Annotated in this window: 51 protein-coding genes and 1 tRNA gene (2 of these 52 cut by a window edge); 29 read left to right on the top strand and 23 right to left on the bottom strand. The window is 63.9% G+C overall.

Annotation, left to right across the window (positions count from 1 at the left end; all coding sequences use genetic code 11):
• Positions 1-175 carry the 3' portion of a hypothetical protein gene (locus tag IPK75_13780; protein MBK8199419.1) on the top strand. The gene continues 89 nt to the left of window position 1, outside the view, so only the last 175 of its 264 coding nucleotides appear in the window; the start codon falls outside the window, past its left edge; the stop codon is at positions 173-175.
• A 462-nt stretch (positions 176-637) separates the two neighbouring features.
• Here IPK75_13780 and IPK75_13785 read toward each other — a convergent pair whose 3' ends face one another.
• From IPK75_13785 to IPK75_13805, 5 genes are all read right to left on the bottom strand, one after another.
• Complete coding sequence (locus IPK75_13785) at positions 638-1,855, bottom strand: integrase arm-type DNA-binding domain-containing protein (protein ID MBK8199420.1); 1,218 nt, start codon at positions 1,853-1,855, stop codon at positions 638-640.
• A gap of 173 nt (positions 1,856-2,028) precedes the next feature.
• Positions 2,029-2,103: transfer RNA gene (locus tag IPK75_13790), tRNA-Phe, on the bottom strand.
• Between the two features lie 57 nt (positions 2,104-2,160).
• Positions 2,161-2,379 (bottom strand): DNA gyrase inhibitor YacG, encoded by a 219-nt coding sequence (yacG, locus tag IPK75_13795; protein ID MBK8199421.1) that lies wholly within the window; start codon positions 2,377-2,379, stop codon positions 2,161-2,163.
• A complete protein-coding gene (locus tag IPK75_13800; protein MBK8199422.1) occupies positions 2,376-3,425 on the bottom strand; it encodes a ribonuclease E/G in 1,050 nt (349 codons plus the stop codon). Before IPK75_13800 ends, yacG begins: the two co-directional genes overlap by 4 nt.
• Before the next feature lie 3 nt (positions 3,426-3,428).
• Positions 3,429-4,979, bottom strand: coding sequence for a glucose-6-phosphate isomerase (locus IPK75_13805; protein ID MBK8199423.1), 1,551 nt, complete (start codon positions 4,977-4,979; stop codon positions 3,429-3,431).
• A 220-nt stretch (positions 4,980-5,199) separates the two neighbouring features.
• Here IPK75_13805 and tuf point away from each other — a divergent pair, with 220 nt between their 5' ends.
• From tuf to IPK75_13820, 3 genes are all read left to right on the top strand, one after another.
• Positions 5,200-6,390, top strand: coding sequence for an elongation factor Tu (gene tuf, locus IPK75_13810; protein ID MBK8199424.1), 1,191 nt, complete (start codon positions 5,200-5,202; stop codon positions 6,388-6,390).
• A 181-nt stretch (positions 6,391-6,571) separates the two neighbouring features.
• Positions 6,572-6,958 carry a hypothetical protein gene (locus tag IPK75_13815; protein ID MBK8199425.1) on the top strand — a complete coding sequence of 129 codons (387 nt, stop codon included), beginning with the start codon at positions 6,572-6,574 and terminating at the stop codon, positions 6,956-6,958.
• 340 nt (positions 6,959-7,298) lie between these two features.
• Positions 7,299-9,068: an SLC13/DASS family transporter gene (locus IPK75_13820; GenBank protein ID MBK8199426.1), complete on the top strand. Its 1,770-nt coding sequence runs from the start codon at positions 7,299-7,301 to the stop codon at positions 9,066-9,068.
• A gap of 153 nt (positions 9,069-9,221) precedes the next feature.
• Here the strand turns inward: IPK75_13820 and IPK75_13825 are convergent, their stop codons facing one another.
• Positions 9,222-9,986, bottom strand: a complete 765-nt coding sequence (locus IPK75_13825) for a crotonase/enoyl-CoA hydratase family protein (protein MBK8199427.1) — start codon at positions 9,984-9,986, stop codon at positions 9,222-9,224.
• Between the two features lie 107 nt (positions 9,987-10,093).
• On the opposite strand from IPK75_13825, the gene IPK75_13830 reads away from it, so the two are divergent.
• The 7 genes from IPK75_13830 (at position 10,094) to rfbC (ending at position 15,779) form a co-directional block, all read left to right on the top strand.
• A complete protein-coding gene (locus IPK75_13830) occupies positions 10,094-11,287 on the top strand; it encodes an acyl-CoA dehydrogenase family protein (protein MBK8199428.1) in 1,194 nt (397 codons plus the stop codon).
• 5 nt (positions 11,288-11,292) lie between these two features.
• On the top strand, positions 11,293-12,339 hold the full coding sequence (locus tag IPK75_13835; GenBank protein ID MBK8199429.1) for an acyl-CoA/acyl-ACP dehydrogenase: 1,047 nt from the start codon (positions 11,293-11,295) through the stop codon (positions 12,337-12,339).
• A 101-nt stretch (positions 12,340-12,440) separates the two neighbouring features.
• Entirely contained in the window at positions 12,441-12,995 is a 555-nt protein-coding gene (locus IPK75_13840) for a hypothetical protein (protein ID MBK8199430.1), read from the top strand.
• Between the two features lie 53 nt (positions 12,996-13,048).
• Complete coding sequence (locus tag IPK75_13845; protein MBK8199431.1) at positions 13,049-13,621, top strand: N-acetyltransferase; 573 nt, start codon at positions 13,049-13,051, stop codon at positions 13,619-13,621.
• 122 nt (positions 13,622-13,743) lie between these two features.
• The gene (gene eda / locus IPK75_13850) at positions 13,744-14,379 is read left to right on the top strand and encodes a bifunctional 4-hydroxy-2-oxoglutarate aldolase/2-dehydro-3-deoxy-phosphogluconate aldolase (GenBank protein ID MBK8199432.1); all 636 of its coding nucleotides are present in this window, start codon (positions 13,744-13,746) and stop codon (positions 14,377-14,379) included.
• Positions 14,380-14,467: 88 nt separating this feature from the next.
• Positions 14,468-15,244 (top strand): glucose-1-phosphate cytidylyltransferase, encoded by a 777-nt coding sequence (gene rfbF, locus IPK75_13855; protein MBK8199433.1) that lies wholly within the window; start codon positions 14,468-14,470, stop codon positions 15,242-15,244.
• A 4-nt stretch (positions 15,245-15,248) separates the two neighbouring features.
• Positions 15,249-15,779, top strand: coding sequence for a dTDP-4-dehydrorhamnose 3,5-epimerase (rfbC, locus tag IPK75_13860; protein ID MBK8199434.1), 531 nt, complete (start codon positions 15,249-15,251; stop codon positions 15,777-15,779).
• A 59-nt stretch (positions 15,780-15,838) separates the two neighbouring features.
• Here the strand turns inward: rfbC and IPK75_13865 are convergent, their stop codons facing one another.
• From IPK75_13865 to IPK75_13875, 3 genes are read right to left on the bottom strand one after another with little or no spacing between them, the layout of a single operon-like run.
• The gene (locus IPK75_13865; protein MBK8199435.1) at positions 15,839-16,960 is read right to left on the bottom strand and encodes an NAD(P)/FAD-dependent oxidoreductase; all 1,122 of its coding nucleotides are present in this window, start codon (positions 16,958-16,960) and stop codon (positions 15,839-15,841) included.
• 23 nt (positions 16,961-16,983) lie between these two features.
• Positions 16,984-18,321 (bottom strand): NAD(P)-dependent oxidoreductase, encoded by a 1,338-nt coding sequence (locus IPK75_13870; protein ID MBK8199436.1) that lies wholly within the window; start codon positions 18,319-18,321, stop codon positions 16,984-16,986.
• A 5-nt stretch (positions 18,322-18,326) separates the two neighbouring features.
• Complete coding sequence (locus tag IPK75_13875; GenBank protein ID MBK8199437.1) at positions 18,327-19,379, bottom strand: SDR family oxidoreductase; 1,053 nt, start codon at positions 19,377-19,379, stop codon at positions 18,327-18,329.
• A gap of 327 nt (positions 19,380-19,706) precedes the next feature.
• Here IPK75_13875 and IPK75_13880 point away from each other — a divergent pair, with 327 nt between their 5' ends.
• The gene (locus IPK75_13880; protein MBK8199438.1) at positions 19,707-20,672 is read left to right on the top strand and encodes a glycosyltransferase family 2 protein; all 966 of its coding nucleotides are present in this window, start codon (positions 19,707-19,709) and stop codon (positions 20,670-20,672) included.
• Here the strand turns inward: IPK75_13880 and IPK75_13885 are convergent.
• Entirely contained in the window at positions 20,648-21,826 is a 1,179-nt protein-coding gene (locus IPK75_13885; protein ID MBK8199439.1) for an L-lactate dehydrogenase, read from the bottom strand. The two genes, IPK75_13880 and IPK75_13885, sit on opposite strands and share 25 nt — an antisense overlap.
• Positions 21,827-22,103: 277 nt before the next feature.
• On the opposite strand from IPK75_13885, the gene IPK75_13890 reads away from it, so the two are divergent.
• From IPK75_13890 to IPK75_13915, 6 genes are all read left to right on the top strand, one after another.
• Positions 22,104-23,390: an outer membrane beta-barrel protein gene (locus IPK75_13890; GenBank protein MBK8199440.1), complete on the top strand. Its 1,287-nt coding sequence runs from the start codon at positions 22,104-22,106 to the stop codon at positions 23,388-23,390.
• Between the two features lie 102 nt (positions 23,391-23,492).
• The gene (locus tag IPK75_13895) at positions 23,493-25,856 is read left to right on the top strand and encodes an AAA family ATPase (GenBank protein MBK8199441.1); all 2,364 of its coding nucleotides are present in this window, start codon (positions 23,493-23,495) and stop codon (positions 25,854-25,856) included.
• Between the two features lie 79 nt (positions 25,857-25,935).
• Entirely contained in the window at positions 25,936-27,078 is a 1,143-nt protein-coding gene (locus tag IPK75_13900) for a glycosyl transferase (protein MBK8199442.1), read from the top strand.
• Positions 27,079-27,359: 281 nt separating this feature from the next.
• Positions 27,360-27,563, top strand: a complete 204-nt coding sequence (locus tag IPK75_13905; GenBank protein MBK8199443.1) for a hypothetical protein — start codon at positions 27,360-27,362, stop codon at positions 27,561-27,563.
• A 126-nt stretch (positions 27,564-27,689) separates the two neighbouring features.
• Positions 27,690-28,697, top strand: a complete 1,008-nt coding sequence (gene galE, locus IPK75_13910) for a UDP-glucose 4-epimerase GalE (GenBank protein ID MBK8199444.1) — start codon at positions 27,690-27,692, stop codon at positions 28,695-28,697.
• A 30-nt stretch (positions 28,698-28,727) separates the two neighbouring features.
• Positions 28,728-29,816: a glycosyltransferase family 2 protein gene (locus IPK75_13915; GenBank protein MBK8199445.1), complete on the top strand. Its 1,089-nt coding sequence runs from the start codon at positions 28,728-28,730 to the stop codon at positions 29,814-29,816.
• Positions 29,817-29,819: 3 nt separating this feature from the next.
• On the opposite strand, the gene IPK75_13920 is transcribed toward IPK75_13915, so the two are convergent.
• The 6 genes from IPK75_13920 to IPK75_13945 all read right to left on the bottom strand — a co-directional run bounded on the left by IPK75_13920 (position 29,820) and on the right by IPK75_13945 (position 36,035).
• A complete protein-coding gene (locus IPK75_13920; GenBank protein ID MBK8199446.1) occupies positions 29,820-30,689 on the bottom strand; it encodes an RDD family protein in 870 nt (289 codons plus the stop codon).
• A 71-nt stretch (positions 30,690-30,760) separates the two neighbouring features.
• Positions 30,761-31,762, bottom strand: a complete 1,002-nt coding sequence (locus IPK75_13925; GenBank protein ID MBK8199447.1) for a stage II sporulation protein M — start codon at positions 31,760-31,762, stop codon at positions 30,761-30,763.
• Positions 31,759-33,072 (bottom strand): DUF58 domain-containing protein, encoded by a 1,314-nt coding sequence (locus tag IPK75_13930; GenBank protein MBK8199448.1) that lies wholly within the window; start codon positions 33,070-33,072, stop codon positions 31,759-31,761. Before IPK75_13930 ends, IPK75_13925 begins: the two co-directional genes overlap by 4 nt.
• The gene (locus tag IPK75_13935) at positions 33,069-34,025 is read right to left on the bottom strand and encodes a MoxR family ATPase (protein ID MBK8199449.1); all 957 of its coding nucleotides are present in this window, start codon (positions 34,023-34,025) and stop codon (positions 33,069-33,071) included. The genes IPK75_13930 and IPK75_13935 overlap by 4 nt, the downstream gene beginning before the upstream one ends.
• Positions 34,012-35,238, bottom strand: a complete 1,227-nt coding sequence (locus IPK75_13940) for a hypothetical protein (GenBank protein ID MBK8199450.1) — start codon at positions 35,236-35,238, stop codon at positions 34,012-34,014. Before IPK75_13940 ends, IPK75_13935 begins: the two co-directional genes overlap by 14 nt.
• Positions 35,235-36,035, bottom strand: coding sequence for a DUF4129 domain-containing protein (locus IPK75_13945; protein MBK8199451.1), 801 nt, complete (start codon positions 36,033-36,035; stop codon positions 35,235-35,237). The genes IPK75_13940 and IPK75_13945 overlap by 4 nt, the downstream gene beginning before the upstream one ends.
• Before the next feature lie 138 nt (positions 36,036-36,173).
• Between IPK75_13945 and IPK75_13950 the strand changes: the two genes are divergently transcribed.
• Positions 36,174-36,641, top strand: coding sequence for a GAF domain-containing protein (locus tag IPK75_13950; GenBank protein MBK8199452.1), 468 nt, complete (start codon positions 36,174-36,176; stop codon positions 36,639-36,641).
• Here the strand turns inward: IPK75_13950 and IPK75_13955 are convergent.
• From IPK75_13955 to IPK75_13975, 5 genes are all read right to left on the bottom strand, one after another.
• Complete coding sequence (locus IPK75_13955) at positions 36,627-38,360, bottom strand: carboxylesterase family protein (protein ID MBK8199453.1); 1,734 nt, start codon at positions 38,358-38,360, stop codon at positions 36,627-36,629. The genes IPK75_13950 and IPK75_13955 overlap by 15 nt on opposite strands.
• 113 nt (positions 38,361-38,473) lie before the next feature.
• Positions 38,474-39,580 carry a cystathionine gamma-lyase gene (locus IPK75_13960; protein MBK8199454.1) on the bottom strand — a complete coding sequence of 369 codons (1,107 nt, stop codon included), beginning with the start codon at positions 39,578-39,580 and terminating at the stop codon, positions 38,474-38,476.
• Positions 39,573-40,568 (bottom strand): glutathione S-transferase family protein, encoded by a 996-nt coding sequence (locus tag IPK75_13965; protein ID MBK8199455.1) that lies wholly within the window; start codon positions 40,566-40,568, stop codon positions 39,573-39,575. The genes IPK75_13960 and IPK75_13965 overlap by 8 nt, the downstream gene beginning before the upstream one ends.
• On the bottom strand, positions 40,565-40,987 hold the full coding sequence (locus IPK75_13970) for a DUF1330 domain-containing protein (protein MBK8199456.1): 423 nt from the start codon (positions 40,985-40,987) through the stop codon (positions 40,565-40,567). The genes IPK75_13965 and IPK75_13970 overlap by 4 nt, the downstream gene beginning before the upstream one ends.
• Positions 40,987-43,269, bottom strand: coding sequence for a S9 family peptidase (locus IPK75_13975; protein MBK8199457.1), 2,283 nt, complete (start codon positions 43,267-43,269; stop codon positions 40,987-40,989). The genes IPK75_13970 and IPK75_13975 overlap by 1 nt, the downstream gene beginning before the upstream one ends.
• 235 nt (positions 43,270-43,504) lie before the next feature.
• Here IPK75_13975 and IPK75_13980 point away from each other — a divergent pair, with 235 nt between their 5' ends.
• The 5 genes from IPK75_13980 (at position 43,505) to IPK75_14000 (ending at position 51,341) form a co-directional block, all read left to right on the top strand.
• A complete protein-coding gene (locus IPK75_13980; GenBank protein ID MBK8199458.1) occupies positions 43,505-44,437 on the top strand; it encodes an MBL fold metallo-hydrolase in 933 nt (310 codons plus the stop codon).
• Between the two features lie 107 nt (positions 44,438-44,544).
• Positions 44,545-46,209 (top strand): energy-dependent translational throttle protein EttA, encoded by a 1,665-nt coding sequence (gene ettA, locus IPK75_13985; protein ID MBK8199459.1) that lies wholly within the window; start codon positions 44,545-44,547, stop codon positions 46,207-46,209.
• Between the two features lie 415 nt (positions 46,210-46,624).
• A complete protein-coding gene (locus IPK75_13990) occupies positions 46,625-48,160 on the top strand; it encodes an amidase (GenBank protein ID MBK8199460.1) in 1,536 nt (511 codons plus the stop codon).
• Between the two features lie 114 nt (positions 48,161-48,274).
• Positions 48,275-49,894 (top strand): AbgT family transporter, encoded by a 1,620-nt coding sequence (locus IPK75_13995; GenBank protein MBK8199461.1) that lies wholly within the window; start codon positions 48,275-48,277, stop codon positions 49,892-49,894.
• Positions 49,895-50,111: 217 nt separating this feature from the next.
• Entirely contained in the window at positions 50,112-51,341 is a 1,230-nt protein-coding gene (locus IPK75_14000; GenBank protein ID MBK8199462.1) for a citrate transporter, read from the top strand.
• 64 nt (positions 51,342-51,405) lie between these two features.
• On the opposite strand, the gene IPK75_14005 is transcribed toward IPK75_14000, so the two are convergent.
• Both IPK75_14005 and IPK75_14010 read right to left on the bottom strand, forming a co-directional pair.
• Positions 51,406-51,990 (bottom strand): ABC transporter substrate-binding protein, encoded by a 585-nt coding sequence (locus tag IPK75_14005; protein ID MBK8199463.1) that lies wholly within the window; start codon positions 51,988-51,990, stop codon positions 51,406-51,408.
• Positions 51,991-52,063: 73 nt separating this feature from the next.
• Positions 52,064-52,816, bottom strand: a complete 753-nt coding sequence (locus tag IPK75_14010; protein ID MBK8199464.1) for a VacJ family lipoprotein — start codon at positions 52,814-52,816, stop codon at positions 52,064-52,066.
• Positions 52,817-52,996: 180 nt separating this feature from the next.
• Between IPK75_14010 and IPK75_14015 the strand changes: the two genes are divergently transcribed.
• The 5 genes in view from IPK75_14015 to metH are tightly spaced (at most 2 nt apart) and all read left to right on the top strand, a layout consistent with a single transcriptional unit that may run on beyond the window.
• Complete coding sequence (locus IPK75_14015) at positions 52,997-53,971, top strand: metalloregulator ArsR/SmtB family transcription factor (protein MBK8199465.1); 975 nt, start codon at positions 52,997-52,999, stop codon at positions 53,969-53,971.
• A complete protein-coding gene (gene metF, locus IPK75_14020) occupies positions 53,968-54,882 on the top strand; it encodes a methylenetetrahydrofolate reductase [NAD(P)H] (protein ID MBK8199466.1) in 915 nt (304 codons plus the stop codon). Before IPK75_14015 ends, metF begins: the two co-directional genes overlap by 4 nt.
• 2 nt (positions 54,883-54,884) lie before the next feature.
• The gene (locus IPK75_14025) at positions 54,885-55,952 is read left to right on the top strand and encodes a homocysteine S-methyltransferase family protein (protein MBK8199467.1); all 1,068 of its coding nucleotides are present in this window, start codon (positions 54,885-54,887) and stop codon (positions 55,950-55,952) included.
• Complete coding sequence (locus tag IPK75_14030) at positions 55,949-56,377, top strand: gamma-glutamylcyclotransferase (protein ID MBK8199468.1); 429 nt, start codon at positions 55,949-55,951, stop codon at positions 56,375-56,377. Before IPK75_14025 ends, IPK75_14030 begins: the two co-directional genes overlap by 4 nt.
• A protein-coding gene (gene metH, locus IPK75_14035) for a methionine synthase (GenBank protein MBK8199469.1) crosses the window boundary here: on the top strand, positions 56,374-57,671 show its 5' portion. It continues 1,342 nt past the right edge of the window; only the first 1,298 of its 2,640 coding nucleotides appear in the window; its start codon is at positions 56,374-56,376; the stop codon falls past the right edge of the window. Before IPK75_14030 ends, metH begins: the two co-directional genes overlap by 4 nt.

Consider the following 57,671-nt stretch of genomic DNA (forward strand, 5'->3'; position numbering starts at 1 on the left):
CGACGACTGCACGCCGATCCTTCTGAAGCAGTTCTACAACAAGCTGCCGCTCGTGCAGTTCAATCAGCCGATCTTCGACAAGAATTGCTGCTTGAAGCTGATGCTTAACCAAGTTTGCCCTACAAATGTGTCGACCAACCGATTTGAAAACGACTTCAAGCTCTCGAATATATAGACAATAAATTTTGGGTGGCGCGCCTCACCTTCGCTAAAAAAGTGAAAGCATCGCCGCCGCACCCGGATGCAACGTGACGGAATCGGCAAATCACATTAGACTTTATCGTGTCGCTGATGGGCAGCGTCGAACTCAGACATAAAGGAGAACGTGCACTACAGTTTGCACTACAGATTGCCGACTTTTTGCACTACAAGCCGTGCGTTCAAGCCTTGTAACGCATTGAAGTATAAAGGGTTTTGGGTTTATTTTTGCGCGCGTCACTCGGGCCTAACTGAATCGTATAACTCATTGTATTTTAACTGGAAAAGGACCGCCAGGCCGCGATGCCTAGAGGTAGGCGCGACATTCGGGGCTCGAACTCGGGGTCAGCACCGCTGCCACTTTGAGATGCAACTAAAAGTCAGTGCACAGAGCATCCATTGTTTGTAGATGCCTCGTTGGAGCTCGTTGTCTTGCCAGTCAGCCTCGCGAAAACTTTATCACTTCTGCTGCCCACCATTCCGCCATACGGACGCGCTCGTCCCAGTAGGTCGCGCGATGGTAGGCTTGGCGAACATGATTGTCGCCGACGTGAGCGAGCTCCGCTTCGATAGCGTCAGGATGCCATTTGCCGCTTTCATTGAGCAGGCTTGAAGCGCTCGCCCGGAACCCGTGGCAAGTGTGGACGTCCGGCTGGATATCGAGTCGGCGCAGCGCGTAGTTCATTGTGTTTTCGCTGAGGGGCCGGCCGTCCGACATCTGCGACGGCAAGACGAGCGATCCTTTACCGGTGAACCGCTTCAGATCCTTAAGTATCTCGATGGCGGGCCCGGGCAGGGGCTTCCTGTGCAGCTTGCGTGTTTTTGTTCGGTCCGCCGGGATGGTCCAGGTTCGCTCTTCAAAGTCGAACTCGCTCCAGTGGGACAGGCGCAGCTCGCCAGGACGGGGATAGAGTAGCGCGAGCAGCTTCAGGGCGGCCTGAGCTTCGATCGTGCCCTCATAGGTCCAGACGGTCCTGATGAGCTTCGCAAATCCCTTGCGGTCTGTCACTGCGGCCCTGTGCTGAGCCTTGGGCGCGATCAGCGCGCCCTTCAGCGCTACAGTGGGGTCACCGTCTGCCCGGGTCGTTGCGATGGCGTAGCGAAAGATTTGGCCGATCAGGGCCCGCAGCCGGCGCGCTGATTCGTAATTTCCTTCTTTCTCCACCCTTCGAAGGGTCGCGAGAATTTCGGGTGCCTTGATGTCCCGAATAGGCCTGGGACCCAGGTCTTCCGATGCAAGTCGCGCGAGCCAGCGCTTTTTCTTGAGCGTGGCGGGTGCAAGGCCCTCGATCTCTTCCTTCTTGAGGAGCTCATCAGCGATCCGCGCGAAGGTATCCTCGATCTCAGCGCGCCGTAGTTCCTGGCCGGCTTTTTTGATCGCTGAAGGGTCAACGCCTTCGAAAAGCATCGTCCGGGCTTCAAGGCGCCGCTCTCTGGCCCGCGCAAGGGAGACCTCCGGGTATGGGCCAAACGACAATGTCTTTTGCTTGCCCTCAAAGCGGTAGGCCAGCTTCCAGAGCTTCGATCCCCCCGGCGTCACCTCCACGTAAAGGCCGTAACCATCGCTGTAGCGCTTTGTTCGGCTGTTGGGTTTGAGGCCGCGGATTCGTGTGTCTGTCAGGGACATTTTGTTGGCATCGTCAAAAAGTGTTGGCATTTTCCGGCCGTTGAGGTTCCCGGCCGTCTCGATGCCAACAAAATGCCAACAAAAAAAATTTCTTCCAACGTTTTTGGGTGGACGTTGGCGGACAAAGGCGCTGGAAGCGCCGTCCTAAAGCCTTGTTTTTATGGATGTTGGTGGAGGCCCGCGGACGTCGCTGGAAGCCTGAATGGTGCCCGGGGGCGGAATCGAACCACCGACACGCGGATTTTCAATCCGCTGCTCTACCCCTGAGCTACCCGGGCGGGCCATTTGGGGAAGCGGCTACTTAACGAAGCCCCCCGGCCTTGTCCATGCCGATTTCAGTGATCTTCGTCCGGCACGCCGGACGCGCCCGGCGGCGCGTCATCAGCGTCGGCAACCGGGCCGCCGGCGATCGTGTAGCTGCCGTTCAGCCAGCTGCCGAGATCGGCATCGGCGCAGCGTTTGGAACAGAATGGCCGATACACCGCGTTCACCGGCTGCTTGCGGCACCGGGCGCATTTCGGCTGGCGGAGTTCTGGCGGCAAGGGCTTGCTCACGGAACGGTTCTCACAGTCGCACTATCTGCGCCGCCGCCCTCGATGGTCAACCGCGCGCCATACACGTCAGCCAGCCGGGCCTCAGCATTCAGGCCGCTTGCGCCAAGCCAGGCATGCGCAGCCGCAGGCAATGCCAGGCACAGCCGTCCCATCCGCGCCTGCCGCGCCGCCGCTTCCAGCTGGCGCAGTCCGCCCAGCGCCATCGTCTCCGGCGAGTCGCGCCCGTCCGGATCCCGCAGCCGCTCCGCCAGCGGCGTCAGCTGCCAGTCCGCCGAAATCTCCATCAGGCCGAACGGGGAGGGCGCCAGCGCCTTCACCTGCCGGTGCGACAGGTCCCGAAAGGCATCAAGAAAAGCTGTCCGCACCTGTCCGCCCGCGTCCTTGTTCACCGGCCCCACACAGTCCAGCACCGCCAGCCCGCCCCAACCGCGCAGCAGCATTTGCCGCGCCAGTTCCTCTGCCGCTGCGAAGTTCACCGCCAACGCGTTTGCGGCCCGCCCGCCGCGCGCAGTGCGCCCCGACGTGTCGATGTCCGCCGCCACCAGCGCTTCGGTGCGCTCCGCATGCAGCCGTCCGCCGCCCGTCAGCGTAACCGAAACCGCCAGCGCATCGTCGAACGCCGCCTGCACCGCCGGGTCACCCGGCGCGGCATCTTCTACAGGGGCCGCCGCGCCGCCATTCAGGGATGCCCGCCACCGGTCCGGCCCCGCACCCGCCGGCGCTGCGCCGTCCACCACCCGCACGCGCGCCAGCTTGCCCCGCCGCGCCTCTGCGGCCACTTCCACCGTCACCGCGGCGCCGTCGTTCAGCGTCTCACCCGGTTGCAGCCGCAGGAACGCTTCGCCGCACGCGCCCAGATCGACGAACACCCCGCCCAGCGCGGCATCGCTGCGCCGCACCCGCGCCGCCGCCTGCGTTCCGATCACGGCGCGCCGTGCATCACCGGCGCGCTCAAGGTAGAGCGCCGCCGGCACGCCGCGCGCATCCAGCGCGACCCAGCGCGTCTCGCCGATCGTCTGTTCCCGGATCAACCGCGTGACCGGCATGCCCTACTTGATCATCCGGATCAGCGCGGCCGTCACCGGATCGTCCGCCTTCTCCGGCGCGACCAGCGCCGGCTTCAGCCGCGCCGCCATTGTCTTGCCGCGCTCCACGCCCCACTGGTCGAACGGGTTCAGGCCCCATAGGTGACCGGCGAAATAGGTGCGGTGCTCGTACAGCGCGATCAGCGCACCGAACGCCTTCGGCCCGAACGACGCATGCGACAGCAGCGTCGATGGCCGTCCGCCGGCATGCACCTTCTGCGCCGCGACGCCCGGCGGCAGGCCAGGCTCCTCAGCTTCCACGTCCGCCAGACTGCGCCCGTTCGCCAGCACCTCCGCCTGCGCCAGTGCATGCGAAGTCAGCGCCGCAAGGCCCTCCGCATCGCGGCTGCGATCCGCCGCCAGGATGAACTCGCACGGCACCGCCTGCGAGCCCTGGTGCAGCCATTGGTGATACGAGTGCTGCCCGACCGAGCCTTCACCGCCCCACACGGCCGGCGCGGTCGGCGGCGGCACCGTCTGGCCGGTTGGCCCGACCGACTTGCCGTTCGATTCCATTTCCAGCTGCTGCAGGTAGGTCGGCAGCATCCTGAGCCGGCTGGCATAGGCCAGCACCACCCGCATCGGCGCCAGCCGGATCGAGGCATTCCAGAAATCCATCAGCGCCAGCCGCATCGGCACATTGTCCTGCAATTTCGCCTTGCGCGCATGCGCGTCCATCTCGGCGGCGCCTGCCAGGATCTCCCCGAACACGTTCGGCCCGAGCGAGATCATGCAGGCGAGCGACGCCGCCGACCAGAACGAGAACCGTCCGCCCACCGACAGCGGCATGTCGAACAGGTGCGCCTCGCGCCCGCCCAGCCAGGCGGTCGCCTTCGCCGGGTTCGCCGTCACCAGCGCCAGGTGACGGCTTGCGTCCTCACCCAGCGACTTTTCCAGCCAGGCAAGCGCCCGGCCGACATTATAAAGCGTCTCTTCCGTGCCGAACGACTTCGACACGCCCACCACCAGTGTCGTGCGCGGATCCAGCGTCGCCAGCGCCCGGTCGAGGTCGTAAGGGTCGACGTTGGCGGCAAACTTCAGCTTGATGTCGGCATCGGCCCAGTCTTCGAACGCATCTGCAATCAGGCGCGGCCCGAAATCCGAGCCCCCGATCCCGATATGCAGCACGGCCTTGAACCGCCCGCCCGGAACGGCGGTCACCTCGCCGGCGCGCACCTTGGCGGCAAACTCGAGCGCCGGGCGCAGCCCCACCCGCACGGCCTCCGCCTCGCCGGTCAGCGCTTCCTGCGCGCGCAGCGCCCAGTGCAGGGCAGGGCGGCCTTCCGACGGATTGACGATTTCGGCGCCGAACAGCCGCGCCGCCGCGCCGCTGAGGCCGGCCGCTTCGCCGAAGGCCATAAGGTCGGCTTCGGCGTCCGCGTCAAGGTAATGGCGGGCGAGGCTCACCTGCCAGCCTGCGGCCGCCAGCGGCGTCTCGCCAGCCCGGGCCGAGGCCAGTTCAGACAGGGCGTGGCCCGCAAGGCGCGCGGCATGGGCGTTCAGTTTGTCTCTCACGGGCAGTCTCCGCGCCGGTTCAGGGAATTGCCCGGCGTTATCGGCTCCCGGGCCCGCCGGAGCAAGGCCTGCGAAATAGGTCGCCCGACTGTCACAAGCCCGCTTGAATACGGGAGGCGACATGGGTATGACGCGCGATCAGCAGGCAGGTGGCCTGACTTAAGTTTGGTTAAACCTCGTCCGGAATGCCGGGCGCAGACCTGGAAAGAGGAGAGGCCCTATGGGCAAGGCAAAGTTTGAGCGTACGAAGCCGCACGTGAACATTGGCACGATTGGCCACGTTGACCACGGCAAGACGACGCTGACGGCAGCGATCACGATCATCCTGGCGAAATCCGGCGGTGCGACGGCGAAGAACTACGCCGACATCGACGCGGCGCCGGAAGAGAAAGCGCGCGGCATCACGATCAACACGGCGCACGTCGAGTATGAGACGGCCAACCGTCACTATGCGCACGTCGACTGCCCCGGCCACGCTGACTATGTGAAGAACATGATCACCGGCGCCGCGCAGATGGACGGCGGCATCCTGGTTTGCTCCGCTGCTGACGGCCCGATGCCGCAGACGCGCGAGCACATCCTCCTTGCCCGCCAGGTCGGCGTGCCGGCGCTGGTCGTGTTCCTCAACAAGGTCGACATGGTCGACGACGCCGAACTCCTCGAGCTCGTCGAGATGGAAGTGCGCGACCTGCTCTCGTCCTACAACTTCCCGGGCGACGACATCCCGATCATCAAGGGCTCGGCGCTGGCCGCCGTTGAAGGCCGCGATCCGGAAATCGGCGAGAAGGCGATCCTCGCGCTGATGGAAGCCGTCGACACCTACATCCCGACGCCTGAGCGTCCGCTGGACAAGCCGTTCCTGATGCCGGTCGAAGACGTGTTCTCGATCTCGGGCCGCGGTACGGTTGTGACCGGCCGCGTCGAGCAGGGCATCATCAAGGTCGGTGAAGAGATCGAGATCGTCGGCATCCGCCCGACCGTCAAGACGACCTGCACGGGCGTTGAAATGTTCCGCAAGCTGCTCGACCAGGGCCAGGCCGGCGACAACATTGGCGCGCTGCTGCGCGGCGTTGAGCGCGAAGGCGTTGAGCGCGGCCAGGTGCTGTGCAAGCCGGGCTCGATCACGCCGCACACGGTGTTCGAAGCCGAGGCCTACATCCTGACGAAGGAAGAGGGTGGCCGTCACACGCCGTTCTTCACCAACTACCGTCCGCAATTCTACTTCCGCACCACGGACGTCACCGGCATCGTGAAACTGCCGGCCGACAAGGAAATGGTGCTGCCGGGCGACAACGTGAAAATGGACGTCGAGCTGATCAACCCGATCGCCATGGACAAGGGCCTGCGCTTCGCCATCCGCGAAGGCGGCCGCACCGTCGGCGCCGGCGTTGTGTCGGAAATCAAGAAGTAAGCTTCGCAAGAAGCCGAACGGAAAAGGCCGCCCCACAAGGGCGGCCTTTTTGCTTTGGGGCGGACTTACGCAACGCTTTTGCCCCCTGCGCGAAACAAAATAGCGAAGCGCGCCAGCGGGTTATAAAATAGTTGGCCAAAACTTACGCCACCCCTCCGCACGCGGAGGTATACTGCGCGGCATGTACTCCATCGCCCGCCTCCGCAGCCACCCGCACTTCGCGCCCTTCTTCGCGCATGTGCATCCGCTGTGCTGGCTGATCCTCTGGTGGGAACTGAACCGCCTGCTCCGCTGGTTCAACGCCTACGGAATCGGGAACGCGCTCTACTCGGTCAACGAATGGGGCTTCGTTTCCATCCACTATGCCGTCCCCCAGCCAGACCCGAACGCCTATAAGCCCGCCCAACGAACCTTCCGTCCCCTGACGGACCCCGCGTGGGAGTCTGCCGTTCCGGCCTGTCTCGACATTGAGGCGCTCGCTGCCGCCATCCTCCCTCGCTACGCGGGCAAGCTGTCACCGCAGGTGATGGAGGGGGCCTGCGCCCTCGCCACGCCCAACACCTCCTAGACTCCCCCTCGCGAAGCTCATCCTGAGCGAAGTCGAAGGATAGAGCGGGCTCGACGCCCACCCCCCGTGTCATCCCGGCGAATGCCGGGACCCAGACAAGGACCCGCACACCCTCTCCGCAGATGCCTGCGTAGGCAGGCATCCAGCCGCAACCCTCAAGGCAGAACACCTGGACCCCTGCCTGCGCAGGGGTCTGCGGAGAGCGCACATCAAGAACCAGAAACCGGCCGGCTCACCCCCGCGTCCGGCCAATCGTGCTTGCCCGCCCGGAACCTTCTGCCTCCGGCCCCGTTGATGCAAAAGGGCCTTGCCCGCCAGATAGCGCCGCCGGGGGATTCGTATGTTTCAAGCCGTCGCGGACGTTGTGGCCGCGCACCAGACGCTGATCGCCTTGCTGATCCTCGCGGGCATGATCGTATCGTTCGTGCTGGAGCGCGTGCCGCCGGTCACGACCGCCGTCATCGGCGCAGCCGCCTGTTTCGCCTTTGGCCTGATCCCGGAAGAGGAAGCCCTGCGGGCTTTTTCGAACTCCGCGCCGATTTCGATCGCCGCCCTGTTTATGCTCACTGCCGCGCTGCAGCGTACCGGTGTGCTCGACCGGCTGGCCGCGCTTGTCGTTTCTGCTGCCGAGCGCGCGGGCCTCGTGTCCCTGGGCCTGATGGCGGCCATCGCCGTGCTGGCGTCTGCCTTCGTCAACAATACCGCCGTCGTGCTCGTTCTCATCCCGATCGTCATTGCGCTCGCCGAAACGCTCGGCATCGCCAAGCGGCGCCTGCTGATACCGCTTTCCTATGTGTCGATCATGGGCGGCACGCTGACGCTGATCGGCACGTCGACCAACCTGATCGTCTCCGGCGTCGCGGCCCGCGCCGGACTCGAGCCGTTCTCGATCTTCGAGATTTCCGGCGTCGGCCTCGCCGTGCTCGCGGCCGGCATTCCCGCCGTGCTGGTGCTCGGCTATTTCCTGTTGCCCGGCGGCGGCGAGCCGGACCGCAAGCCTGACAAGCCGATGCTCTTCCTGACCGACCTGTCACTACCCGCCGCTGCCGAAGCCAGCGTCACGCGCCCGCCCGGCATCTCGGTGGTCACCCACACGCGGGCCAACAAGGATGCCGAATCCGGGGAAGCCGGCGACGCCATGATCGCGCCCGGCGACCGTCTCTCGGCGCGCATGACCCTGCCGGAGCTGTTGACCCTGATCGAGAAGGGCAAGCTGTCGACCGGCCTCGTGCGCCGGGCGCTGCCGCCGGACGATGCGCCGATCCGGGTGCAGGGTGTGCTGTCGGCGAACGATCCGAACATCGGCCGGCGCGCCGACCAGCTCAGCTATCTCTCCACCCAGCCGATCCGGCTGCGCGGGATTGCCCGGCACGGCAACCAGCCGGGCCCGCAACTCGCCTCGACCCGCCTGCGGGCTGGCGACCACCTGCTGCTGGAAGGCGAAGAGTCCGCCATCGACGCGCTGGCCGCGTCTTCGCCGCTGATCATCACGCGCGAACTCGCCGAGCGGGCCTATCGCCGCGCGCGGGCTGGCGCCGCGATCCTGATCATCGCGCTGGTCGTCACGCTGGCGGCGACCGGTATGGTGTCTCTGCCGGTCGCCGGCATCATCGGCCTTGGCGTCATGTTGCTCGTCGGTTGCCTCACCATCGAGGACGCCTGGCGCGCCCTTGATTCAAGCGTGCTCGGACTCGTGATTGCCATGCTGGTCGTCGGCGCGGCCATGCAGTCGTCGGGCGCGGTCGACCTGATGGTGAAAACAGTGGTGCCGGTGTTCACCCAGCTTCAGCCCTTCTGGGCGCTGGTCGCGGTCTACTTCCTCACCTCGCTGCTGACGGAGATCGTCACGAATGCCGCCGTCGCCGTCATCCTCACGCCCATCGTCATCTCGCTCGCCGCGCTGATCGGCGTGGAGCCGCGCGCGCTTGTCGTCGCGGTGATGTTCGGCGCCAGCGCCAGCTTCGCCTCGCCGGTCGGCTACCAGACCAACACGCTGGTCTATGCCGCCGGCAACTACCGCTTCTCGGACTTCCTCAAGATTGGCATCCCAATGAATATCATCATCGGCCTGATCAGCTGCTTTGCCATCGCCTATTTCTACGACGTGTAGGGAATGCGAGGGGTTAGCCAAACAACACCCAACCCGCAGGGGCCTGCGGAGAGGATCGCACTTGAACCGGAATTCCCGGCCCCACATCCCAAAACAAGACCGCCGCTCCGGTTTCCCGAAACGGCGGCCCTGAATTCAAACTACGCGAAATGCTTACTTGCCCTTCCAGACCGGGGCGCGCTTCTCGATGAAGGCGCGCGGGCCTTCCTTGTAGTCTTCGGTGCCGACGATGCTAGCGAAGGCCTTGCCACTGTCTTTCCAGAGTTCGTCATCGGTCTTCGTCGTCGCCTCGATGGCAACGGCGCGGCTGGCGGCCACGGCCAGCGGCGCGTTGGCGGTGATCCGCGCGGCGAGTTTCATCGCTTCGTCCATCACCTGCGCTTCCGGCACAACCTTGTTGACCATGCCGAGTTCATAGGCGCGCTGCGACGACAGCGGATCGCCCGTCAGGATGGCTTCCAGCGCCACGGCCTTGCCGACCACGCGGGGCAGGCGGAACAGGCCGCCGGCGCCCGCCACCAGCGAACGCTTCACTTCCGGCAGGCCGAAATTCGTGTCGTCGGCGGCGATGATCATGTCGCAGGAGAGCGCCACTTCCGTGCCGCCGGCCAGCGCAGACCCGGTGATCGCGGCGATCAGCGGCTTGGTGCGCTCGCGCTTCGCGATGCCGGCAAAGCCGCCCTTCTTGGTGGAGAGGGCGCCGCCATTGCCGGCCGAGATTTCCTTCAGGTCAGCGCCGGCGCAGAAGGCCTTGCCGACGGCCGTGAGGATGCCGACCCAGACTTCCGGGTCCGATTCCATCTGGTCCAGCGCCGCTTCCATGGTCGCCGCCATCTCGCCGTTGATGGCGTTGCGGGCTTCCGGGCGGTTCATGGTGATGACGGCAACATTGCCTTTCTTGACGTATTCGACGGGCATCTCTTGTTCCTCCTCAGGGGTTTCTGGACCGAAGCTAAGAACCCTTACGCAACGTCGCGCAAGCGTCCCTCTTGCCGGACCTTGGGGCAGGCGCTTGTAATGCGCGCATGAAACTCGACCTCGCCCCAGAATACGAAGCCTTTCGCGCGGAAGTCTCCGAGACGCTCGCGAAGAACCGCCACCTTGCCCCGACGGCCGATGACAAGGGGTACAAGAACCCGAAGCGGATCGCCTGGCAGAAACTGCTGATCCAGAACGGTCTCGCCGCGCGCACCATCCCGAAAGAGTATGGTGGCTATGGCGCCGAACCGGATATCCTGAAGGCCCGCATCATCGCCGAAGAATTCGCCCGCACGCGCACACCGGGGCCGATGTCGGGGCAGGGCATTGCGATGCTGGTGCCGACGCTGCTGGAGCTTGGCACCGAGGCGCAGAAACAGGCCTATATCCGCCCGACCATCGAAGGCGAGATGATCTGGTGCCAGGGCTATTCGGAGCCCGGCGCAGGGTCGGACCTTGCAGCCCTGCGCACGGCAGCCGTGGAAGACGGGGACCACTATGTGATCAACGGTTCGAAGATCTGGACCTCGACCGCCAAGCAGGCGGACATGATCTTCTGCCTCGTGCGGACCGATCCGACGGCCAAGAAACATGAGGGCATCACCTACATCACCTTCCCGATGACGACGCCCGGCATCGAAATCCGCCCGCTGGTCGACATGACCGGCAGCGCGAACTTCAACGAGGTCTTCTTCACGGATGTCCGTGTACCGAAGAGCGGCGTGATCAATGCGCCCAACAAGGGCTGGCAGGTGGCGAATGCCACGCTGACCCATGAGCGCGGCATGCTGGGCGATCCGAACGCGACCAAGGCGCGCTTCCTCGAACTTGTCACGCTGATGAAAACCGAAACGGTCAACGGCCAACCGCTGATCAGCAATCCCCATCTGCGCGACCGGCTGATGAAGCTGCAATCGGAAGTCTATGCCATGCAGGCCAATGGCCTGCGCATCACCACCAGCCGCCTGAAGGGCGAGAGCCCGGGGCTTGCCGGCCTGATCGTGAAGCTGAATGGCTGCGACCTGAACCACGAGATCGCGCGCCTTGCGATCGATGCGCTCGGCGAACTCGGCATCCTCTATGAGGAGGGCGACCATCTGCGTGCGGACGGTAGCTGGCAGTGGCGGTACATGTACGATCTCGGCCTGATCATCGGCGGCGGTACGGCGCAAATCCAGAAGAACATCATTGCGGAACGCGGCCTCAACATGCCGCGCGAGCCGAAACTGGCGAAGGCATAAGGCACATGGAATTTGCACTCTCCGAAGACCAGCGCCTGCTGCAGGACAGCCTGAAGGGCGTTCTCGCCGGCGCCGCCTCGCTCGACCAGATCCGCAAGATCGCGGTTGGCGACGCTGCCGCGAATGCTTCCCTGGACACGGCCCTGTCCGAGTTCGGCCTCGCCGCGCTGCTGGTGCCGGAAGCGGTTGGCGGCCTTGGCCTCGGCATGCTCGATGCCTGCCTTGTTCAGGAACAGCTCGGCTACCACATTGCCCCGTCGCGCTTCTTGGCAAGCGCGGTGACGGCCAGCATGCTGGCGCACAGTCCGTCCGTTCAGGGACAGATTGCGGCAGGCGACGTCAAGGCCGGTCTGGCGCTGACGGAACTGTTCTCACGCCGGGATGGCGCGGGGCTTGCGCTCAAGGCGGGCAAGCTCTCTGGAACGTCATTGCTCGCGCTCGACGCAGACGGCGCCACGCACCTGTTGGCGGCAGACGGCGAAGGTGGCTTGCACATCATCCATGCGTCCGATGCGGCCCTTGTGCCGATGCAGACGATCGACCGGACACGGACGTTCCATGAAGTGAAGCTGGACGGCGCAAAGCCTGCGGCCAGCGGCCGGGCCGATGACCGCTTCATTGCGCTTGCTCGCCTGCTCGTCGCTGCCGACACGCTCGGCGCGGCGCAGGCGATGATCGACAAGGCAGTGGCCTATGCAGCGGAACGCAAGCAGTTCGAACGGGTGATCGGATCGTTCCAGGCGGTCAAGCACATGTGCGCCGAAATGGCTGCGAAGCTTGAGCCGGGGCGGGCACTGATCTGGCATGCCGCCCACGCGCTCGACACCGGCGATGGCGAGGGACCCATGATGGCGAACCTCGCCAAGAGCTACATGGCGGAAGCCGGCACCTTCATCGCCCGCACGGCGACCGAAGTGCATGGCGGCATGGGCTTCACCGATCTGGTCGGGCTGCACTACTGGTACAAGCGCATCGGCGTGAACCGGCAGCTGTTCGGCTCGCCGGAACAGGCGCGTGAAACGGCCGCGCAGCTGCAGGGCCTGGTGGCCTGATCCATTCACAACCAGAACGCGAGTTTCGGCTTGCGATATATTAAAACGTGTGAGAGAGTTTTCGTGATTTGCACGCTGCGGGTGTGCACGCGGAGGCTTTGATGACCGAGGTTTTGATCGACTATGCCGGGCTCGCCCGGCGCGCCGCGGAGTTCGGATTTCGCAGGGCGACGTTTGACGATTTGCAGTCCGGCCTCGCGCTGGCCGAGCACCTGACCGAGCAGGTGATGGCGACGCCGGAATCGATCCGCTGGATCGACGGGCTGACAGGCATGGCCGGGTGGGTGACCGGCGATCCGGTGGAGGGCGTGTTCATCACTGTACCGCTCAGCCTGGCCGGTGTGGCAGCGGTGCGCGATGGCAGCTTCGTTCCGTCCTGGCCGGGGCTGGCGCACCTTGCCTGCGAAGGCGAGCCGTGCGGCGGGGTCTATATCGGTGTGTATGCCGGCGTGACGCGGGATGCGCGGCGGGCCGTGATGATGGCGGCGGGCGTAACGCGACTGGAATTCTTCGCGCCGGTGCCATGCTTCGCACGCGGGGCGACGGACGCAGGCAAGCGCTCGATGGCGTCGCTCGGTTTCTCGCCCATCGAAGGCGGCCTGCCGGAACTCTGGGGGCAGGAAGCCCTGCCGGTGTCGCAGGAGAAAGCTGCGTGAGAACCTATCCATCGTTTGGTGAGTTGTCGCTGACGCGGCCGCTGGAGCCGCAGATGCTGGCGCAATTCTCGGCGGGGCCGGCGCGCACGCTGGAAGATTACCAGCAGGCGATGGCCCTGCGCGCGGCGGTCTATCTCGCGGAGCAGGATTGTCCGTATGAGGAGGAGTATGACGGCAACGACTTCTCGTGCACGCATTTTCTCGTGCGCGACGGAGACCGGCCTGCCGGGACATGCCGGGTGCGCTGGTTTGCGGACTTCGCCAAGATCGAGCGGTCAACGGTGCTGCCAGCCTACAGGGGTACAGCGGCGCTGCGGGTGCTGATGGCGCAGGTCTGCGAGGTGATCTCGCGCAAGGGATACCGCGTGGCACTGGCGCAGATCCAGTCGCGGCTCTGGCCGGTGTGGAGCCGGGTGTTCCGGTGCCGGCTGGTGGTGGGCCGTGAGAACTTCGCCTTTTCGGATTTCGACTATGCCGAAATGGAAATTCCCATCGCGCCACACGCCGAGGCGCTGACGATCCGGGCCGATCCGCTGCAGGTGATCCGGCCGGAGGGGGACTGGGACCGGCCGGGCGTGCTGGACCGGTCGGCCTCGCGGCCCGCTGCGGCGGGCAAGGCGGCCTGACCCGGCGCTGACACCGGCGGCCAAAAACCCCGCTGGGTGCTTGAAAAGCCCTCCGACACGCGCCACTACAACGTTGACAGCGCCCGAGAGGCGCCCCGCTCCAGTTGTTCCGGTGGCCGCCGATGTCCGATCCCGTTGCAAAGCTTGATGCCGCCGCGAAGAAGGCGCCGGTCGTGCCGGTGATCGTGGTGGACGACGCGAAACAGGCCGGGCCGCTGGCGCGGACATTGGTGAAGGCGGGTATCACGATTGCCGAAGTGACGCTTCGCACGCCGGCAGGGCTTGCGGCGATCAAGGCCATGAAGGCCGAGGCGCCGGAGCTGATGGTCGGGGCCGGTACCGTGCTGACGGGCAAGGATGTCGACGACGCCCTGGGCGCCGGGGCGGCGTTCCTCGTTTCGCCGGGCATGTCTCCGGGCTTGCGGGAGGCGCTGAAGGGGCGGGAACGGGTCATGGTGCCCGGGATTGCGACGGCCAGCGAGGCGATGGCGCGCCATGAGGAAGGCTTCGAGCGGCTGAAACTGTTCCCGGCCTCGATCGCGGGCGGGGCGCCGGCGCTGAAGGCGCTGGCCGGGCCGCTGCCGCGCCTGAAGTTCATGCCCACGGGGGGCATCAGCGAAGCCGAGGTGAAAACCTATCTCGACCTGCCGAACGTGTTCGCCATCGGCGGTTCATGGATCGCCGGCCAGGCGGACATTGCGGCCGGCAACTGGACCCGGATCGAGGAAATCGCCCGGCGCCTGCTCGCGCTGGCATAGGCAATGCAGACCCTGCGTTAAGGTTCTTCCGGTACGGCTCGGGTATCCCGTTCCGGTACGGATGGTCATGCAACGAAGGGATTCCGGCGTGAAAGCAGTGATTTTTGCAGGCGGTTTCGGCACACGCCTCAGCGAGGAAACGGCCCTGCGGCCGAAGCCGATGGTGGAGATTGCCGACCGGCCGATCCTGCATCACATCATGGAGATGTATGCGGCACACGGGATCACCGAGTTCGTGGTGCTCGGCGGCTACAAGGTCGGGTTCATCAAGGACTATTTCCTTAACTATCACTGGCGCAAGAGCGACTTCACCATCGATCTCGGCACCGGCGACATCCTCTGGTCCGACAAGCAGGCGCTGCCCTGGAAAGTGACCGTGCTCGACACCGGGATCGACACGATGACCGGCGGGCGCCTGAAACGGGCCCGCAAGGTGATCGGCAACGAGACGTTCTGCCTGACCTACGGCGACGGCGTGTCGGATGTCGACATCACGGCGCTGATCGACTTCCACAAGAAATCCGGCGCCAAGGCGACCGTGACGGCAGTTTCGCCGCCGGGGCGTTTCGGTGTGCTGGGGCTCTCCTCGGAAACGGACCGTGTGCAGGCCTTCCGCGAGAAGGACTCGGTGGATGTGGGCCTGATCAATGGCGGCTTCTTCGTGTGCGAGCCGGACGTGTTCGACCTCGTCGATGACGATGCCACCGTCTGGGAACAGGAGCCGATGAACCGGCTGGTCGAGGCCAATGCGCTCGCCGCCTATCGCCATCACGGCTTCTGGCAGGCGATGGACACGGTGCGCGACCGCCAGGTGCTCGAGGGACTGTATGCCAAGGGCGCGCCCTGGCTGAAGAAGGGGAAGTAATTCGATGAAATTTCACACAACCACGCTGAAAGACGCGATGCTGATCGACCTCGAACGCCGGGGCGATGATCGCGGCTTCTTCGCGCGCACGTTCTGCGTCGACGAGTTCGCCGCGCACGGCCTGCCGACCGAGTTCGTGCAGCAGAACACTTCCTACTCCGCCAACAAGGGCACGCTGCGCGGCATGCACTTCCAGCGCGCGCCGCACGGTGAGGACAAGCTGATCCGCTGCCTGCGCGGCGCAATTGTCGACATCATCATCGACCTGCGGCCGGACTCGCCGACCTACAAGAAATGGGAAGCATTCGAGCTGAATGACGAGAACAAACGCCAGTTGCTGGTGCCGAAGGGCTTCGCCCACGGCTTCCAGTCGGTGTCTGATCATGTCGAGGTGACTTACCTAGTGTCGGCAAAATACACGCCATCGGCCGAAGGCGGCGTGCGCTGGAACGATCCGGCGTTCGGCATCAAGTGGCCGCTGACGCCGACCGACATGTCGGACAAGGATCAGAACTGGCCGGATTACGCGGGCTGAGGTTTGAGGGACGCAACCTGCGAGGCCCGCCTTTCGAGGCGGGCCTTTTTCTTTGCTGCTCAGCCCTTCAGCGCGGTCGCGACCGCCTCGGCGATGGCGAGTGAGCTGGTCAGGCCGGGGCTTTCGATGCCGAAGAGGTGGACGAGGCCGGCATGGCCGTGGCGGGCCGGGCCGTCGAGCTGGAAGTCGGCGGCGGGCTGGCCTTGCAGCGAGATCTTCGGGCGCACGCCGGAATAGGCTGTCGTGATCGAGCCGTCGGGCAGCGCCGGCCAGTATTCGCGGATGGCGGCGTAGAAGCTGTCGGCGCGGCGGATATCGACGGTGTAGTCGATCGTGTCCGGATCGTCCGTGTTCAGCCATTCGACATCCGGGCCGAAGCGCATCTGGCCGCCGAGATCGAGCGTGACGTGCACGCCGAGGCCGCCATCGACCGGAGCCGGATAGATCAGGCGCTGGAACGGCGAGCGGGCGGTGCAGCTGAAATAGTTGCCCTTGGCGAGCGTGAAGGGCGGCAGGAGCGCGGGGTCATAGCCTTCCATCGCGCGCGCGGTACGCACGGCGTAGAGGCCGGCGCTGTTGACGACCTGGCGGGCGACCAGCGTCATCGGTTCGGCGCCGCCTGCTTCGATGCGGAAGCGGCCATCGGGCAGGATTTCGGAAGCGGTGACCGGCGTGTTGAAGGCGATGGCGCCGCCATGGTCTTCGAGTTCGCCCTGAAGCGAGAGCATGTAGCCGTGGCTGTCGAGGATGCCGGTTTCGGCGGAGAGGACCGCGGCCTTGCAGGAAAGCGCGGGCTCCATCGCCATGGCTTCGGCGCCGGAGAGGAAGGAGAGACCTTCGACGCCATTGCGCTCGCCCTGCGCGTGGAGGCCTTCCATCTTGGCGATCTGGGCGTCGGAGGTGGCGACGATCAGCTTGCCGGTCTTGCGATGGGCGACGCCGTGCGACTCCATCCAGGCGTAGAGGCGCCGGCGGCCATCGACGCAGAACTGGTGGCGCAGGCTGCCGGTCGGATAGTAGAGGCCGGCATGGACGACTTCGCTGTTGCGCGAGGACGTGCCTGTGCCGATGGCATTCGCCGCTTCGAGGACTAGGACTTCGTTGCCTGCGCGGGCGAGGGCGGCGGCGCAGGCGAGGCCGACGGCGCCGGCGCCGATGACGACAGTATCGACTTCGGTCATGGCCTCACCCTGTCCGTCCGTGGTCAGACGGTCGCGTTGGCGGGGACCAGGCCGAAATGGCGTTCCATCTCGGCATAGTAGGCGTCGATCTTGCGGCCGGCGGGAATGGTCACGTCGGCGAAGGTGAGCGCCGTATCCTTGGCGATGTCACGTTTCACGGTGCAGCCTTCGGCGAGGCCCATCGGCAGGAGGCGGTCCTTGTGAACGACCCGGGCGTTCTCGGCCTGGCCGTAGGTGTCGAAGCCGCCGATGCCGTCGAGGGTCTGGCCGGCTTTCAGGTCGCGCTTGGCCACCGTGATGACGCCGACGGTGGGTGCGCCGAGCGGGGTCAGGGCCGCATCGTGGAACAGCACGGCGCGGGCCACCGTGAGCGGCACTTCGAAGTGGCAGAGGTGGTAGGGCGTGTAGAACAGGTAGTAAGGGCCCTGACCGAGCTTGTAGAGGTTAAGGTAGTGAGCCTGGCGCGGGTCATCGTGCGTACCCAGAACAAACACGCCGGGGCCGGGACGGGCGCCAACAACGAAGTCGACGATGCCGGGGCCCTTGGGATCGATGTGCGGGGCCAGCATCTCGACGAAATCCTCGAGAGGGCGCAGCGGCAGGGTGGGGTTCTTGCCCGTCGGGTCAGGGCCGATCATGCCGCGTTTGGCGACGCGCATGCCTGTGCCATTGGCGACGATGGCCTGCTCGTAGGCGATCTTGGTGCCATCCGCGAAGGAGGTCACCATGTTGACGTTCTGGCCCCATTTCTCGGCAAAGCCGCGCTGGGTGTCCGGGGTGCGGTATTCGTCCTGCAGGCCCTTGATGTTGCCGCAGAGCACCGGCTTCACGCCGATGGATTCCACGAAACGGTAGAGGTTCATCTGCACGCCGGGCTGGTCGCCGTCGACGTTGGTAATGACGACGCCGGCCTTGTCGGCCTTGACCTTCAGGAGCGGGCCGACCGTGCCGTCGAGTTCCGCGTTCATCAGGATGACGTGCTTGGCCGTTTCGAGCGCGCCTTCGACGGCTTCGAGCGCGTAGTCCATCGAGCCGGTGGCTTCGATGATGGCATCGAGGCCTTCGGCGCGGGCGAGGGCGCCCGGATCGGTGGTGACAACCGGCTTGCCCGCCTTGATCGCGGCCGAGATTTCAGCAGCCGTCTCGGCCAGCACCACGGTTTCACCCGTGCGGCTGGCTTCGAAGGCGTCGACACCGCGCTGCGGCTGGCGGGCGGCAATGCCGCAGAGCACCATTCCGGGTACGGACTTGGCAATCTGCAGGGCAATGCCCGAGGCCATGAAGCCTGCGCCGATCATGCCGACCTTGATGGGACGGCCTTCGGCTTCACGTTTCTTCAGTGCGGTATCGACGATGATCATGGGGTTCAGACCGTTGCGAGTTCAGGCGTGTTCCAGAAGAGTTTCGAGTCAAGAAGGTGCGCATCGCGCAGCTTCATGAGCATCTTCAGGCGCGTGTAGGGCGGCGCGCGGAAGTCTTCTTCCGTCATGTTGATGCTTTCGAACACCTTGCGCATCTGCTTGGCGCCGAGCTCGGCCGTCCACTGGCATTTGAACGTCGGCAGGACCTTCTGGATCTTGTCGAAGTTGACGCGGTAGGAGCGGTTGTCCGCGCCCTGCGTGCCGACTTCCAGTTCGCAGCCGGGGAATTCCTTGGCGACGATCTGGGCAATCTCGATGACGCGGTAGTTCTGGTCGGACGAGCCGACATTGTACTTCTGGCCGCGGATCGCATCGGCAGGCGCCGTCAGCGAAAGGTGCACGGCCTGGCACATGTCCAGCGCGTGGACGAGCGGACGCCAGGGCGAACCGTCCGAGAGGAGCTTGATCTTCTTGGTGGTCCAGGCGAGGCCGCAAAGGTCGTTCAGCACGATGTCGAAGCGCTGGCGCGGCGAGGCGCCGTAGGCGGTCGCATTGCGCAGGAAGCAGGGCTCGAAATCGTCGCCGGCCATCTTGGTCAGGTCGTTCTCGACCTTCACCTTGCATTCGGCATAGGCCGTCTGCGGGTTCACGTCAGAGGTCTCGTCGAGGATCTGGTCCGGTTTGCCTACGCCGTATACGGAGCAGGAGGACATGTAGACGAAGCGCTTGATGCCGGCCTTGCGGGCGAGGTTGGCCAGGTGGACGGAGCCGCCATGGTTGATCTCGTGGGTGAGGCCCGGGTCCTGCTGGCCGAGCGGGTCGTTCGACAGTTCGGCGAGGTGCGCGATGGCGTCGAAGCCTTTCAGGTCGTCGGCCGTGATCGAGCGGATGTCCTTGGACAGGATCATCGGGCGCGGAACGTTGGTCGGATACAGCCAGCCGGACCGGTAGAAACCCGTGTCGAGGCCGACAGCCTCGATGCCGCGTTGCAGCAGGTAGGGGCCAAGCAGCGTGCCGATATAGCCGTCGGCGCCGGTGAACAATACTTTCATGGTCATGGGAATGTGAGCTCCTTCACGCGACCAGCACATGCATGCGACATGCCAGCTTGCACACGGCCTGTGCGCCATTTCCGGGCCGCGCCGCCTCAGTCTTCTTCGCACGGAAGCGGCGTCTCGGACAGGGCCGCAAACCGCACTGCGCACAACTTTGGTAAACGGCAGGCGCACCGCGGCGCCCTTCACGCGCGGGCGAAGATGTGCGACGAAAATGTTCGCCCCGTTCTGGTGCTGGTTGTACGCACGAGGCTTGAACCTCCCGCCAAAGGTGGCGAGAATGTTGCATGAACCGGGCGCGCTGGTGTGGGTGTGGACGAGGTAAATCGGATGTTCGTGAGTGTTGTGCTGCCCTGCTATAACGGGGCGTCGACGCTGAAAGTGATGCTGGATTCGCTGGTGGCGCAGACCTATGCCGGCGAATGGGAGCTGCTGTTCGTCAACAACGGGTCGACGGACAATTCGGTCGAAATGGCCCAGGGCTATGCCGACCGGCTGCCGATCCGCGTTGTGCAGGCCTATATCGGCACAGGCCCGCAGGGGACGGTCGGTCATTCCTATACCGTCGGGTTCCGCGCCGCGCGCGGCGATGTCATCCTCGTGTGCGAGTCCGATGACGCGTGCGATCCGGACTGGATGCGCCACATGGTGAAGGCGCTCGAAACCACCGACTTTGCGGCGCCGGCGCTCGAATACGAAAAACTCAATCCGCCGGAGATGACCTGGGGCAAGGATCGCGGGCTGCAGGCGCGCGGCGAGGGCTTGCCGGATTATATCGGCCCGCTGCACCTGCCGTTCGCGGCGTGCAATGCGATCGGCATGACCCGCAAGTGCTATGAGCGTGTGGGTGATCCGACCGACTGGATCGGGTCGGCATGGGACGTTGATTATTGCTGGCGCGTGCAGCTGGCGGGCATGAAGCTGACCTTCGTGCCCGAGGCGCTGGTCCACTACCGGCTGCGCGATACGGCGAAGGGCCGGTTCCGGCAGGCGCGCACCTGGGGGCGCGGACACGTCAAGCTGCACATCCGCTACGGGATGCGGCCCTGGTGGCGCTACCTTGCGTTCAGCCTATGGCGGTTGGTGCGGGCGGCTACCCTGGTCGTGTTCGGGCCGGTGTTTACCAAGCGCCCTTATGCCTACTGGGTGTTCGACTGGGGATTTGCGCTGGGCCAGCTTGAAGCGTTTCCGACGCTGCTGCGGGCGCAGCTGAAGCATGTGCCGCCGGAAAAGAGCGTGCTTGAAGGCCGCCAGCCCGAAGGGCCGCAGACCTATATCGCCATTCCGGACGCCTGATCGATCACGTCGGGGCTGATCTGGTCGACGGCGGTGACGCCGGTGAGCGCCATCGATACCGAAAATTCACCATGCAGGGCCTTGAGCTGGTTTAGCAATCCGGTCTCGCCGGCCCCTGCCAGCGCGTAGACCCAGGGCCGGCCCATCATCGCCGCATCGGCGCCGAAGGCGAGCGCCTTGAGGATGTCCTGGCCCGACCGTACGCCGCCGTCCAGGATCAGCTTGGTCTGGCCGCCGACCTTGTCGGCGATCCGCGGCAACATCGAGATCGTCGAGGCCACGCCGTCGAGCTGGCGCCCGCCGTGGTTGGAGACGATCAGGCCGTCTGCCCCGTGCTGGACGGCTTCGGCGGCGTCCAGCGGGCTGAGGATGCCCTTGATGACGAGCGGGCCAGACCATTGGCTGCGGATCCAGGCGAGGTCAGCCCAGCTGATCGACGGGTCGATCGAGGCATTGGCCCAGGCGGCGAAATCGGCCGGCGTGGCGGCGCTTTCGGCGTAGGGCGCGATGTTGCCGAGGACGTGAGGCGTGCCGCCGAGCCCCACATCCATGACCCATGCGGGGTGCAGGGCGTAGGAGATCAACCCCCGGCGCAGGCGGGCCCAGGCGTTGCCGCCGCCGCTCATGGTGTTGCGCACATCGCGATAGCGGGTGCCGACGACCGGCAGGTCAACCGTCAGGGCAAGGACGGAAACGCCCGCCGCCTTCACCCGGCGGATGAGGTCGGCGCAGGCGCCCCGGTCGCGCATCATGTAGAGCTGGAACCAGAGCGGGCCGCTGCCGGCGGCGGCGACTTCCTCGACCGAGCAGACGGACAGGGTGGAGAGGCAGTAGGGGATGCCGAATTCACCCGCCACCTTGCGCGCGGCCGCTTCACCGCGCCGGGCCATCATGCCGGACAGGCCGACCGGCGAGAGGGCGAGCGGGAAGGTTAATTCGGCGCCGAACAGTTGTGTCGAAGTGGTCCGTGCTGAGACATCCCGCAGGATGCGCTGGTGCAGTTCAAGACGCTCGAAATCGCGGACGTTGCGGCCGAGCGTGACTTCGGCATAGGCGCCGCCATCGAGGTAATCGAACAGGAAACGCGGCAGGCGGCGCTCCGCCAGGCGCCGGTAATCCGCAACAGAGGCAGGGGCGAGCGAGAGTGTCGGCATGCTTAACTTGTCAGTTTCCGGACATATCCCGAGAGGCGAGTCTTGAGGCACGGTAAGGCCGGTTCTTACCTCTACCAAGCATTAAAGTAACTCTTGGCCTGTTTTATTAATGAATATTCGGGGGTCCGATATTCAATTCGGAATGATTTCCGAGTAAACGGCTAGACAAGCCAATTTTCCCGACAGTTGCGGGGGATCGGGCTGGTATTGAACTTGCACGGGTTGAGAAGACAACCCAGGCCATGTCGGCCTCGCAGAGAAACTGGGGAATGGTGAAATGTCCAAATTGAAACGCACTTGCCTGATGACTGTCGCCGCTTGCGCCCTGATTGCGCCGGTCGCGCTGGGTCAATCCGACAACTATTACAGCCGCGACAAGTACGAAGCCGTACGCGATCGCGTGCAGCCTGAATTCGATCCGGAGCCCATCCGTCTCGGCGCGTTCGTGGTGAAATCCAAGCTGGAAGCCGGCGTGACGTCGAACGACAACGTCTTCGCTTCGGCCAGCAACGAGCAGTCCGACGTGATCGCCCGTGTCGGCGCCGACGTTTCGGCGACCACCGACTGGAGCGTCCACGCCATTGGCTTCGACGCTTCGGCCTATCGCAACGAATACCTCGACCTCAGCGATGAATCGACGACGGACCTGACGGGCCGTGTGCGCGGCCGCCTCGACGTGACCCGCACCTTCGCGCTCAGCGGCTCGGTGTTTGCCGAGGACCGCGCCGAACCGCGCGCCGACTTCGTCAACGCTTTCGGCACGGATCGCCCGATCGAGTACACACGTACCGGCGCGACCGTCGACGCTGACTACCAGAGCGACCGCGTCCGCTGGAACAACAGCTTCGGCATCAGCGACGAGAACTACAAGGACAGCAACCAGCAAGGCACCGGCATCCCGATCGACCAGGATTACCGGGACCGCTCGGTCACGCAGGGCCGCACTCGCCTGTCGTACGCCGTGTCGCCGAACTTTGCCGTGTTTGGCCAGGGCACGTTCTCGCAAAGCGAATACGACACCACGCAGATCTTCGGCGGCCTGCCGCGCTCGCGTGACTCGTCCGGCTACACGGTTGCCGGCGGTGTGAACTTCGAACTCGTCTCGCTGGTGCGCGGCGATATCGCCGTGGGCTACCTGAACGAAGACAAGGACGACGACTTCTTCGCAGACGTCAGCGGCCTGTCGGTGGACGCCGATGTGGACTGGTTCCCCTCGCGCCTCACCACGGTCAACTTCAATGCGGGCCGCCGCGTGGTTGATATCGGTGCATTCGACTCGCCGAGCGCCACGGAAACGCGCTTCAACGTGGGCGTGGACCACGAACTGCGCCGGAACATCATCCTCTCTGGCTATGCCGGCATTTCGAACTATGATTACGAGGAAACGGACCGCGAAGACAAAAACACCGAGTTCGGTGTGGTCGGTACCTACAAGATGAACAAGCGCGTTCATTGGGAAGTCTTTGCCCGCAACCGCGACCGCGATGTCTCGGGAACCGGAGTGTTTGGTGATCCGTCTTACGGTCAGACGCAGTTTGGCATCGGCCTGAAACTGTATCCGTAACTTTTCCTGCCTTCCGGGAGCTGGCCTGATGCCGGCTCCCGGACCTTCCATTTCAGAGGCCGTGCCTTGTCCAAATCGTTTTCGATTGAATTGCCCTCCAACATGAACGCCTCTTCGGGCGATCATTCTCCTGCGCCGCCGCTCGACCTGAAGGCGCTGGTGGGAATGGTCTACCGGCGTTTCTGGATGATCCTGGCCGGCTTCCTCGTCACCTTTGGTGTGATCACCTATGTGACTTTTACCCAGACGCCGATCTACAAGGCGGAAACGGTGGTCCAGCTGGACACAGAAGAAAAGAACGTCATCGATCTCGGTGCGATCTTCTCGGGCCTCGGCGCCAACACGGCCGTGGTCGATACCGAAGTGCTGGTGCTCGGCTCCAAGTCGCTGCTCACCCGCGTGGCGGTCCAGCAGAAGCTGGTCGAGGATCCCGAATTCAACAGCACGCTGCGTCCGAAGAAATCCGGGCTGCTGTCGCCGGTCAAAGGACTGGTGCGCGCGCTCACGGGCGGCAAGCCGCCGAAAGATCCGTTCGCCGGCATGACGGCTGAGCAGAAGGATGCCGCCCTGCTTGCCAGCGCGGTCGACATCCTGCGCGACAAGGTCGCGGTCAAACGCGTCGGCACGACTTATCTCATCACGGTTGAGGTTGCCTCGGAGTCGCCGGAGACTGCTGCGCGCCTGGCCGACGAAATCGCCGAACAATACCGCGTCCAGCAGCTCGAAGAGAAGTTCGAAGCAACGCGCAAGGCAACTGAATGGCTCTCCGAGCGCGTGTCGGGCCTGCGTGAGGAAGTCGAAGAAAAAGAGCGCCGCGTTGAAAGCTACCGCGCCGAGTCCGGCCTGCTTGCGGCTCAGGGCGCGACGCTGACCGAGCAACAGATTGCCTACCTCACCACCCAGAAAGCCACCTTGCAGGTCGACCTCGACCGGGCACGGGCGCGCGCCGACAGCATGCGCCGCCAGATGGCCAGCGGTGCAGGTGCCGAAGGCATCACGGAAGTGCTTCAGTCGCAGGTCATCTCCGACCTCAAGACGCAGCGCGCCATCATCAACCGCCGCGTTGCCGAACTCGAGACGAAGCTTGGCCCGCAGCACCCTGAACTGATCAGCGCGCGCAACGAAGCCGCCGACATCGACCGCCAGATCAATGCCGAAGTGGCTCGCATCGCCGGTAACATCGAGAACGAGCTGAAAGTTGCCCAATCGCAGATCAGCTCGATCCAGGGCGAAATCAGCCGCTCGACCGGCGAACTGCGCGGCAACAACCAGGCGCTGGTCCGCCTGCGCGAACTTGAGCGCGATGCCGAGACCAGCCGCGTGTTGCTTGAGGAATTCCTCGCGCGCTCCAAGCAGACGCGTGAACAGGACGCCCTGATCACAGCTGACGCCAACATCCTGTCGAGCGCTTCAGTGCCGGAATCGCCGAGCTCGCCGAAGAAGCTGCTGAACCTGATCATCGGCTGCCTCCTGGGCGGTATCGTTGGCGGCGGCCTCGCGCTGCTGGCCGAGATGTTCGACATGAAGGTCAGCTCGACCGAAGACGTCGAGCGCAAGCTGAACGCCAACCCGATCGGCTCCGTCCCGCTGATCCGCACGGCGAGCTTCCTTGGCTTGTCGCAGACGAACCCGGCCGACTTCCTGGTCGAGAACCCGCTATCCGCATACGCCGAGAGCATCCGCTACCTGCGTGCGGCGATCGCGTTCTCCGATCTCGACAGCGAGACCAAGACGGTCGCCGTGTGTTCGTCGCTGCCGGACGAAGGCAAGACCAGCCTGACGCTGTCGCTCGGACGCATGTCGGCGATGTCGGGCTCGCGTACACTTGTCATCGACGGCGACTTCCGCCGCCGCCAACTGACGGAGACCGCCGGCCTGAAACCCGACATCGGCTTCGTTGAGCACCTGTTCGGCACCGGCCAGCTTTCGGATGCGATCGTGAAGGACCGCAAGACGATGCTCGACATCCTGCCGCTCTCGTCGAACGGCCACACGCCGCACGACGTGTTCGGCACCCGTGCCTTTGATGACCTGCTGGCCCGCCTGCGGTCCATGTACGACCTCATCCTGATCGACACCGGCCCGCTGCTGCTGATGGCAGAAGCCCGCGTGGTCGCCGGCAAGGCCGACAAGACAATCCTCGTCGTGCGCTGGCGCCATTCGGCCCGCTCGGCCGCGCGCCAGTCGCTGACGCTGCTGCGCAACTTCAAGGCTGACGTGCTGGGCGTGACGCTCAACATGGTCGACCTGAACCGCCGCCGTCACCACAAGGATCCGGGCGCCACCTACAAGGCTTACCGCAAGTACTACCAGATGGACGAGAAGCCCTCGATCTTTGGCTGGGGCGGCGACAAGCGCAAGAACAAGCCGAATCCGAAGCAGATGAAGGGCTCGGTTGCTGTTCAGGTTCCGCCGTCGAAGGCCACCGGCCGCACTGATCCGGTGGACCGAATCTCCGCAGAATAGCCACCGCAGCCCGCTGGCACGGCGCATGCTTCTTCACCGGGGCGGCGCCGTTTCGGCGCGCCAGGATGGGGGGAGCCTGATGACCCGTATTGCATTCTTCGGTCACGACGCCGCCGACGCGGCCGTGCGCCGCCGGGTGCAGGGCTTCCTCGATGACGGCCTCGGAGTGACCGGCTTCATGATGCGCCGGCGCGATCCGGGGCGGGTGGGCTGGCAGAACATCGATCTCGGCGAGACGCGAGATGGCGCATTCATCCAGCGCATCCAGCAAGTATTCGCCGGTGCGAAACGGGCCGCTGCGGCGCGCGACATCCTCGCTGCGGCCGATGTGATCTACGCCCGCAATCTCGACATGCTCGCCTGCGCCTTCCTGGCGAAGCGTCATGCGAAGCTGGATACGCCGGTGATCTACGAAAGCCTTGACGTGCACCGCCTGTTGACGCGGCCTGATGCGATCGGGGCGGCGATGCGCGCTCTGGAAGGCTGGCTCCTGAAGCGGTCGGCAGGACTTGTGGTTTCCTCGCCCGGCTTCCTGCGCAATCATTTCGAAAAACATTATCCGGGTACGTACAAGGCGTTTCTTGTCGAAAACCGTCTCGCGCCCGGCGCGGATTATGGCGAACGGAAATCTGCCCACGTCCGGCCTTCAGGCAAGCTGCGGATCGGGTGGGTCGGCAACCTTCGGTGCCAGCGCTCGTTCGAGCTGCTTTGTCAGTTGGCGGACCGGTTTCCTGACACGGTCGAGATTCGTCTGCACGGCGTGCCGGCGCGCACCGAGATCCCGGTGTTCGAACCTTTGATCGACGCGCGGCCCAACATGACGTTCTTCGGACGTTACCGGTCGCCGGAAGACCTTGCAGGCATTTATGAAGCGCTGGATGTCGTGTGGGCGGGCGACTTCATGGAAGCCGGCTACAATTCGGTCTGGCTGTTGCCGAACAGGATCTATGAGGGCGGCTACTACTGCACGCCGTCAATCGCACCGGCGGGCACGGAGACGGCCGCCTGGCTCGAGGGACACGGCTGCGGACTGATCCTCGGCGAGCCGCTGGACGAGACGCTTCCGGCGCTGGTCACAGCTCTGCTCGCCGATCGCACACCGATTGGCACCTGCGCCGCGGCGCTGGCGGCCTTGCCGGATTGGGTTTTCATCCAGCCGCGCGGATTCCTTGCGCGCATCTTTGCGGAGTTGTTGCCTCAAAAGGCGCCGACGGCGGGCTGAATCGGCAGGTTTCCAGGCTGAAAAGCGCGTGCCGGTGCGCGTTTCGCAATTTTCATGGACCTGTCCGCCGGCGCGTTGGAACACCAAAATCCGTTATGCTTCAATGCATGCGCCGCGCGCCGGCCGAGCGTCAGGCCGCTGTCGTGATAGCGGAGCCGGATTCGCCTGACAGTTGCCGGAATTGTGCCGGATTCCACGGCTAGTAATCCTTTCACGTTACAGTACCGGCCGCGTATCCGCTTAAACTTCGCGTTAAGTCTTGACCGCTTAAATGCTCCTCGATGCCGAGTTCCGAACCGATGATCCCTGCCGATAGCCGCGTTTTCTCGACCAATGCCAGGATGCCTGCACGGGCGGACTATTCCCTCATGAGCGATTGCACTGAAGGCAAGTGGCCCGTCTGGGTTCGTCTCGTCACGATCATCGGTCTGAGCGCGGGTCTCTGGGCCGCTATCATCTGGGCTGCGGTTTCGATCTTCGGCTAGCTTCGACGGGGTCCAGCCCAAGCGGTTAATTCGTTCCGCGCGGACCATCTTTTGCATACAACAATAGGAAGTGGCCGGCACGTTCACCGTGCGCGGCCGAGCATGTTTCGCGGTTGAGAGGTCACGATGCCAGGAAAGTTGTTGGTTACCGGCGGCGCCGGTTATGTCGGCAGTCATTGTTGCCGGGCTTTTGCCGAGGCGGGCTGGGACGTCACCGTATTCGACAATCTCTCGACCGGCTGGCGCGATCTCGTGAAATGGGGGCCGCTGATCGTTGGCGACCTGCAGAACCCGGACGATCTCGATGCTGCCTTTGCGAAAGTGAAGCCGGACGCAGTGGCGCATTTTGCCGGTTCGGCGCTGGTGGCGGAATCTGTCCGTGAACCCGCAATCTACTACCGCAACAACACGCTTGCGACGCTTAATCTGCTGGAAGCCATGCGCAAGCACGGCGCGGGCTACCTGATCTTTTCGTCGACATGTGCCACGTTCGGACACGCGCATGCCGACACGATCGATGAGCAGCATCCACAGAGTCCGATCAATCCGTATGGCTGGTCGAAGCTGATGGTCGAACGTATCCTCAAGGACTACGACGCGGCGCATGGCATCCGGTCGATCCCGCTGCGTTATTTCAATGCCGCCGGTGCGGACCGCGATGGCCTGACCGGCGAGCGACACGCGTGCGAGACCCACGTCATTCCTCTGGCGCTCAAGGGGGCGTATGATGAGGGATACGAATTCACCATTCTCGGAAGCGATTTCGATACGCCGGACGGCACAGCCATCCGGGATTATATCCATGTCGAGGATCTGGCCGACGCCCACCTGCGCGCGCTGAACGCGCTCGAGAAGGGCGCTGCATCGACGGCCTACAATCTTGGCACCGGCCGCGGCACAAGCGTTGGAGAAGTCGTGGCGGCGGTGGAGCGCGCGACCAACCGCAAGGTCCCGCGGAAATATGGCGACCGGCGCCCGGGCGATCCCGGCAAACTCATTGCGCTTCCTGACAAAGCGGCGCGGGAACTTGGCTGGACAGCGACCCGCTCCGGCATCGACAATATCATCCGGACGGCACTCGCCTGGCATCAGGCCGACTGGGAAAACGCGCCTGCCGAGCACGAGCACAGCTGAGCAAGCGCGCCAGGCGCAGGAGAACATCCGATGGCGGAGGTTGCACAAGACGCTAGAGCCGGCGCAGCGCCGAAGCTGACCGTGATCATCGGCTGCTTCAACTATGCGCGCTACCTGCCCGCAGCGATCGACAGCGTTCTGGCAGAGGATGTCGGCGCACAGGTGATCGTGGTGGACGATTGCTCGACCGATAACTCACGCGAGGTGATGTTGTCTTATGGTGACCGGATCACGCCGATTTTCCAGCCTGTGAACCAGGGGGTAGGCGCAGGCTTCAATGCCGGCTTCGCGCAGGCGACGGGCGATCTGATCTATTTTCTGGATGCGGACGACTTCGTGTTGCCGGGTGGCCTCAAGCGCGCGCTGGCGAACTATGAGCCTGGCGTCCTCATCTACCACTACCGCATGCGCTACGCGGATGAGGCGGGCACACTGGCTGGCATCCATCCCGCGATGCAGGTGCCGCTCGGAAATGGCGACATTTCACGTCAGCTTCGGGAGCAGGGACGGTACAACACCAACGTCACGTCGGGCCTGATCTTCGCACGCGCCGGGCTTGAGAAAGTGATGCCGGTCAACGCACAGGCCTACCGGATCAGTGCGGAAGGCTATCTTGTTTCGGCAATTCCGCTGTATGGCGCGACGAGGTCGTTTGACGAGACGTTGTCTGCCTACCGGTTGCACTCGGCGCAGAACTGGAAGGTGCAGACAGATTTTGGAGCCCGGGCGCGCAAGGGGCTGAACCATGACGCTCACCGCTACGCTGCCATCCGCGCGCATGCGACGCATCTTGGTCTTCCGTTTGCGGACAATCTGGGTGACGCCGACCTGCTGCATCTCAACGACCGGCTGATATCGCTTTCGTTCGCGCCGGACGAACATCCGGTTGGGGGTGACTCGGTCGCAAAGGTGGTACGCCTTGCGCTGGCGGTGCGCATGGAGGGCGAGACGGGCAAGCAAAAGGTGGCGCGGCGGATGTGGTGGGCGGCAATGGGTGCGTTGCCCGGCAGCGCGCGGCGACAGCTGCTGCGCTGGAAGATGGATCCGAAGTCGCGGCCGGCCTGGCTGGCGGCGGCGGGCAGGACCGCTCGCCGGCGGCTTGGCCTGGTGATGGGTTGACGCCTAACGGCTGTCGTACTTGTCGGTCTTGCGGTCGCCCAGCAACATCCGTTGTTCGAGCCGGCGGCGCAACGCGGCGTAGTAGGCCTCAAGAAATGCCAGATCGGTTTCGCCTACGATCGGTGTCCAGCTGATCTTGGTGCGTATGCGGGCCGCGACCTGCGCCTTTATCTCCTGCGTCGATTGGCGAAGCACGTCTTCGAGTACGTGAAGCTCATGGATGCCGTAGGCATCGGTTTGCACCTGCGTGAAGGCAAAGCGCGACGCCGTCTCGGGCCGGGCAGCGGCGGAGGTGATGTCGTCCATCAGTTTGGCCTTCGGGGCACGAATGACCCATGTGCCCGCGATCAGGTCGCCGACGCGCATCTTGTCCTTGTTGAAGACCGGGAAAAGCAGGAAAACGCCGGACCAGAGCAGACCGAACAGGGCCATCCAGGCGCCGAACTGGTCGCCGCCCATCAGGGCGAACTGGAAAGGCAGGCCGATTTCGATCTCGCGAATGAAGTTGCGTGCCAGAACCGAGTTCGCAGTCAGGCGGCCGCCGTCGCGTGCGGCGACGCGCAGGCCGAGGATGCGTTTGCCGGGTGTCGCGGCGCGCTGGCCGATTTCGAAGAAGATGTAGTAGAAATTCCGCACAAAGAAGAAAAACACCATCCAGAAGGCGAAGGCGAAGTTGGCGCCGCCATTGCTCATGGCGGAGGCAATCGTGCCGAGACCGAGCAGCGTGGCGATGACAATGGCCCATTGGATGGCAACATCGATCAGGAAGGCACCGGCGCGCTCGGACGCGCTCGCAAGCTTCAGCTGGATGGCGGCGCCCTCGGGGGTCACCAGCCTCCGCGTCATCTTGGCGAGACGCATTTCCTCGGCCATGCGGGCGCGGCGCTGCACGGCAGCTTCCATGGATAGGCCTGGCCGGCGCAGGGGGACGGGCGGCTTGGCGCTCATGCCGAAGGTGCCTTGCGGGGAACGTAGAAGTACACAAGCCAAAAGACGAGTGTGCCGCCGGCGACCGCGTAGCGAATTTCATCCGAGTTGATCAGCTGGCGTCCAAAACCTTCCAGGATGGCCGCGATGATCAGCATGAGCACACAGCCCATGGCGATCGTCGCAGCGCGCTGGCCCGCGAGGCGCGCGGAGGCCAGCCGGGTGTGGCCGCCTGGAAAGGCCACGGCGCCGCCGATGATGAAGCCGGCTGCGCCGGCCAACACGATGGCGGAGAGCTCCGTGACGCCGTGGATCATGAGCCAGCCGGTAAATTCGTAGCCGAGGCCCTTGTCCCAGAACACGGCATACATCGAGCCGATCATGACGCCGTTATAGACCAGCAGCCAGGCCGTCGGGATGCCGAAGGCGAAGCCGAGCGCAAAGGCGAACAAGGCGATCTGGGCATTATTGTTGAACAGGAAGCTGGAGAAAGCAGACAGCTGGCCATCGCCATGGTCTGATGGGTCGGTGTAGATCGTGCCGCGCAGGTATTCGACTGTGGCGTCCGGGTTGCGGCCATCGAAGAAGCTATGCCCATTGAAAGTCCAGAACCAGTCCATGTCCTGCAGGCAGAGGAAGAAGGCGAGCATCGCCCCGCCGAAGAAAAAAAGCGCCGACAGCACGGTCGCGAGCAGGGAGCTGCTCACCGCGGCGGGCCAATCCCTGCGCAGGAACTGCATCATCCGCTCACCGAGTGTCGTGCGCGCGCCGTAGACGAAGAAGTACGCGCGGGTGCACAGGCTCTCGAGATAGTTGATCACGTTCTGGTCGAGCGAGATCGAGCGGGCAACGGACAGCGATGAGACCGCCTGGCGATAGAGACGCGGCAAGGCCAGCATCTGTTCGTCAGAGAGATTGCGTACGCCGTTGTTCTCGGCCTTGGTGAGGATGAGGTCGAGTTTCTGCCAGTCAGACTGGCGTTCCTCGCGGAAACGGTAGGATTTCAGAAGGTCTGTCACAGCATGTCCCTCTGCTTGATCTGCAGGTAGCGCGAGACGAGCTCGGCTCCGAACTGTTCGGGCGTTGTCTCGATGATCTGGACGCCGAGGCGCTGCAGGCGGCGGAACACGACATCACGTTCGGCGAGGAGCGTATCGGCGATGACCGCGCGGGCGACGTCCTGTGCGGTGTCGGGCGGCGCATCGGCCATCTGCGACAGGGCGGCATCCTCGAAGGTCGCGAACAGGACAAGGTGGCGATCGGTCAGCCGTTTGACGTTTTCAAGCATCAGCTCGGCGGAGATCGTGTCGACGAAGTCCGAGAAGATGATGATCAGGCTGCGACGTTCGAGGCGGCCGGAGAGGCTGGACAGCGCAAGGGTGAAATTTGCTTCGTCGTCGGAATAGTCGAGTTCGGAGGCCATGGCTTGTGCCTTGGGGAAGGCACTGGTGCCGGTGAGGAAGCCGCTGTTGAGACCGGGGCGGTCCGAGAAGCCGTAGAGCATCGTGCGGTCGCCGCTGCGCAGAGAGACATAGGCGAGCAGCAGGCCGGCCGTGACCGCGCGGTCGATCTTCGGCACGCCGCCAAGCGGCTCGCTCATCAGGCGGCCGGTGTCGAAGGCAAAAACGATATTGTGGTTGCGCTCGGTCTTGAACTCCTTGGCGAGCAGGTGGCGGTGACGGGCGGAGTGTTTCCAGTCGATGGCGCGCCGGTCCATGCCCGACGCGAACTCCCGCAGCGCATCGAACTCGCTGCCGTCGCCGCGCTCGATTTGTGTCTTGATACCGAACTCCGCGTCGCGGGAGAACAAGCGGATGGCCTCATCGCGAACCCAGCGCACATTGGGTGTCACAGGGACGTCAATGTCCAAGGGGGCGATGTGGCGTTTCTGTATGAGGCCGAGCGGGCCCTGCCAGCGGCTCCACAGGCGCACGATGCGGGCGACGCCGCGCCGTGAGGGTGTGACGCTGATCGTGTACGGACGGCTGCGTCCGTCCCAGCCGCGCAGGCCTTGCGGCGCCAGCGGGCCGATCAGCGCATTGGTTTCCAGCTGGATCTCGAGGCGTTGCGGCAGAGGACCGGACGGGAAGCCGAGATCAAGGGCGATCTCGTCGGGGCTGCCCACATAGAGAAGGGGAGGCACGGTGACCTTCGCCTCATAGTGGCGCAGGGAAGCGGCCAGCAGCGTGTCGAGCGCGATCAGGCCGCAGACGCCGGCAATCCAGCCCGCCGACAGGATCCAGAGCTCCGGGCGCAGCAACGCTATGGCGACCAGCAGGGGCAGTCCCAGCAGCATCAGGAAGATTGCCCGGAGCGTCGGCGAGATCACCTGGGCGCCGCCGTCTGCTCGATGATGCCTTGCAGGGTCTCCTCGGTGGTGCGCCCTTCGATGTCGGCTGCCGGCGACAGGATCACGCGGTGGCGAAGTGTGGCGAGAGACAGGGTCTTCACGTCATCGGGGATAACGAAATCGCGGCCATCCAGCGCCGCCCGGGCGCGGGCTGCCGTTGCCAGCGCAGCGGCTGCACGCGGGCTGGCTCCGGTTTCCAGCGCCGGGCTCGTGCGCGTCGCACGGATGATGTCCACGATATAGGCGATGATGTCGTCGTTGATGCGCACAGCCGCGACCGCATCGACGGCCGCATCGAGTTCAGGCGGCGAGATGACCGCCTGGATGCCGAAGGCAGCAGGTGTCTTCATGCCGGTACGCGTGCCATGCTGCGCGACGATCCTGAGCTCCTCTTCGCGGCTCGGGTAGTCGAGGGTGTGCTTGAAGAGGAAACGGTCAAGTTGCGCTTCGGGCAGGGGATAGGTGCCTTGCTGTTCGATCGGGTTCTGCGTGGCGATCACGGTGAAGCGTGGGTTCAAGGGGTAGCTTTCCCCATCGATCGTCACCTTGCGCTCCTGCATCGCCTCAAGCAGGGCCGCCTGTGTCTTCGGCGGGGTCCGGTTGATTTCGTCGGCAAGCAGGATGTCGGTGAAAATCGGACCCTTTGTGAGGCTGAACTCGTTTGTCTGGAAGTTGAACAGGTTGGTGCCCAGGACGTCCCCCGGCATCAGGTCCGGCGTGAACTGGATCCGGCCGAATTCCAGCGAGATGGCCTTGGAGAAGCATTGCGCGAGGAGCGTTTTCGCGGTGCCCGGCGCCCCTTCCAGAAGTACGTGGCCGGAGGAAAACAACGCAACCAGCAGAAGGTCGACCGCCGCGTCCTGACCGATGATGGCCTTTCGCACTTCATGCCGGATACGGTCCGCAAGGTTGCGGATTTCAGCTACGCTCATTGAGTGTTCTCCTGATGATATCCTTGCGCCAGCGATAAAGCACTCGCGTCTTGGCGAGCAGGTCTTCGCGGCCTGTTGCGGGCTGTTTCAGTTCCGCTTCCATTTGTGAAAAAACGCGGCCGGTTTCGGGGTCCGGTCCGAGCCGGTCGAACATGTCCGACACCTGCGCCTCGGTGAGCGTTCGCGGGGCACCGATTTCGCGGGCCAGGCGGCGGCGCACGAGCGCGAGGAAGCCCGGCGCCATGCGCGCTTCCCGCCGGGCCATGGTGACCAGGCCTGCGGAATTGTCCGCAAGCGCCTGCTTGCCGAGCGAGATCGCCCGGGCCTCGACCGTTGGCGGGCCGAACCGGATCACGGCGGACCAGCCGAGCAGCAGCGCAGCTGCCAAGGCCACCAGTGTGACGCCGATATACGGTACACTGAACATCATCTTCAAAAGGTTCTCGGAGCGCACAAATCCATGCAGGGTGGCATCCAGCAGGATCGGCTCGTCGCTGACATATCGGAGGAAATCGACCAGCTGCACGGCAAAGCGTGCATTGTCGCGATCGGCCAGGCCGAATGTGTTGATCAGGTCCGGATCGCTGAGGATGTACAGCGAACGCGTCTCGTCATAGGCCAGCAAGGCGCCTTCGCCGACCGCGATGATCGGCGTGAGGCTGGAATCCTTGATGAGCTGCAGGCGAACATCCGGGTTGATCGGCGCTTTTCCGAACGGCGCTTCGACCGTCACGGGCGTGGCCACGCGCAAGACTTCCGCCTGCGGATAGACCGATTTCAGCTGGTCGTTCAGGATGCTGGCATCGAGGAAGCGCGTATCCACTTGCTGGGTCAGGACCATGGGGTCCGTCTGACCCACCCATTTGGGCAGCACGACGAGCGTGGTTGCCTGCAACTGGAGGTCCGTGACGGTGTCCAGGTCGCGGTAGGCCGGCAAGGTGACGATCATCAGACCCCAAGAGCGGGTTTCAAGGTCGCTCTCCAGCCGGGAAATTTCGACTGGATAACCGGCCGACTCCAGCAGGCGAACGAAACCTGCGTATCCGAGCGCGGAGGTAGAGTAGGGGTGATCGCCGGCCTGGTTGCGATCACGCAGTTCCGGCGCCCAGCCTGCCATCACCAAGACGGCGCCAAAAGATACGGCGGCGATGGCGATGAGGATCGCCACAACCCGTCCCGAGAACGGCGAACCTGAATCAGCGCGGCCGGTCATGCCCAGCCCTCGCCGAATGCGAAGTCTTCATAGCTTTGGCGCGCTTCCTGCCATCCGGCGGCGTCAACCGGCCGGCCGCCGAAAAAGCTGCGCTCGACGACCTGGATGATCGGCCTCAGGCCGCGCTTCGCACGTTCGGGCAGCTTGCCGAGGCCGGCAATTTCGCGCGCCGTGAGTGACGTGGGCACGCCGCCTTCCACGCGGTCCTGGATGTCCTCGATGGACCGGAACAGCAGCAGGTGGACAGCTTCCGCGAACCGTCCCTGCCGGGCGAGGGCGTCTGCTTCGTCCAGCAGCGAGCGGGCGGCGGCCGCGTCAGGCCGGAGGTCCTGCAGCACGTCGTCCTCCGCCTTCACTTTGTTCTTTTGGCGGCCCCCGAAGCGCAGGCGAATCGCCTCTCCAAAAATGAAATAAAGAAGTCCGGCCACAATGAGGACGACGGCGGCCCAGAATACGAACTGGAATACCGGGCCAAGCGCCTGGAGGAAGTCGGCAATCGCTTTCAGCCAGCTCGGCGGCGGCTTAGGCGGCGGGATGTCGATATCCTGTTCGGGCCGCACCAGTTGCAACTCGCTGTCCTTGAGATAGGCAGCGTGGGCGCGGTCGACCAAGGCAAGATCGGTGACCAGGGCGTCGTCTGTGTTCTCGGCGGTAGTCGAATCTATGTCAGCGTCGTCCGGGCCGGGCCATTCGGGTACGTCGATGACGGGGGCATCGTGCGCCTGCTGGCTGTATGCCGCGGGCGTAGATATCAGGCCGAGTGCCAGCACACCGAGGAGCGTCCTCAACCTGTTCATCAGGGACCGACCCTCCTCGCGTTTCCACCGACTGCCCGCTGAATGACTATTTCAGAGGACGCAACCCGCTTCAACGGGCACTTGCGGTGAGGTGCAATCCGGCGTTACAGGCCGCACATGACCGCAGAGGGGCAGGATATGGACAAGGCAGAGGCGTACCGGCAGCTTGCAGAAGAAATTGCCAGCGTGATCGAAGGCGAGACCTCGACGACGGCGCGCTATGCGACCGCTGCGTGCCTGATGTCGCTGGCCTTCAAACCGCGATTCTTCTGGACCGGTTTCTATCTCGTCGATCCGTTGAAGCCGGGGGAGCTGGTCGTCGGGCCCTACCAGGGCACGCTCGGGTGTCTGCGGATCCCGTTCGGAAAAGGCGTGTGCGGCCACGTGGCGGCCACGCGCGAGGCCATCATCGTACCGGACGTTCACGAGTTTCCGGGCCACATTGCCTGCGATTCGGCGTCGAATTCAGAGATCGTGCTGCCAGTCTTCACGCCGCAGGGGGACCTTGCGGGGGTGCTGGATGTGGACTCAACCGACTATGATGCTTTCGACGAAATCGACCAGGCGGGGCTGACCGAAATCTGCAGCCTGCTACTCCGCGCCTAGCAGAATTGGCAGCGCGCCGGGCTCGGGCTCGGGCGGGGGGGGCGGCTCAGCCTTCGGGCCGGCAACAGTGTCGATCCGCTGACGGAGCGCTTCTTCAAGAATGTCCAGCTTCCGCGCGCGCAGGCCTTCGATGGGTTTCGGCGAGGGGCCGAGTTCCATCCAGACATCGCCTTCGGGACTGGTGGCGGGCCATTCGGGGAGCCGTTCGCCGTTGGGATTTCCGGTCTTTGCGAAGTTCGTCCAATAGCTGACCATGCGGTCGGTCAGCTTGCGGTCGGACTCATTCAGCTTCATCAGCGGCAGGTGGCTGTCGAAAACGAACGAGATTTCGGCGGCATGGTAGGCGCCGATGGTCTGGTTGCGCGATGGCGGCACGCGGGTGAACTGGTAGAGGTAGGTGGGCGCGCCGGATTGCGCATTCTGGCGCGCGATGAACCGCATGTGCACGCCGAAGAGGTCGTCGCCGAGCATGTCGGTCGCGCCCTTGTCCCACGTCTCGATCGTGTCCATGCCGTAGAGCGCCTGCAGCGCCTTCGCTGGGTTCTGGCCGAACACTTCGGCCAGCGCGGCTTCGCGCTCGGCGAGCGTGCCGGTAATCTGTGAACGGAGCACGGTCGGCGACTGGAACGAGTCGTAGAACAGCGTGCCCTCGTCGGCGTTGTAGCCTGCGAGCATCGGTACGCTGGGTACATCCCCATCGCGGAATGCCGCGCCGATGGTCCGGGGCATGACGCTGCCGTCGACGACCGGCAGGAAGTATCCATTGAGATCGCTACGCGCATCCGCACGTGACACGATGGCGGCTGCCGGAATTGCGCGGAGGTCCTTGGCGGTCGCTGCCTTCGGCGCGAGCACCGAGAGGAACTCGGCACCGGCGTCTTCCGCGCTGAGCACGCCGGGAACGGGCGAGCGCTTCAGGTGCAGCATGTTGCCCGTGCTGGCACCGCTTTGCAGGATCACCTTGTGGTACAGGCCGTCGGCCGCGGGCAGGGCCATCAGTTCGGATATCGACTGCGCGCCGGCGCTCTCGCCGAAAAGGGTGACATTGCCGGGATCGCCGCCAAACGCGGCGATATTGTCGCGTACCCAGACGAGCGCTGCAGCCTGGTCCAGCAGTCCGTAATTTCCAGACGTGCCAGCCTCTTCGGTCAGGGCAGGGTGCGCAAGGTAGCCGAAGGCACCGAGCCGGTAGTTGATGGTCACCAGGACCACGCCTTTCTCGACGAGGGCGTTCGCCTGGTAGAGGCTGCTCGAACCGGCGCCGTACTGGTGGGCGCCGCCATGGATCCAGACCATGACCGGCTGCTTTTCAGCGCCTTTCAGGTTTGCAGTGCGCACATTCAGGAACAGGCAGTCTTCTGACTCTGGCGGCGTTTCCTGCGCCGAAATGAAGAACCGCGCGACGAGCTTGTCGAAGAAGGACAAGCCCATGCCGTCAATGATCTGGTTTACGAAACTTCCGTAGCGTGTGCGGGGTTGAATGCACTCGGCGCCGAATTCGCGCGTGTCGCGAGATGTTGCGCCCCATTGCGTCGGCGGACCCGGCGGGCTCCAGCGCTTGGCGGAGGCGTACGGAATGCCGTTGAACAGGCGGATGGCCGGATTTTCGTGGTCGATGCCGCCAATGACGATGCCTTGGTGAATCCGGACGGGTTCCGAGATTTCCATCGGCTTCGGCGGCTGGCGCAAGGTAAACCAGCCATAGGTGGCCCCGGCCACCAACAGAAAGAAAAGAACTATACTCAAACGGCGCATGGTCAGGTTCCCGGCCCCTGGTTGCAAGCACTATACCAACGTGACACGCCTGTCATGAACCCCTGCGCAGGCGCATTTCATGCTTCGTCCAGCGCCGCCAATGTCGCGGATACGAGGTCTGCCACCGGCTCGATACCGCAGGCAAAGCGGATGAAACCGGCGGGCACGGCGTCGCCCCACCGGATCCGGCATTCCGCGCTGGAATGCACCCCGCCGAAACTTGTCGCAGCGGCTACCAACGGATGCCGCGCGATGAAGGCCTCGGCTGTTTCGCGGTCCTTCAGGCAGAAGCTGACGATAGGGCCGAAGCCCTTCATCTGCCGCCGGGCGGCTGCGTTGGCCGGATCACCCGCCAGACCTGGGTAGCGCAGGCCCGTCACCCGCGCGTCTCCGGACAGCGCTGTCGCAATCGCCATCGCGTTCGCGTTGGCGCGGCTGACGCGCAATTCGAGCGTCTCCATGCCGCGATGCAGGAGATACGCGTCGAACGGGCTGACGACAGCACCCGCGAGGCGCCGCCAGGTTTTGACCGGCGCCATTAGGCTCGCATCGCGGCAGGCCACATGGCCGGCGAGAATGTCGGAATGGCCCGCCATCGCCTTGGTGTCTGCCATGATTGAAAAGTCCGCACCCAGATCAAGCGGGCGCTGGCACAGCGGGGTGGCGGTGGTGTTGTCCGCCATCAGCAAGGCACCGGCCGCCTTCGCGCGCGCGGCAACCGCTGCAATGTCACACACATCAAGGCCCGGGTTCGACGGGGTCTCGATCAGCGCAAGCTTCACGCCGCTGAAATCGACCGATTCAAACTGGGCGGTGGCGCATGTTCTCACCTCGACGCCGCGGGCTGCGAACTGGTCTGCGAGCAAGCCCCGCGCATTGTAGTATCCATCGGAATGGACCAGCACCCGGTCGCCGGGCTTGAGATGCGCATAGAACACGGCGGCGATCGCGGCCATGCCGGAAGGCAACAGCAAGGTCTCGGCGTCTTCGAGGATCGAGAGCTCCGCCTCCACTTCCTCGACGGTCGGATTGCCGTTCCGGCCATAAAAGTGCGTGCCGTCCGGATCGCCGGGTTGTTCAAATGTGGACGAGGCCACGATGGGCAGCGCCACGGGCTCGCCCTTGCGCAATCGCTGGGTTCGGTGGTGCAGCAGCCGTGCAATTGGGGAGTATGGTTCACTCAAGGATGCGGGCTCCTTCGCCGATCATCGCTCCGATGGCGGCCTGGCCGGCGGCGCCGAGGCCAGACCATTCTGCCCGCAAGGTGTCGAGGCACTTCGCCTGATACTTGAAAACGCCCTGTTCGTAGCGCGCTTTCTCGATCGTCACGCTGAATGTATCTGCGCCAGCGGCCAGTGCGTCAGCATTGGCCTTCAGGAAAGGCAGGTAGGTATCGCCCGCCTGCAGGAGCAAGGCGCGCACGGGAGCAGAGGACAGGGCCTCAGCCTCCGGCAACCAGTCGCCATCGAGACCGCTGGCATCATCGGCCAGATCCAGCCACCGATAGAGGTAAGGCGTTTCCGCGCGCAGCCACGCCATCGGCGTCGGGTCGACGCTCATGACCTTCAATTGACCGTACAAGGCGATATCGGCTAGCGAAATGCGGTCGCCGAACAGGAAGCGCGTGGGACCAGTCGCCATGCCTTCCAGCGCGTGGCATGTGCGTTTCCAGCTCGCTTCGATCACCGGGGCCGTTTCAGGCGTGCAGCCAACGAGGGCCATGCGCGAGATCTGCCGTGCCCGGATGGTGGCGGCCGCGGTCTCGACGCCCTGCCGGCCAACATTGGGAAGCGAATCGTACATCAGCCAGTTGGCGCACCATTCCTGGTCATCTTCGTAGAACCAGCGATAGTGGAACATCGCTTTCATGAACCACTCGTCAGCCATGTCCTCGATCAGCAGGCAGACGAAGCGCAGGGCCGGCGAACCGGGCACCAGCGCCCGTCCCTGGTCTTCGAGCGACAGGAGGAATGGCGTGGAATCGTTGGTCCAGCTGCCATCCGGCTTGCGGATGACCGGTATGACCTGCGCTCGCACGTTTGGCATCACATGCTGGCGGTCTTCCGCCGTCATGCCCGTCCATGTATGCGGCAGGCGCTTGGCGCGCAACGCCGCGCGCACTTTCAGCGAGTAGGGCGAGCCGAGCGCACCGTAAATGTCGTATCCGCTCATACCTTCGCTCCGTTTGTCCAGGTGGGCCGCGTCACGATCAGGTCCTGGCAAAGCAGGCCGGCTTCGCGGTGACGCGACATGTCCTTGTAATCCCTGTGATTAAGCGTTGCGATGAACGCCTGCCGCGTCGGGAAATGGTTCACCAGCACCGCGTCCCAGTCGCCGCCGCCAATGAAGTAGCGCTCCGTATCGCCGAGCAGCAGCGTGGTGCCACCGACTTCTGCTGCCGCCCGGGTGAAGGCTTCGGAATAGCGCTGATAGGCGTCGCGCCCAGAAATGGATTCGCCGTGTTCGGGATCCGACGGCAGGTATTCAGCATGGACGCGAAACTTGAGCAGGTTGACCTGCGCAACGGGACCGGCGTGAGGGTCATCCCGGAACGCACGGAACTGTGCGGCAGTCGGCTGGAAGGCAGGCATCAGTCGGTCTCCGGTTTCATGTGGCGCATGAGGAAAGCCATCCGTGTGCGCATCAGGTGCACTTGTAGTGCTTCGCCGCGAATGCCGTGGCGCTGGCCGGGATATGTCATCACATCGAACGTCTTGCCGAGTTCCTGAAGCGCCGCCATCAGGCGTGTCGTGTTGTCGAATGTTACATTGTCGTCGGCCATCCCGTGCACCAGCAGGAGCGGGGTTGAAAGCTTGTCGAGGCCGGTCAACACGCTGCCGGCGGCATAGCCCTCAGGATTGCCTTCCGGCGTACCCATGTAGCGCTCCGTATAAAACGTATCGTAGAGGGACCAGTCCGTTACCGGCGCACCTGCGACGGCGGCGGCGAACGTGCCGGGCGGCGCGGCAGGGATCATCCTCAACGTCATGTAACCGCCATAGCTCCAGCCCTGCACGGCAATGCGGGCGGGGTCGACGAAGGGCTGCGACTTCAGCCAGTCAATGCCAAGCAGCTGGTCGCGCACTTCGGCCTGACCCATCTTCAGATGGATGACATCCTCGAATGCCTTGCCACGATTCCAGGAACCTCGATTATCCAGCCGGAATACAATGAAATCCTGACTATTGTAGAACACGTCGGTCAGTGGACCCCATTCCCGGTTCACGGTCTGGGCATGTGGGCCGCCATACACTTCAACGATCACGGGGTATTTTTTCAACGGATCGAAGTCGCGCGGCTTCTGGATTGAATAGTGAAGGATCTGGCCATCTTCGGCCGTCAGGGTGCCGAACTCGGGCGTGGTATGCTGGTCGAGATACGGCGCGTACGGATGGTTCGCATCCAGCTTGTTTTCTTCGATCCAAGCGATCAGGGAGCCGTCGATCCGGTAGAGGCCGGTTTGCGGCGGCTGCGTGGGTGAAGACGACGTGCCGACAAAGGATTGTCCGTCCGGGCTCACGGTGACCGTCCAACTGGAACCTGCGGTCGTGATGCGCTCCGGAGTGAAACACTCGGGCGTGGCGCGCGCGGATCTGGGTGTCAGGTCGATGCAGTTTGTATCCGGAAGTCTCTTCGCGCCGCGCTTTTCGACTTCATCGTTTGTCCAGCTCAATCGCTCGACGTAAAGGTGCCGCTCCAGCGGCGTATCCCTGAAGCCGGTGAAGTAGACGCGCCGGTCCTGGCCGCTGGCAAATTTCAGTTCGTCAATTGCCCAGTCGTCGCCACCGATAGTGACGGTGCCCTCGTCGGTACTCGCAACCAATTGCTTGAAGCCGGACTCTTCGTTTGAAGTCAGGCCGTAGCGGCCGCCGGGGACAGTCTGCCAAAGCTCGCCGATGTTGACCCAGTGCGGCTGGGTCTCGCGCTGTGTTTCGATCGTCTGCCATTTGCGCTCAAGGATCGCTGACTTGTGGAGGATGACGGTCTGTGCGCGGTTGATCGCCTGCAGGTGCAGCGATGCGCGGGACCAGTTTACCCGGGCCAGGTATTGATCGGAGGCAAGGCCCCATTCCGGTTCGCGCCAATTCACTTCGACAGGCGCGCCGCCTTTTAGATCGAGGACGAAGAGGTCGACCACCGCATTCGGGCGTCCGGCGCGCGGGTAACGCTGGTTGACGACCGTCACTTCATCCGCTGCGATGTCGAAGCGGGGAATAATATCGACGCCGCTTTCATCGACGCGTGTGTAGGCGACGTACCGCTCGTCCGGGCTCCACCAGTATCCCGTGTAGCGGTCCATCTCTTCTTGAGCCACAAATTCGGCGACGCCATAGCTGATTGCCTTGTCCGGATCAGCAAGCGGCGTCAGGCGGCGCTCGGCGCCCGTGGCTAACGTGATGGCATAGAGCGCGCCATCGCGGATGAAACTCGCGTAGGTGCCGTTCGGCGAAATGCGCGCGTCATATTCGAAGGTGGGAGTCTCGGTCAGGCGGCGGACCTCGGGACCGCTGCTGCCAAGGGTCACGAGATACAGATCGCCGCCCGCCGGCACCAGGAGGGTGTCGTCCGTGCCCCAGTCATAGTCAGCGATGCCGCGCGTTCCCGCGATCCGCTTGCGCTCGCGCATGGCCTTCTCGGCTTCGGCGAGTTCCGCGTCGGCGGGGTCGATGAGGATGGAGTCCACCAGAAGCGAGGCCTTGCCCGTTGCAACGTCGAATTGCCAGAGGTCGAACCGGTTCTGTTCACTGGCACGCGGTTTCAGGAACGTGACCCTTTTGCCATCGGGCGAGAATTTCACGCCGCGCGGGCTTGGGCCTGACAGGGCGGGCGAGGCGTAGAGGCGTTCGAGAGTCAGCTTGGCAGGCGCGGGCATGTCGGTCCGGGGCGTGAGGGCGGGGTCGGCCGAGCTCAGGCAGGCCGGCAGGAAGGCGAGTGCTGCGGCAGCTATGAGAAGGCGGCGAAGCATGGCGCCGGACTGTAGCCGCGATTCCGCCGATGTCACCTCGCGGCGCGGCGGTCAGACACCGCACATGGCAGCGAATTTTCTTTCCAACCTGGGCCGGCGCGTGCTTTCCTGACGCAAACAGACAATCCGGGGGAGGCACATCATGTTGCGCTGGATTCTGAATGGCCTCGCCGTGTTGTTGTTCCTGCTGCTCGCGGCAGGCTGGTGGTTCCTGTTCGCCGGGGCGCGGGCGCCCGCCACTGCGCCCGGCCTGATGGATGTTTCCGAATGGCGCGCCCTCGTCGCCGGCGATGCCGGGCAGGGGCCGTCCCGAGTCGGCTGGCTTGAAGTTGGCCACGCCGAATTTCCCAGCTTTGCGGTGCAGGCAGGCCGGTTCGCCGACCCTGTGCAGATGAGCTTCGGTTCAGTCGAGCTTTCCTGGCCTGGCCGCACGGCGATCATCGACACGGCCGTGGACGCCGAGACACTCGAGGAAATGAGCCAGGCGCCCGAGTCCGGGTTCGATCCGGATGCCTATACGGTGATGCTCGACGCCATGGAGCGCGCCAGCCTGGTTGTGGTGACGCACGAGCATCTCGATCATGTGATGGGCCTCGCGCGCCATCCGGACCCGGCGGCGGTGGCGCCGCATCTCGGCATCACGCCAACCCAGCGGGCCGTCCTCGGCCAGTTTGCGCGCAGCGGCGAGGTGCCTGAAGCTTACGCCAGTCTTCCGCTGGAGGCGCGTACCCAGCCTGTGCGTCTGGACGCCGGGCTAGTGGCGATCCCGATGGCGGGCCATTCGCCGGGGTCCGAGATGTTCTACGTGCAGGCGGCCGACGGCACGGAATACCTCTTCATCGGCGACATTGCCTGGAACATGTCCAACATCGACGATCTCACCACCCGGCCTCAGCTGTTGAACCTGCTGTTTTTCGATCCACCCGAGGATCGCACGCGCACCCGGGCCCAGTTGCGAGCCCTTCATGATCTGAAACAGGCGGAGCCGGGGCTGGTTATCGTGCCGGCACATGACCGGCGCCTTGTTGAAACGCTGATTGCCGAGGGAAAGCTGGCGAAAGACTTTGGCGGCTGAGCGACTTCGGTCGCTGCAGACCTCACCTTCTCGCTTGATCTTCGCTCCGCGCCGCGCCACATCGCGCGCTGACCCCGTTTTCCCTGCCTGCAAAGGAACCTCCGCCCATGGCCGGTCCCCAGTTCGTCTTTCACATGCAAGGCCTGACCAAGGCCTATCCCGGCGGCAAGAAGGTGTTCGAGAACATCCACCTGAACTTCCTGCCGGATGCCAAGATCGGCGTCGTGGGCGTCAACGGCTCGGGTAAATCGACCCTGCTGCGCATCATGGCAGGCGTCGACAAGGACTTTGTCGGCGAGGCCTGGGCCGCCGAAGGCATCAAGGTCGGCTACCTGCCGCAGGAGCCGCGGCTCGATCCGGCGAAAAACGTGTTCGAAAACATCGCCGCGACCTGCCCCGAAAAGATGATGGTCGACCAGTTCAACGCCATCTCGGAAAAGCTCGGCGAGGAATACACCGACGAGCTGATGGAGCAGATGACGGCGTTGCAGGAGAAGATCGACGCGGCCAACGCCTGGGACATCGATTCGAAGATCGAGATGGCGATGAACGCCTTGCGCTGCCCGGACAATGACGCCGACGTGACCAAGCTGTCGGGCGGTGAAATCCGCCGCGTCGCGATCTGCCAGCTGCTGCTGTCCAAGCCTGACATGATCCTGATGGACGAACCGACCAACCACCTCGACGCCGAAACCGTCGCCTGGCTCCAGAATTACCTGATCAACTTCCCCGGCTGCGTCATTCTCGTCACCCACGACCGTTACTTCCTCGACGATATCACCAGCTGGATCCTCGAACTCGACCGCGGCCGCGGTGTGCCCTTCCAGGGCAACTATTCCGGCTGGGTGGAGCAGAAGGCCAAGCGCATGGAGCAGGAGGCGCGCGAAGATGTTGGCCGCAAGCGCACCCTTGCGAAGGAACTCGAATGGGTCCGCTCCGGCCAGAAAGCGCGTCAGGCAAAGTCTAAAGCCCGTATCAACGCCTACGAAAAGATGGCGGCCGAAGCCGAGCGCGAGAAGGTGATGACTTCGCAGATCCGCATTCCGCCCGGTCCGCGCCTCGGCGGCGTCGTGCTGGAAGCGGAAGGCCTCAGCAAGGCGTTTGGCGACAACGTGCTGATCGAAGACCTCGATTTCAAACTGCCGCCCGGCGGGATCGTCGGCGTCATTGGGCCGAACGGCGCCGGCAAGTCGACGCTGTTCAAGATGATCCTGGGTCAGGAGAAGCCGGACAGCGGCGCGATGCGCGTCGGCGAAACGGTGAAAATCGGCTATGTCGACCAGAGCCGCGACAAGCTCGATCCGAACAAGAACGTCTGGGAGGAAATCTCGGGCGGCACGGATGTCATCGACCTTGGCGGCGTCACCGTCATGTCGCGCGCCTATGTCGGCGCCTTCAACTTCAAGGGCACTGACCAGCAGAAGAAAGTCGGCATCCTGTCCGGCGGTGAACGCAACCGCGTCCACCTCGCCAAGATGCTGCGCGGCAGCCACAACCTGCTCCTGCTTGACGAGCCGACCAACGACCTTGACGTGGAAACCCTGCAGGCCCTGGAAGAAGGTCTCGACAACTTCCCGGGCTGCGCCGTGATCATCTCGCACGACCGCTGGTTCCTCGACCGCATGGCCACGCACATCCTCGCCTTCGAAGGCGACAGCCATGTCGAATGGTTCGAGGGCGATTTCTCGTCCTATCTCGAAGACAAAAAGCGCCGGCTTGGCGAAGACGCCGTCAACCCGAAGCGCCTGAAGTTCAAGAAGTTCGGTCGCTGAACCGTCTCCGCGCTCTCCGGCGAGTCGGAGAGCGCGGAGAGGCCTTGCTCCAAGAGCCAACACCGTTACCGTGACTCCTGAATTCGGGAGATGCGCCATGCGTTCGCTTTTTAGAACTGCTCTCGCAATCGCGGCGCTTGCGGCGTGTCAGTCCTCGCCGACGCCGGTGGCAGGCACGGTAGAGGGCGTCTGGGCCACTTCGACTGCGCTTTGTGCAGCGCCGGCGCTTGTCGTGACAAAAGCCGGCGTAACGGCAGGAGGCGAGGCCTGCGCGCTGGTTTCTTCAAGCCCGCTTGGCGCCGGCAGCACACGGCTCACTGCAACTTGTACGGAAGGTGGCGCGGCGCAGGATTTCCTCCTGACGGCGTCTTCGGACAACACGCTGATCTGGGACCAGGGTGAAGGCGGCCCCGTCATGAACCTCGTGCGGTGCGAAGAGCCCAAATCATACGTTGCCACGGGCTGGACCGTGATGACGCTTCCCGAACTCGGTGAAGCGCTGTCGCGCGGTGAGGTCACTTCTGCCGAGTTGACACAAGCGTATCTCGACCGGATTGCGGCAATTGACCGGGCCGGCCCGCGCCTGCAATCCATCCTCGCCCTGAACCCTGACGCGCTCGATCAGGCTACGGCGAGCGATGGTCGTCGCGCGCAGGGGCAGTCCTTGGGGCCGCTGGACGGCGTCCCGATTCTGCTCAAAGACAATATCGAGACGCTCGATCCGATGCCGACCACGGCCGGTTCACTTGCACTCGCGATGAATGACACAGGCCGCGACAGCCCTCTCGTTGCCAGCCTGCGCGGTCAAGGCGCGGTCATCCTTGGCAAGACCAATCTCAGCCAATGGGCCAACTTCCGCTCCAACCAATCGATCAGCGGCTGGTCCTCCGTAGGCGGACAGGTCCGCAATCCGCACATGCTGGACCGCTCGCCGTGTGGTTCGAGCTCGGGCACGGGCGCTGCAGTGGCAGCCTCGCTTTCAGCGGGCGGCGTCGGAACCGAGACGAACGGCTCGATCATCTGTCCGGCCAACGTCAACGGCCTTGTCGGGTTCAAACCCACTGTCGGCCGCATTCCGCAAGCTGGGATCGTACCGATCTCGCCGAGCCAGGATACGGCCGGCCCGATGACCAAGACCGTCACGGGTGCCGCCATGATGATGGACGCAATGGATCCTGCCGGCGGCCCCTATGCGGCGGGGCTGTCTCGGTCCTCGCTTCAGGGCGTACACGTCGGCGTGCTGAGGAGTGCGCAGGGCACGAACCCCGCGATCATCGCCGCCTTTGATGACGCGCTCGCGGCGCTGGAAGCGCAGGGGGCGGTGCTGGTCGAGATCGAAAAATTCGAGGTGCCGGACGATTTCTGGCCCAAATCGCTGCTTGTGCTGGAATACGAGTTCAAGGCCAGCCTGAATGCTTACCTTGCGGGTGCGCCGGCATCCGTCGCTTCTCGTTCATTGGCCGACGTCATTGCGTTCAACAGGCAGAACAGCCAGCAGGAACTTGCGCTGTTCGGGCAGGATATCTTTGAGGCCTCTGAGGCGCTTGGTCCGCTTACGGATGAAGCATATCTTGAGGCCCTGCGCACCGTTCAGTCCGCAACGCGTGAGAATGGCATAGACAAGCTTTTGGCAGACTATGGCGTGTCGGTTCTCGTGGCGCCGTCTGGTCCGGTTGCGCCGCGGGTGGATGCGGTGAATGGAGACGTCTGGCCCGAATGGGCGGGGGCAGGCTGGGCTGCGGCGATCGCGGGCTATCCGCACCTGACCGTGCCGATGGGGTCGGTTCACGGTATCCCGATCGGCCTGTCGTTCATGGGGGCGAAGGACACGGACGCTACGATGCTCGCCTACGGATATGCATACGAACAGGCCACGTTGAAGCGAGTCGAACCGCAATTCCTCAATTCGGCAGAGGATAGGCCAGAGATAGCTGAGGCGATGCTGAAGTAGGCTTCGACCCCTCCCACGCGAATCAGTCGAGAATCGGCTGCGCGGGAACACAAAAGCCTTGCGTTCCGGGGCGCACTCCGGTCATTTTTGCCCTCACTTGAGGGGAGGCGGCATATGACTGATGCACCAGCGACGGGCGCGCAAAAAGGATTTCTCGGGATTGTCGAGAGAGTTGGCAACAAATTGCCGGATCCGGTCTTCCTTTTCTTCTACCTTATCCTTGCACTCATCCTGATCTCTGTCGCCTGTGCCCTCGCCGGGGTCTCGGCCGTACACCCGACCCAGCTCAACGAAGATGGCTCGCCCTTGATCATCGCGGCGGCAAGCCTCCTTTCGCCCGAGAACCTGCAGCGCCTCTGGGTCGACATGCCCAAGACGTTCACGCATTTCCATCCGCTGGGTTATGTCCTGGTGGTGATGCTGGGGGCGGGTGTCGCGGAACGGTCGGGCCTGTTCGCCAGCGGGATGCGGGCCGCCGTGCGCGGCGCGCCGACGGCCTTTCTCACGCCGGTAGTGGCGTTGATCGCCATGCTCTCCAATCATGCTTCTGACGCCGGCTACGTGGTGCTGATACCGCTGGCCGGTATTCTCTACGCGGCGGCAGGACGCCATCCGATCGCCGGCATCGCGGCTGCGTTCGCGGGCGTGTCGGGAGGCTTCTCTGCCAACGTGACTCCCGGCCAGCTGGATGCCCTGCTGTTCGGAATTACCCAGCAGGCGGTCGACAATTCGGGCCTGGTGGACGGACTGCACGTCAATATTGCCGGCAACTGGTTTTTCATCAGTGTACTGCTGTTCATCTACCTGCCGATCATCTGGTTCGTGACCGACAGGATCATCGAGCCCCGTCTCGGCAAGTGGATGCCGACGCCCGAGCAGGCGAAGGACTTCGGCGACGAGGACCGCCCGCTCGAAGCCGCCCAGCGCAAGGGGCTCGGCCGGGCAGGTCTGGCTGCGCTCGCCGTGATCGGGCTCTGGCTGTTCATGACCTTCGGCCCGGGCACGCCGCTGATCAACGAAGACGCCTGCCTTCCGGCGCCGATGGCGGCCGGTGACTGCTCGGTACACACCAACCTCGCGCCGCTCTACCAGTCCCTGGTAGCGGCATTCTTCCTGCTGTTCCTGCTCGCGGGCTGGGCGTATGGCGCGGCTGCCGGCTCGATCAAGAACCACCGCGATCTGGTGGCAATGATGGCCGAAGCGATGAAGGACATGGGCTATTATCTGGTGCTAGCCTTCGCGGCAGCGCACTTCGTCGCGATGTTCGGCTGGTCAAATCTTGGGCTGATCGGCGCGGTTCACGGCGCGGGCGCCATCGAGTCGAGCGGCTTGCCGTTGCCGGTCGTGCTGGGATTGATCGTGCTGTTCACAGGGTTCCTGAACCTGTTTGTTGGCTCGGCGAGCGCCAAATGGGCGCTGCTGGCGCCGGTGCTCGTGCCCATGCTGATGCTGCTTGGCGTCAGCCCGGAAGGCGCGACTGCGGTCTACCGTGTGGGCGACGGTGCCACCAACATCATTACGCCCTTGATGGTCTATTTTCCGCTGATCCTGATCTTTGCCCAGCGCTGGAAGGCGGACTTTGGCCTTGGAAGCCTGACGGCGCTGATGTTGCCCTACTCGGTCTGGCTGCTCGTTTCGGGCATCGCCCTGACCGTGGCCTGGTTCTACTTTGGCATCGATCTGGGCCCCGGCGCCCCGGTCGGCTACAGGCTGGACGGGCTGGCGTCCCCCTGACTGCGCGCCGTTGCCGCAACCGCATCTGATGGATTGCAACCCGATCGGAGCGGCGCAATAGATTTGCGCGTTCGGTCCTAGGAGGGGCATTTCCATGAACTCGGGTTTGGCGTCGGCACCATCGCGTGCGGGCAGCTTTCTGGTGCGTGCTGTTGTATTGGCAGCAGGTGCGTTGGCAATCGGACTACCGGCTTTGGCCGAAGGAGCGTCCGGACCGTTGGCGGGAACCGTCCCCGTCGCAATCGGCCCGGTGCCCGTGGACTTCATCCTGTTTGCGCTGACGCTGCTCGGCGTAGCGATCTTCCCTCACCGCGCCTTCACCGTTGCCGTCACGGGCCTGACGGCCATCCTCGCCTGGAAATCCCTGGTGGTCGGCTTCAAGCACGGCGCCGGGCTCGGCGGTTTCACGGCGCATGTCGAGCATGAATGGGTGGTGATCGCCAACGTCTTCCTGCTGCTGCTTGGCTTCGCAGTCCTGTCGCGCCACTTCGAAACCTCGAACGTGCCGGAAAAGATCCCCGCCATCCTGCCGGACAACTGGCTTGGCGGCGTGGTGTTGCTGGTATTGGTGTTCGTGCTGTCCAGCTTCCTCGACAATATTGCAGCCGCCATGATCGGCGGCATCGTTGCCAAGCACGTGTTCCACGGCAAGGTTCATGTCGGTTATATCGCGGCGCTGGTTGCAGCGTCGAATGCCGGCGGTGCCGGCTCCGTCGTCGGCGACACGACGACGACCATGATCTGGATCGACGGCGTCAATCCGCTGGACGTGCTGCATGCCTACGTAGCGTCGCTTGTCGCCCTGGTCGTGATTTCGGTTCCGGCCTCGCTTGCCCAGCAGAAGTTCCATCCGATTCAGAAGGCAGCGACCGAAGGCATCACGGTGGACTGGGGCCGGGTGTTCGTTGTCGTCGCGATCCTGCTCACGGCCATCGGATCGAACGTGGCGGCCAACCTCTATTTCCCCGCCATGCTGGACCAGCTGCCGGTCATCGGCATTGGCGTCTGGGGTGCGATCGTCGTCACGTCGCTCCTGCGCCGGCCTGACTGGGGGATCGTGGGCTCGTCCCTGAAAGGCACCTTGTTCCTGCTCTGCCTGGTGATGTCCGCGTCGCTGATGCCAGTCGAAAGCCTGCCACCTGCTAGCTGGCCGACTTCAATGGGACTCGGCTTCGTGTCGGCGGTGTTCGACAACATTCCGCTCACGGCACTGGCCCTCGCGCAGGGCGGCTATGACTGGGGCGTTCTCGCCTTTGCGGTCGGGTTTGGTGGATCGATGATGTGGTTTGGTTCGTCCGCCGGTGTGGCGATCTCGAACATATTCCCCGAAGCCAAGTCGGTCTGGACCTGGATTACGCAGGGTTGGTTCGTGATCCTCGCATACGTGCTCGGATTCATGGCGATGATCTTGCTACTCGGCTGGCATCCCCACGCCCCGCACCACTGACCGCCAAAAAGAAAAGGCCCGCCCCAGATCGACCGGGGCGGGCCTTGAATTTTTGGGCCAGCTGTTAGCTGCGGGCCTTTGATTTCATGTCAGCGGTCATCGAATTGATCTTCTTGATCAGCTTTTCGGACGAGCCGTTTGAGTTGTCGAGCAAGGCAATGAACTGCGCACGCTGTTCAATGGCGAGCCAGATCAGGTTGCCATCAAGGTTCAGGGCCACATCCACCACCTGGTAGTTGCCCTCCGTACCCTGAACGCGCCACCGGACGTCCATGTCCTTGCCGTCCTGGCGCTTGATCACCGTGTTGACGATCGAGTCGGTATCGGAGCGATCAACCGAGTTCTTCACCACCACGGCTTCGCCGCGATAGCTGTCGAGCTGCACTTCGTAGACGGTCAACGCGTACTCCCGGAAAGCCTTGCGATAATTCGCAAGTTCGGCATCCGAAAACCGCCGGCTGTATTTGCCGATGACGAAGTTCGACACCGCATCGAGATCGGTGAACTTGTCCATGTAGGAACTGAACGCTGCCGTCCGCTCGGTGGCCGATAGTTTCGGGTTGTTCAGCGATTGCAGGACTTCGCTGGCGTTCTTCTGCACGTAGGCCTCGGTGCGCGCATCCGCAAAGGCGGGCGCTGCGCTGGCCATCAAGGCCGAAGCTGCAAGGATGGACCGGACGAGATGTTTCACGAGATAACTCCTGTTTCGGCGCGACCGCTAACTACTGCTCAAATTCGTCAAAATCTGGGAGATCGTCGTAGGCCGTGTCTTCATTGACCCTGCCATTAGCGATCTCAGCCTGACGCTGAGATGAATAAATACGCCGCAGAGCGATGTAGGGTTCCGGTTGGGCATTCAAAGTGTCGATTTGGTCATCAAGTCTGACGCGTGCGTTTAGCGCGCCTATGACGCCCAACCCGGCGCGGATTGCGACGTCGGAATCCTTGTCATTGTCATACTGGACGTAGTTCAGCGGGTTGATGGCAGCGTCCACGCCGGTGCCGACCAGGTCGCGCGGGGTCGTCGGGCCGAGGAGGGGGAGGACCAGGAACGGGCCGCTATCTACGCCCCAGACGGCAAGGGTCTGGCCGAAATCTTCTGAATGACGCTCGACGCCGAAATGATCGGCAGCGTCCCAGATGCCAAGGAGGCCGACCGTCGTGTTGATTCCGAAGCGTGCGACGGTTGTGCCCGCCCGCGACGGCTCAGCCTGCAGCACATCGTTCGCGAGGATCACAGGGCTTCGCAGGTTTCTGAGGAAATCTGTGAACCGGTCCCGCACAAAGGCCGGCGTAACCGTTTCATAGACGCTTGCAGCTGGTCCCAGCGCGTATTTGTCGACGCCATTGTTGAAGGCGAACATCTGACGGTTGAACCCCTCGTACGGGTCAGCGATGTCGCCGGTCGCCGGTGCCGCAGTGGCGCAGGCAGTTAGGACGAGCGAGGCGAAGGCGGCGCTGGCGGACAATTTCATGGGAGGAATTCCTGCAATTTCAGCTGCTAGATGGAGTGGCGGTACAAGCCGTTCAACGGGTGGGAGGGGCAGGTGACGGGCCTGCCGTATCATTTGCGCAACACTGTTGAGAATGTCTGACAACACCTGCGGCGTTAAGCAGGTTGCGAAGCATATAAATGAATGTTTATATGCTTGGAAATGACGAGCTTCGATGATCTCCTTGAGAAACTGAAGGCGGCGGGCGAACCGACACGGTTGCGCCTCCTTGCCTTGCTGCGGGAAAACGACCTTTCTGTGGGCGAATTGGTGCAAGTGCTGGGGCAAAGCCAGCCTCGGCTGTCCCATCACCTTAAAAGTCTGTCAGAAGCAGGGCTTGCAGAGCGTCTGCCTGAGGGGGCCTTCGTCTTTTACCGCGCAGCGCGGGGCGGCGTCGGCCGGCAATTCCTCGACCAGCTGTTCTCGCATACGAGCCATGATGCGCCGGAATTCCAGGCGGACCGAGACAAGCTGCACGAAGTGATTCTCGCGCGCGCGGCATCAGCAGAAGCTTATTTCTCTAGCATCGCCGAGAACTGGGATTCCCTTCGCGCCTTGCATTTTCCAAACGAAGCCATCGAAGACACGCTGCTCGACCTTGCGGGTCCGGGGCCGTATCGCCGCGTCGTCGATTTCGGAACGGGAACCGGGCGCATGCTCATGCTGTTCTCGGGCCTCGCTGCCGAATCAGAGGGTATCGACTTCAGCCATCGCATGCTGACCGTGGCGCGGGCCAACCTGGAGCGCGCCGGCGTCAGCAACAGCCGCGTCCGGTTCGGCGACGTGACGGCCGCGCCGTTCGATGACGCTTCGGCTGACCTCGTGATCGTGCACCAGGTGTTGCACTATCTCGATACGCCAGGCGATGCGATCGGCGAGGCGGCCCGCGTGCTGATGCCGGGCGGCAGGTTGCTGGTGATCGACTTTGCGCCTCACGATCTTGAATTCCTGCGGGCAGACCACGGGCACCGGCGCCTCGGCGTTCGCCACGACGCGCTCGCAGAATGGGCCGCGCAAGCCGGCCTGAAGCTGGAAGCGCCTCGTTCTTTCGATCCCCCTACACCCGGCGCGCCGGGTCTGACTGTAAACATCTGGCGGGCGAGCAAGCCTGCACTGTCCAAAGCGAGGGCCGCATGATCGGCACATTGACCCAGACTGACCGCGCGCGCGAACCTGTGCGCGTCTCTTTCGAATTTTTCCCGCCGAAGTCCGAAGGCATGTCCGAACGGCTTTGGGACACGATCAAGCGGCTTGAGCCCATGGCGCCGGATTTTGTCTCGGTGACCTATGGTGCAGGCGGCTCCACGCGGGAGCGCACGCACGATACGGTGCGCCGCATTGTTACGGAGACCACGCTGCGTCCGGCGGCGCACCTGACTTGCGTCGGGGCGACGAAGGCAGAAGTGCTGGCCGTGGCTGAAGAGTACTGGCAGGCCGGCGTGAAACACATCGTGGCGCTGCGCGGCGATCCGCCGGCCGGCATGGGCGCACGGTACGAGCCTCATCCCGGAGGGTTTGTCGATTCCGTTGCCTTGATCCGTGGCCTGAGGGCGCACCGGCCCGAACTTGGCAAGTGCTTCGAGATCTCGGTCTCGTGTTATCCGGAACTGCACCCCGAAAGCCGGGGCTGGGATGCCGAGGTGGCGTTCCTCAAGTCGAAGCAGGATGCCGGGGCTGACCGGGCAATCACGCAATTCTTCTTCGAGCCCGACATCTACTTCAACTTCCTCGAAAAGGCGCGCGAGGGCGGCGTGACGCTGCCGATCGTGCCGGGCATCATGCTGCAGCCGAACTTCCGGGGACTGAAGAAGATGGCGGCGATGGTGAAGACCTCCATCCCCAGCTGGTTGGACCGGCTCTATGACGGCCTCGATGAGGATGACGAGACGCGTGACATGGTGACGGCGACCGTTGCGGCAGAACTTTGTCACAAGCTGCACGACCGCGGCGTACGCGACTTCCATTTCTACACGCTGAACCGCGCAAGTCTGGCACTGTCGACCTGCCGCCTGCTTGGCCTGAAACCTCAATCCGCAAAGGCGGCATAGACATGAACCGGCAGGAGAGAATTGCTGCGCTGAAGGCCGCCGCGAAGGAGCGCATCCTGATCCTCGACGGGTCCTGGGGTGTGATGATCCAGCGCAAGGGCCTTGCGGAAGAAGATTTCCGGGGCGACCGTTTCAAGGCTCATGCCGGTCAGATGAAGGGGAACAATGACATCCTCTGCATCACGCGGCCAGATATCGTGACCGAACTGCACAACGCCTATTATGGTGCGGGTGCGGACATTTCCGAGACCAACACGTTCAGCGCCACGACGATTGCGCAGGAAGACTACCACTTGGGCGCCGGCGATGTGCGAGACATCAATCTTGCAGGCGCACGTCTCGGCCGCGCCGCCGCTGATGCCTGGACTGCGCGCGAGCCACACAAGCCTCGCTTCCTTGCGGGGTCGATCGGACCGCTCAACAAGATGCTGTCGATGTCGTCGGATGTGAACAATCCCGGCGCGCGTTCGGTAACCTTCGACCAGGTGTATGAAGCCTACCGCCAGCAGGTGCTGGCGCTGAACGAGGGTGGCTGCGACCTCTACCTGATCGAGACGATCACCGACACGCTCAACTGCAAGGCCGCGATCAAGGCGATCATGGATCTTGAGTCGGAAGGCATGGAAAACCTGCCGATCTGGATTTCCGGAACGATCACCGACCGGTCCGGCCGCACGCTGTCCGGCCAGACGGTCGAAGCGTTCTGGAACTCGGTCCGCCACGCGAAGCCGTTCGCCATCGGCTTCAACTGCGCGCTCGGCGCCGACCTCATGCGCCCGCACATCGCGGACCTGTCGCGCGTCGCCGATACGCTGGTTGCGGCTTATCCCAACGCCGGGCTGCCGAACGAGATGGGTCAATATGACGAGACGCCGGAACAGACGTCTGGTGAGCTCGGCGGCTGGGCAAAGGACGGCATCGTCAACATTCTCGGTGGCTGCTGCGGTACGACGCCGGAACACATCGCCGCCATCGCGCGCGCGGCCAAAGGCGTGAAGCCGCGTGACCCCGCGCCGCCGAAACACGCCATGCGCCTTGCCGGTCTGGAACCCTTCGAGGTGGGATCGTGACACGTGGCGATGTTTCGCCCGGCGACCTGTTTGTCTTCTACGGACTGCTGAAACAGGGCGTCGCCGGCGCACCGGCTGCTCTGGACCTGGCCGGTGCCGGCACGTTCGGCGCGCCCTGCCACTTCAAAGGAGCGATGTACGACCTTGGCGGCTTTCCGGGCGTGGTGGAAGGCGATGGATTGTGCCACGGCGTGCGCTGGCAGGTGCGTGATGCGGGCATTGTCCCCGCGATGGACGCGTTCGAGGATGTGACCGATGACCCGGCAACGTCGCTCTATGTGCGGGTGCGGGTCGGGCTGTTTGATGATGCCGGCGCGCCTACTGGCGAGCAGGCGTGGATCTATTGGTATAATCGTCCGGTCGAGGGGCTGCCTCGCGTGCCGGACGGAAACTGGCCGCTTGATGCGGGAAAGACGAGAAAATGAGCAAAGCGGCTTCCCAGGCGTTTGTGAACATCGGTGAGCGGACGAACGTCACCGGCTCGGCGGTATTCCGGAAGATGATCACCGACGGGCGGTTTGCCGATGCCGTCGTCGTGGCTCGCCAGCAAGTCGAGAGTGGCGCGCAGGTCATCGACGTCAACATGGACGAAGGCATGCTCGACGGCGCGGCCGCGATGACGACATTCCTGAACCTGATTGCGGCCGAGCCGGATATCGCGCGCGTGCCGGTGATGATCGACTCCTCGAAATGGGATGTCATCGAGGCCGGCCTGAAATGCTTGCAGGGCAAGTGTATCGTCAACTCGATCTCCATGAAGGAAGGCGAGGACAAGTTCATCGAGCAGGCGAGGACCTGCCTGTCATATGGTGCCGCCGTCGTGGTCATGGCGTTTGACGAGGTGGGGCAGGCGGACACGGCCAGCCGCAAGATCGAGATATGCCAGCGCGCCTTTCGCATCCTGACGGAGCAGGTGGGTTTCCCTGCGGAAGACATCATCTTTGATCCGAACATCTTTGCGGTAGCGACCGGAATCGAAGAGCACAACAACTACGCCGTCGACTTCATCGAGGCCGCGCGGGTGATCCGTCAGACGTGCCCGGGCTGCCACATTTCCGGTGGGCTTTCGAACGTGTCCTTCAGCTTCCGCGGCAACGAGCCCGTGCGCCGCGCGATGCATTCGGTATTCCTGTATCACGCGATCCCGGCCGGCATGGACATGGGTATCGTGAATGCCGGCCAGCTCGACATCTATGACGATATCGAGCCCGAGCTGCGCACGCGGGTGGAAGACGTCATCCTCAACCGGCGGGCGGATGCGACTGAGCGGCTGATCGAGATCGCCGAAGGCCTGAAAGGCCAGAAGGGAAAGAGCGCAGAAAAGGACCTGTCCTGGCGACGGGCGAGCGTCAGCAAGCGGCTTGAGTATGCGCTGATCCACGGCATCACCGAGTTCATCGATCAGGATACGGAGGAAGCCCGCCTCGCTTCGGAGCGTCCCCTGCATGTGATCGAAGGCCCGCTTATGGATGGCATGAATGTCGTGGGTGACCTGTTCGGTTCGGGCAAGATGTTCCTGCCGCAGGTCGTCAAGTCGGCGCGGGTGATGAAACAGGCGGTCGCCTGGCTCGAGCCATTCATGGAAGAAGAGAAGCAGCGCCTCGGCACGGTCGATGCTTCCAACGGCAAAGTCCTGATGGCGACCGTGAAGGGCGACGTGCACGACATCGGCAAGAACATTGTCGGCGTGGTATTGGCCTGCAACGGCTACAAGATAAT

The organism is Acidobacteriota bacterium (assembly GCA_016712445.1).
Lineage (GTDB): Bacteria > Pseudomonadota > Alphaproteobacteria > Caulobacterales > Hyphomonadaceae > Hyphomonas.

Bases quoted from the DNA above. Each gene is read 5' to 3' on its own strand.
- IPK75_13785 (MBK8199420.1), bottom strand. From the start codon at position 1,855: ATGCCAACACTTTTTGACGATGCCAACAAAATGTCCCTGACAGACACA.
- IPK75_13800 (MBK8199422.1), bottom strand. From the start codon at position 3,425: ATGCCGGTCACGCGGTTGATCCGGGAACAGACGATCGGCGAGACGCGC.
- tuf (MBK8199424.1), top strand. From the start codon at position 5,200: ATGGGCAAGGCAAAGTTTGAGCGTACGAAGCCGCACGTGAACATTGGC.
- IPK75_13815 (MBK8199425.1), top strand. From the start codon at position 6,572: ATGTACTCCATCGCCCGCCTCCGCAGCCACCCGCACTTCGCGCCCTTC.
- IPK75_13820 (MBK8199426.1), top strand. From the start codon at position 7,299: ATGTTTCAAGCCGTCGCGGACGTTGTGGCCGCGCACCAGACGCTGATC.
- IPK75_13825 (MBK8199427.1), bottom strand. From the start codon at position 9,986: ATGCCCGTCGAATACGTCAAGAAAGGCAATGTTGCCGTCATCACCATG.
- IPK75_13830 (MBK8199428.1), top strand. From the start codon at position 10,094: ATGAAACTCGACCTCGCCCCAGAATACGAAGCCTTTCGCGCGGAAGTC.
- IPK75_13835 (MBK8199429.1), top strand. From the start codon at position 11,293: ATGGAATTTGCACTCTCCGAAGACCAGCGCCTGCTGCAGGACAGCCTG.
- IPK75_13840 (MBK8199430.1), top strand. From the start codon at position 12,441: ATGACCGAGGTTTTGATCGACTATGCCGGGCTCGCCCGGCGCGCCGCG.
- IPK75_13845 (MBK8199431.1), top strand. From the start codon at position 13,049: ATGCTGGCGCAATTCTCGGCGGGGCCGGCGCGCACGCTGGAAGATTAC.
- eda (MBK8199432.1), top strand. From the start codon at position 13,744: ATGTCCGATCCCGTTGCAAAGCTTGATGCCGCCGCGAAGAAGGCGCCG.
- rfbC (MBK8199434.1), top strand. From the start codon at position 15,249: ATGAAATTTCACACAACCACGCTGAAAGACGCGATGCTGATCGACCTC.
- IPK75_13865 (MBK8199435.1), bottom strand. From the start codon at position 16,960: ATGACCGAAGTCGATACTGTCGTCATCGGCGCCGGCGCCGTCGGCCTC.
- IPK75_13870 (MBK8199436.1), bottom strand. From the start codon at position 18,321: ATGATCATCGTCGATACCGCACTGAAGAAACGTGAAGCCGAAGGCCGT.
- IPK75_13875 (MBK8199437.1), bottom strand. From the start codon at position 19,379: ATGACCATGAAAGTATTGTTCACCGGCGCCGACGGCTATATCGGCACG.
- IPK75_13880 (MBK8199438.1), top strand. From the start codon at position 19,707: ATGTTCGTGAGTGTTGTGCTGCCCTGCTATAACGGGGCGTCGACGCTG.
- IPK75_13885 (MBK8199439.1), bottom strand. From the start codon at position 21,826: ATGCCGACACTCTCGCTCGCCCCTGCCTCTGTTGCGGATTACCGGCGC.
- IPK75_13890 (MBK8199440.1), top strand. From the start codon at position 22,104: ATGTCCAAATTGAAACGCACTTGCCTGATGACTGTCGCCGCTTGCGCC.
- IPK75_13895 (MBK8199441.1), top strand. From the start codon at position 23,493: ATGAACGCCTCTTCGGGCGATCATTCTCCTGCGCCGCCGCTCGACCTG.
- IPK75_13900 (MBK8199442.1), top strand. From the start codon at position 25,936: ATGACCCGTATTGCATTCTTCGGTCACGACGCCGCCGACGCGGCCGTG.
- IPK75_13905 (MBK8199443.1), top strand. From the start codon at position 27,360: ATGCCGAGTTCCGAACCGATGATCCCTGCCGATAGCCGCGTTTTCTCG.
- galE (MBK8199444.1), top strand. From the start codon at position 27,690: ATGCCAGGAAAGTTGTTGGTTACCGGCGGCGCCGGTTATGTCGGCAGT.
- IPK75_13915 (MBK8199445.1), top strand. From the start codon at position 28,728: ATGGCGGAGGTTGCACAAGACGCTAGAGCCGGCGCAGCGCCGAAGCTG.
- IPK75_13920 (MBK8199446.1), bottom strand. From the start codon at position 30,689: ATGGCCGAGGAAATGCGTCTCGCCAAGATGACGCGGAGGCTGGTGACC.
- IPK75_13935 (MBK8199449.1), bottom strand. From the start codon at position 34,025: ATGAGCGTAGCTGAAATCCGCAACCTTGCGGACCGTATCCGGCATGAA.
- IPK75_13940 (MBK8199450.1), bottom strand. From the start codon at position 35,238: ATGACCGGCCGCGCTGATTCAGGTTCGCCGTTCTCGGGACGGGTTGTG.
- IPK75_13945 (MBK8199451.1), bottom strand. From the start codon at position 36,035: ATGAACAGGTTGAGGACGCTCCTCGGTGTGCTGGCACTCGGCCTGATA.
- IPK75_13950 (MBK8199452.1), top strand. From the start codon at position 36,174: ATGGACAAGGCAGAGGCGTACCGGCAGCTTGCAGAAGAAATTGCCAGC.
- IPK75_13965 (MBK8199455.1), bottom strand. From the start codon at position 40,568: ATGAGCGGATACGACATTTACGGTGCGCTCGGCTCGCCCTACTCGCTG.
- IPK75_13970 (MBK8199456.1), bottom strand. From the start codon at position 40,987: ATGCCTGCCTTCCAGCCGACTGCCGCACAGTTCCGTGCGTTCCGGGAT.
- IPK75_13975 (MBK8199457.1), bottom strand. From the start codon at position 43,269: ATGCCCGCGCCTGCCAAGCTGACTCTCGAACGCCTCTACGCCTCGCCC.
- IPK75_13980 (MBK8199458.1), top strand. From the start codon at position 43,505: ATGTTGCGCTGGATTCTGAATGGCCTCGCCGTGTTGTTGTTCCTGCTG.
- ettA (MBK8199459.1), top strand. From the start codon at position 44,545: ATGGCCGGTCCCCAGTTCGTCTTTCACATGCAAGGCCTGACCAAGGCC.
- IPK75_13990 (MBK8199460.1), top strand. From the start codon at position 46,625: ATGAACCTCGTGCGGTGCGAAGAGCCCAAATCATACGTTGCCACGGGC.
- IPK75_13995 (MBK8199461.1), top strand. From the start codon at position 48,275: ATGACTGATGCACCAGCGACGGGCGCGCAAAAAGGATTTCTCGGGATT.
- IPK75_14005 (MBK8199463.1), bottom strand. From the start codon at position 51,990: ATGGCCAGCGCAGCGCCCGCCTTTGCGGATGCGCGCACCGAGGCCTAC.
- IPK75_14010 (MBK8199464.1), bottom strand. From the start codon at position 52,816: ATGAAATTGTCCGCCAGCGCCGCCTTCGCCTCGCTCGTCCTAACTGCC.
- IPK75_14015 (MBK8199465.1), top strand. From the start codon at position 52,997: ATGACGAGCTTCGATGATCTCCTTGAGAAACTGAAGGCGGCGGGCGAA.
- metF (MBK8199466.1), top strand. From the start codon at position 53,968: ATGATCGGCACATTGACCCAGACTGACCGCGCGCGCGAACCTGTGCGC.
- IPK75_14025 (MBK8199467.1), top strand. From the start codon at position 54,885: ATGAACCGGCAGGAGAGAATTGCTGCGCTGAAGGCCGCCGCGAAGGAG.